Here is a 57,412-nt window from a genome sequence, read left to right on the forward strand (position 1 = left end):
GGAGCGACCCTGACGGGACTCGAACCCGCGACCTCCGCCGTGACAGGGCGGCGCGCTAACCAACTGCGCCACAGGGCCATGAGGAACCTTCGGTTCCCATAGCATGACCCACCGTATCCGGTGGGTCGGGTCTTGTGAAATTGATGGTTGTTTGCCGGACAACCGTGGTGGCCAGGGCCGGGATCGAACCGGCGACCTTCCGCTTTTCAGGCGGACGCTCGTACCAACTGAGCTACCTGGCCGGATGGCACCCGAACCGAATGCCGATCGTATATCTAGGAGCGACCCTGACGGGACTCGAACCCGCGACCTCCGCCGTGACAGGGCGGCGCGCTAACCAACTGCGCCACAGGGCCATACATATTCACTTCTCACACCAAGATACTGCACACTTCGACGAAGTCGAAGCGTACCCCCTACGGGATTCGAACCCGCGCTACCGCCTTGAAAGGGCGGCGTCCTAGGCCGCTAGACGAAGGGGGCCCGATCGGATTTCTCCGAACCGCACCCTCAACGGGTTTGGCGTTCCGTTGGGAGCTTGGACAGCTTATGCCACGGCATTCCTGATTCACAAATCAGCAGGTCAACCGGCCTATTCGTCGTTGCCGGACCTACTCGGCCACCCCTTCTCCCGCCAGCGCTCGAGCCACTCCTCCGAGGCCATCGCCTCGAGCGGCACCTCCACACAGGACTCGAAGCGCGCACGGACGTCGGTGTCCGGTGCCGTGAGGTCGGCGAGATAGCGCTGACCGGCGAGCGACGACGCGATCGCCGCGACGAAACGACGAAGATCTACATCGGGCCGGAACAAGCCTTTCTCCTGCGCCTCGCGTGCCAGTTCGTAGCCGGCCCGTCCCCACACGACACTGCCCCGCAACCTGACCTCTTCCGCGAACTCGGGTTCGGTGACGAGACGGAACTCCGCAGCGATGACCACATCGTCGTGCAGGGCCGCACCGAGATCGCCGACGAGTCCGTGCAGTCGTTCGAACGGATCGAGACCGGGTACGTCCATCCACTCGGCGACGATCGCGCGGTAGCGCTCGAGTCCCTCGTCGAGGACGGCCCGGGCCAGATCCTCCTTGGAGGCGAAGTGGAAGTACATCGCACCCTTGGTCGCGTTCGACTGCTCGAGGATTGCGTTGATCGATGCTGCAGCGAAGCCTCGCCGCGCAAATTCGGTGGCTGCCGATCGGACGATCGCAGCTCGCGTACGACGAGCACGCTCCTGTTGACGGGGCATGGGGAAATTCAGCCTTCCACGTTCCTCTGTTCCCCCACGAGACAACTCTAGTCTGCCCCCGCGATCCCGCCCACGGGTCGTGTTCGACCGAGTGAAATGAGGAACTTCACACCGGCGAGATCGGGGTTTTCAGAGAACACACCGGGTGGTACGCTTTGTCCGGCTCGGGTGCGGAGCAGGGGGTGAGCACCCGAGCCGTTGTCGTTCCTTCACAGGCGGCACCCACACCACGCGATGTCCGATATCATCGACCGCGCAGTGAGGATGCAGTGTGGTTCCCGAGCGGTACGGGGACGAGCAATGTGGTTACACTGTGCGCCCATGCCCCTATAGCTCAGTTGGTAGAGCTACGGACTTTTAATCCGCAGGTCGTAGGTTCGAGCCCTACTGGGGGCACCGGCAACGCCGGCGTCGTACGCGACGCCGGCGTTCGTCGTTCCGAGGGATGGTTCCCCGTTACACGCGGTGCGATCCGGGCGGGACGTCGTCGGCGCTCCGTCCGAGTTCCTTCCCCGCATCGCGGCGCGCTTCGAGTCGCTCCTGTTCGATCCGGCGTTGTTCGAGATCCGTGCGGGCCTGCTTCAGGTCGCGTCCGCGCTTGCGGTAGCGGGTGAGCGCGACGACGAACACCATCGCGGCCAGCGCTCCGAGGATCGCCCCGATCAGCGTGGCGCCGCGGAAACCCGGAGCGTCCACGTCGAGGATCCGCTCCCCGGCGTGCGCGCCGTTGCCGGTGCCCAGCACGACCGCCAAGGTCATGAGGTTCGGCAGAGCGACCACCAGCGCGAGCACGCCGAGAGTGATCTGCAGTCCGCGGTGGTATCTCCAGTTACGGACCTGCCAGATCCACGCGAGCAACGAGATCGGGATCGCCGTGCAGAGGATGCCGAAGAGCAGACCCCACAGCACTCCCCGTGTGAATCCGCCGTCCGCGAGCCCGGCGATCCGCTGCGCCCACCAGCGTGGAACGAACGCCGCCGACGCGTAATAAGCGATCACGAGCACGATCGCTGCCACGACCACCGTGATGACCTTCCTGGCCCACGGCGGCAACCCCTTCCGCGAAACGGTCTCGACATCGCTGTTCGTCATCCGGAACCTTCCTCGCCGATCGGTACGTGCGTACCTGCCGTACGCATGTCAGCCTACGGACCACCGCTTTCACCGCAGGTCCCTTCGCACTGCGAATTTCACCCGGTACGGTTGCCCGACTTTGTATACGGTGAGCCGCAGGGGTAATCGAACGTTCGCCGTCCGGGGAGGGACATGCGCAGTTTCGTGGATCTGGGCCTGTTCCTGGCCGCTGTCGCTCTGGGAATCGGATCGGTGTTACCCGTGGTGGGCGGAATACGTCCCACCGAGATTCCCCTGGTGGCGTTGCGCGACGGCTTCCCCGCCGGCGACCTCGCGAGTGTCGCGGTCCCGGGTCTGCCGTTGTACGAGTCCCTCGCGGTCCCACTCGTGGTGGCCGCAGCGCTCCTGCTCGCGGCCGCGCTGTTCGACTCGGTGGCGGTCGGGTGGGCCGGGACGCTGATCGGCGTCGCCACGGCGGTGGTGTTCTGGACTCGTCTGTTCCAGACCCACGGTGAGTACGTCGAACTCAACCGCAGCACGACGCTGACCAATCAGAACGGGACCGTCCTCCTGTTCAGCGGCACGCTCGTCGCGCTCCTGTGCTGCCTCGTCGCACTGCGTCGCTCCTCGACGAGTCGCGCCTCCCTGGATTGAGCTTCCCCGGACCGAGCCTCCCCCTGCGGCGGGGCCGGTCCCGATACGCTCTCCGCACCGGGTGACCGCTTCGGGACACCCACAAGTCAAGGCAGGAACGATGGCAAGTCTCGACGAACTGATGTCCCGTATCCCGGTCGCGCAGGTGGCGCAGCGACTCGGCGTCGACACAGCGACGGCGGAGACAGCCGTCCGTGCGGCGCTCCCCACCCTCGTCGGCGGTCTCGACGCCAACGCCCGGAACGCGACGGGGGCGGCGTCGCTGCTCTCGGCGCTGGGCAAGCACTCCGACTCGAGCCTGGCCGAGGGTGACGTCGACGTCGACGGGATCGACACCGAGGACGGCGACAGGATCGTCTCCAACGTCTTCGGCGACAACAAGGAGCAGGTGATCTCGACCCTCGGCTCCGTGAACGGTGCGGGCGGGAACGATCTGATCGCCAAGGTACTCCCGATCATCGCTCCCATCGTGCTGTCCTATCTCGCCAAGCAGATCGGCGGTGGTGCGGAAGCGAACTCCGCGAGCACCTCGCAGGGTGGCGGTCTCGCCGATCTCCTCGGAGGTCTGCTGAAGAACGCCGGCGGCGGTTCGGCCCCGGCCGGCGGCGGTCTCGGCGACGTCCTCGGCAGTGTGCTCGGTGGCAATTCGGGTGGTGGTCTCGGCGGACTCCTCGGTGGACTTCTCGGCGGCGGCAAGCGCTGAGAGCCTCTGGAACAACACGTTCCGCTCTTCTCTGTGATGCAGCACGAGCGGGACGGTACTGTCCTCGAGCGTTCCGGACCTGTACCGTGATCCGGGCGATGTGGGGGGCCACTGCACGGTGCGGCCGCATGCAGCGGCGACGATCGGATGATCGGCCGGGCTCCCCTTCTCCGTATGCCGGCGGAGTACACGGACACGATGTGAGGGGTAGAAGAGTATGACGCGAGTCCTGACTCAACTGGAGTTGCTGCGCGAACTGGAGCCTGTAGCCGAAGCCAACCTCAACCGGCACCTCTCGATGGCGAAGGACTGGCATCCGCACGACTACGTCCCGTGGGACGAGGGCCGCAACTTCGCCGCGATGGGCGGTGTCGACTGGGAGCCCGAGCAGTCGAAACTCGGCGAGGTCGCCAAGGCAGCCATGATCACCAACCTCCTCACCGAGGACAACCTGCCCTCCTACCATCGCGAGATCGCCGAAAGCTTCTCCCGCGACGGTGCCTGGGGCACCTGGGTCGGCCGGTGGACGGCGGAGGAGAACCGCCACGGCATCGTCATGCGCGACTATCTGGTCGTCACGCGTGGCGTCGATCCCGTCGCGCTCGAGAACGCCCGCATGGAGCACATGACGAACGGCTTCGCGTCCCCCAACTCCACCGGCATGCTCCACTCGGTCGCCTACGTGACCTTCCAGGAGCTCGCGACCCGTGTGTCGCACCGCAACACCGGACATGCCTGCGACGACTCGATCGCCGACAAGATGCTCCAGCGCATCGCCGCCGACGAGAACCTGCACATGATCTTCTACCGGAACATCTGCGACGCGGCGATCGACGTCGCACCGGCCCAGACGCTGGCGGCGATCGTCGAGGTGCTCGAGAACTTCCAGATGCCGGGCGCCGGTATGCCGAATTTCCGTCGCAACGGCGTGCTCATGGCCAAGCACGGCATCTACGACCTGCGTCAGCACCTCGACGACGTCGTGATGCCGGTACTCCGCAAGTGGAGGATCTTCGAGCGCGATCTCGGCAGCGAGGCACAGCGCGATCTCGACAAGCTCGGCACCTTCCTCGAGGAGCTGGAACGCCAGGCGGGCCGGTTCGAGGAGATGCGCGACCGCTCCCTCGCCCGGGAGGCCGCGAAGCGCGAGAAGGTGGGCGCGAACGCCTGAGTCCCGTACGGGCGCCGACGCCCGATCGCGACGGAGGTTATCCTGTGCCCGGCGCCGATTTCGGAGCCGGGCACAGTCGCTTCCGCGGTCCTCCACGAACGGGCACGCTATTTCTTTGTCACACAACGGTTTCCAGAGGTACCCATGTCTTCCCTCCGTATCGGCTCGATCGAACTGAACAGCCCGGTCGTGCTGGCGCCCATGGCGGGAGTGACGAACGTCGCATTCCGTACGCTGTGCCGCGAACTCGAACTCGAACGGGCCGGCAGCACGTCGGGTCTGTACGTGTGCGAGATGGTCACCGCACGCGCCCTCGTCGAGCGGCACCCGGTCACCATGCACATGACGACCTTCGGTCCCACCGAGACACCGCGGTCGCTGCAGCTGTACACCGTCGACCCCGACACGACCTACGCCGCGGCGAAGATGATCGTCGACGAGAACCTCGCCGACCACATCGACATGAACTTCGGGTGCCCGGTCCCCAAGGTGACCCGCAAGGGCGGAGGATCCGCCCTCCCCTACAAGCGCAGGCTGTTCGGGCAGATCGTCGCGGCTGCCGTCCGCGCCACGGAGGGCACGAACGTCCCGGTCACGGTCAAGTTCCGCATCGGGATCGACGACGAACACCACACTCACCTCGACGCCGGTCGCATCGCGGCCGCCGAGGGAGCAGCAGCCGTGGCCCTCCATGCCCGGACCGCAGCGCAACGGTATTCGGGAGCGGCCGACTGGGACGAGATCGCGCGGTTGAAGGAACACGTCACCGGCGTACCCGTGCTCGGCAACGGCGACATCTTCGACGCCTCCGATGCGGAGAAGATGATGGCCCAGACCGGTTGCGACGGCGTGGTCGTCGGTCGCGGCTGCCTCGGGCGCCCCTGGCTGTTCGCCGAACTCAGTGCCGCGCTCGGCGGTCGCCCGATTCCCACCCCACCGAATCTCGGTGAGGTGACGCAGATCATGCGCCGGCATGCCGAACTGCTCGCCGACCATCACGGTGAGGACCGCGGCCTGCGCGACATGCGCAAGCACATCGCCTGGTATCTGCGCGGATTCCCGGCCGGGTCGGAGATCCGTAACGGGCTCGCCCGGGTGTCGACGCTCGCCGAACTCGACGATCTGCTGGGCAAACTCGACCACGACGTGCCGTTCCCCGCCGATGCCGAAGGCCCGCGGGGACGTCAGGGTTCCCCGAGCAGCGTCGCGCTCCCCGACGGCTGGCTCGACGACCCGGAGGACACCTGCGTGCCCGAGGGCGCCGACATGATGCACTCGGGAGGATGAGTCCTTCCTCGGGGACTGTCCTGGACGGATTCGCGGATCGACCCACGGATGTCGTGCGTCACACCCGCGTCACGGTCACATGCGACCGGCGATCAGTATCATTGCGGAGTCCTCGCGACGGTCGCCGCTGAGCGATCGGGTGGACGACGACGGATGACGATGCGGCGCGACCGCAGAAGGAGCAGGTATCGGTGGACGAGGAGCACGAGACAGGATCTCCGGATCCTCGCGCTCCCTGGGAACGACCGATAGCCGACAGCACCTACCGCGAAGCCCGTCCGGGCAGACGCAGCCGCGCAGGTGGGGTGCACCGCTCCGACGAGCCCGACCCCGACTCCGGTCGCCACGAGGGTGCACGCAATCGCCGGGCCGCGGATTCGGACGACCCGGAACAGCTCACCGTCGCCGAACTGCTCGACAAGGTGGGGCGACGATCCGATCCCCCTCCCCGGCCGGATCCGCCGAGCACGTCCACATCGTCGCTGCCTCCGGCACATCCTCGCGGCCCCGAGCCTTCCCGGTACGTGGCATCCGAGGACGAATCCGGACGGGCGGTGCTCCCGCGAAGAACGCCTCCCCCGGTGACGCCGCCGACCCGCTCGACACCGACGAGCCCTCCTGCACGGCCCGACCCCCACCCTCCGATGCCGCCGGCCCCTTCGGCACCGCCGACCGCGGGCGCACCGCCGGCACCGCCGGCACCGCCGGCAGCGGGTGCACCGCCGGCACCGCCCCCAGTGCCACCGGGACCGTCCCGTCCCCGGCCACCGGAGAATCCCGTCCCGCCGCGCGCCCAGGCACCGGATCGTATGACCGGCCCTCCGTCCCACGCGGCCCCGGCGCCACCACCGCGAGCGGTGCCTCAGGCGGAGTCGCGAGCGGTGCCTCAGGCGGAGTCGCGGGCAGTGCCTCAGGCGGAGTCGCGACCGGCACCTCCCGTCGGCGCGTCGCAGTCACCACCTCCTCGACAGAAACCGCCGGTCGTGGACGAACAGCCGACCGTCAAGATCGACGCGGTTCCTTCCGGGGACGACCGTCCGCCCATCGAGGACGACGCGAAGGCACACAACCCCGCGCTGCCCCGACCGGTGGGTAGTGGCACCCTCGGCCGTCTCGCTCAGAGCAAGCAACGCAAGCGGAAACGCCTCCGGTTCGCAGTGCGAGCGGCAGTGGCCTTCGTCTCGGTCCTGGCGCTGCTGGGCAACGGTGCGGTGTGGGGATACGTCCGTTCCACGGAGGCCGGCTTCTCCCAGATCGCCGCACTGGACACCGAATCGGACGACATCGTCGACCCGATCGGCCAGACGGGCGACGAGACCTACCTGATCGTGGGCACCGACACCCGCGCCGGCGCCAGCGGTGCGATCGGAGCCGGAACCGTCGACGACGCCGAGGGCGCTCGTGCCGACACCGTCATCCTCGTCAACATCCCCGCGGATCGCAGCCGCGTGGTCGCGGTGTCGTTCCCCCGCGATCTGGACGTGGAACGCCCGGTATGCCGCGGATGGGACAGCGCGACCGGCGACTACGATTCCGAACTGTATCCGGCCGCCGAAGGCGACAAGCTCAACGCGACGTACGCGCTCGGCGGGCCGAAGTGTCTGGTCAAGGTGATCCAGAAGATCTCCGGGTTGAAGATCGGTCATTTCGTGGGCATCGACTTCGCCGGCTTCGAATCCATGGTCGACGAGATCGGTGGGGTCGAGGTGTGTACCCCCATACCGTTGATCGACAACGAGCTCGGTCCCCTCATCGAGACACCCGGCACCCATACGCTCGACGGGAAACGCGCACTCGACTACGTCCGCGCCCGCAAGATCGATTCGGAGGGCAACAGCGACTACGGCCGGATCAGCCGACAGCAGAAGTTCCTGTCGTCGCTGCTGCGTTCGACATTGTCGAACAAGGTGTTGCTCGATCCCGGGAAGCTCAACGGGTTCATCGGCGCCTTCACCCGCGCGACCTTCGTCGAGAACGTCAACACCGAGTCGCTCGTCAAACTCGGGCGTTCGATGCAGAACGTCGAGGCCGGCGCGGTGTCCTTCCTCACCATCCCCACCGCCGGCACCAACGACTGGGGCAACGAGATTCCCCGGACGGACGACATCGAGGCGATCTTCACCGCCATCATCGACGACCTGCCCCTGCCGGGTGAGAAACGCGAGGACGTGCCGGAGGAGACCGCACCCGCACCCGCCGAACCTCTGCCGGCACAGCTCGCCGTCGATCCCTCGTCGGTGTCGGTGCAGGTCTCGAATGCCTCCGGTGTCTCCGGCCTGGCGAACCGGACCGCGGAAACCGTCGCCGCCTACGGTTTCCCCGTGTACTCGATCGGCAACTACGCCTCGGGCACGAGCACCCAGACCGTGATCCGCTTCGGTGCGGGGCAGGAAGCCGATGCCGCGACCGTCGCCTCGGCCTTCCCCGGGGCGGTCCTACAGGAAGCTCCCCCGTCCGCCCAGCTCGGCAGCATCGTGGAGATCGTCCTGGGCACCAGCTTCGACGGCACCGTCGTCGCTCCGACCCCGGCAGGCACACCGCTCGCCCCGATGAAGATCCAGACCCGGTCGGAGTCGTCGGTGGAGCTTCCCGCGGATCTCGCGATCACCAACGCCGCCGACGATCTGTGCACGTAGAGGCCACTGTTCGGCCGATGCCGTTCACCTGCGGTTCATACGATGCTCGCCGTTCGGACCGGTCGAGGTCGTAGGCTGTGCCATTATGCGCGTCGTCTACAACGAACAGATGGGCGAGCTCGGCGATCTCCTCGGGGAGATGGCCGGACTCGCCGGAACCGCGATGGAGCGGTCCACCAGAGCTCTTCTCGAAGCCGATCTCGCTCTCGCCGAGCAGGTGATCGACGAGCACGAGAAGATCACCGAACTCGGCGCGATCTGCGAGGAGAAGGCGTTCCAGCTTCTCGCGCTGCAGGGTCCGGTCGCCGGTGACCTGCGTGCCGTGGTCAGCGGGATCCAGATCGTGGCCGACATCGATCGCATGGGTGCGCTCGCACTGCACATCGCGAAGGCGACCCGCCGGCGTCACCCCAATCATGTGCTCCCGGACGAGGTGAAGGGGTACTTCGCCGAGATGGGACGGATCGCGGTGGCTCTCGGTGCCGCGACCCGCGAGATCCTCGAGACCCGCGATCCCGCCCGTGCCGCCCGCCTCCACCACGAGGACGAGGCGATGGACGACCTGCATCGTCACCTGTTCACCGTTCTCATGGACCGCGAATGGGAGCACGGCGTCGCCGCGGCCGTCGACGTCACCCTGCTCGGCCGCTACTACGAGCGCTTCGCCGATCACGCCGTCGAGGTGGGTCGCCGGGTGATCTTCCTCGTGACCGGCAAGCTCCCCACCGAGGAGGAGATCCGTCAGCTCGTCGAGAAGGTCGACAGCCTGACCGTCTACCCCGAGAGTCACTGACCTTCGAGTCACCGACCTTCCGAACCGACGAGACCCCGACCGGACGAATCCGGTCGGGGTCTCGCACGTCGGGGCAGGCTCAGCCGAAACGGCCCGAGATGTAGTCCTCGGTGGCCTTCTTGCTGGGATTGGAGAAGATCTTCTCGGTGTCGTCGATCTCCACCAGACCGCCGGGGCGGCCCGTCGCCTCGAGGTTGAAGAACGCCGTCTGGTCGCTCACGCGCGCAGCCTGCTGCATGTTGTGCGTGACGATGACGATGGTGAAGTCCTTCTTCAGCTCACCGATCAGGTCTTCGATGGCCAGCGTCGAGATCGGGTCGAGCGCCGAGCACGGTTCGTCCATGAGCAGCACGTCGGGCTGCACCGCGATCGCGCGGGCGATGCACAGACGCTGCTGCTGACCGCCGGACAGGCCGCCGCCCGGCTTGTCGAGGCGGTCCTTGACCTCGTTCCACAGGTTGGCGCCGCGCAGCGACTTCTCGGCGATCTCGTCGAGCGTCTTCTTGTCGCGCACACCCTGCAGCTTGAGGCCGGCCACGACATTGTCGCGGATCGACATCGTGGGGAACGGGTTGGGCCGCTGGAAGACCATGCCGATCGTCTTGCGGACGCCGACCGGGTCGACGTTCGGATCGTAGATGTCCTCACCGTCGAGGAGGACCGAGCCCTCGACATAGGCGCCGGGGGTCACCTCGTGCATGCGGTTGAGCGACCGCAGCACGGTGGACTTGCCGCAACCGGACGGGCCGATGAAGGCGGTCACGCTCCGCGGCGGCACGGACAGGGTCACGTCGGCCACGGCGTGGAACTTGCCGTAGTAGATGTTGACGTCCTTGAGGTCCAGACGTTTGGCCATTACCGGCTCCCTACTGGTGTATCGATGTGAGAAAAAGTCTGCGGACTACTTCTTGCCGACCTGCGAGTACCGGCTGATCAACTTGGCGGCGATGTTGAGGATCGCGATGACCAGGATCAGGGTGAGTGCGGCACCCCAGATGCGCTGCGAACCGGCGGCGGTGGGGTTGTTCATCTCGGCGACCATGACGCCCGGGAGGGTGCCCTGCTCGCCGCCGAACAGTCCGAAGTTGATGAAGGGCGCGTAGCCGACGAGGATCAGCAGCGGCGCCGTCTCACCCATGACGCGGGCGAGGGCGAGCATGATGCCGGTGATGATGCCGGCGAGCGAGGTGGGGAGCACGATGCGCGCGATGGTCTTCCATTTGGGCACACCGAGGGCGTAGGACGCCTCGCGCAGATCCTGCGGGACGATGCGGAGCATCTCCTCCGTGCTGCGCACGACCACCGGAACCATGAGCAGCACGAGCGAGAGCGAGACCGCGAAACCCGACTTCGGCATGCCGAAGGTCGACACCCACAGGGCGTAGATGAACAGCGCCGCGACGATCGAGGGGACACCGCTGAGGATGTCGACCATGAACGTCGTGATCCGGCCGAGCCGGGACTTGCCGGCGTACTCGACGAGGTAGATCGCCACGAAGACGCCGAGTGGGATCGAGATGATCGCACACACGAGTCCCTGCAGGAGGGTGCCGACCAGAGCGTGGTAGACGCCGCCGCCCATCGACGAGGACGTCAGTCCGCTCAGCGAGTGCGTGAACCAGGTCGGCGACACGAGCGCGGGAAGACCCTTGGCGACGACCGTGATCAGCACCCAGGCGAGCGGGATCAGCGCGACGACGACCGAGAGGGTGACGAGCACCGTGGCTGCGGTGTCCTTCGCGCGGCGACGTCCGCTGACACGCTGGAAGGCCGGGGTCTTGACCGGAGAGGTGAGCGTGGTGGTCGACATGGATCAGTCCTTCTTTCCTGCGACGATCATGCGCGCGGCGGCGTTGACCACGAAGGTGAGCACGAAGAGCACGAGGCCGGCGGCGATGTACGCACCCGCCTGGATGTCGTTGTTGAATTCGGCGTAGCCGAGCGCGATCTTGGATGCGATCGTCGCGCCGCCGTCGAACAGCGACCAGGAGAACGCCTGCGAGGTGGTGCGCAGGATGAGGTACAGCGCCATCGTCTCGCCGAGCGCGCGGCCGAGGCCGAGCATAGATCCGCTGATGTAGCCGGACTTGCCGAACGGGATGACGGTCGTCCGCACGACCTCCCAGCGGGTCGCTCCGAGCGCGAGAGCGCCTTCGATGTGGGCCACCGGGGTCTGGACGAACACCTCGCGGCTGACCGCGGCGATCGTCGGCAGGATCATCACGGCGAGGACGATGCCGGCGGTGAAGATCGTTCCGCCGCCCACGATGGAGCCGCTGCCTGTGGCGAACAGCGGAAACCAGCCGAGATTGGTGTTGAGCCATTCCGCCACGGGGCGTAGGAACGGGGCGAGGACGAGCATCCCCCACAGGCCGTAGACGATCGAGGGGACCGCGGCGAGCAGATCGATGACGTACGCCAGCGGTTTCCGGAGCCGATCGGGGCAGTAGGAGGTGAGGAAGATCGCGATGCCCAGAGCAACGGGCATGGCGAGGAACAGCGCGAAGAACGAGACGAGCACCGTCACCTGGAACAGATCGAGGACACCGAACGCCATGTCGGCGATGTCCTGCGTGATCCACTCGCGGCTGGTGAGGAAGTTGACCTGGTTGCGCTGCAGGGCCGGGACGGCGCGCCAGACCAGGAAGACCGCGATCGCGCCGATGATCACCGAGATCAGGACGGCGGAGCCCGATGCCAGTGAGCTGAAGATTCGGTCTCCCGGCCGCACGACGGTCTTGCGTGCCTGGTCCGGGGATGGGGATGGGGTGCTGATCGTGTCCTCCGTGATGCCGGTGACACCGCCCGTTCCTGAGCGGGTCGGTTCGTCGGCCGCGATGGGAACCGACGTGTTGTGCGCGTCACTCATGTGCGCTCGCAATCCTTCTCAGCGTATTCGTCAGGAACGGGCGGGTCGATGATCGCTCGGTCACTCGGGACCGGGCGGTCTCTCGGTCATCCGGCGGCGATGGCGTCGATCGACTCGGTGAGGCGGCTCTTGAAGGCGTCGGGCAGCGGGACGTAGCCCTGCTCGGACAGACCTTCCTGGCCCTCGTTGGCAGCGGAGATCAGGAACGACTTGACGGCGGCCGCGGTGTCGGCATCGTAGCCGCCGGAGCACACGATCTCGTAGGTGGCCAGCACGAGCGGGTACGCACCTTCCTCGGTGCTGCCGAAGATCGACGACAGGTCGAGGGTGAGGTCACCCTCGGAGGACGGCACGAACTCGGCACCCGCGATGGCCTTACCGGCGGTCTCCTCGTTCAGGTCGACCGGGCCGGAGCCGTTGTCGATCTTCGCGATGCTCAGGTTGTTCTGGTCCGCGAAGGACTTCTCGACGTAGGTGATCGAGTTGGGCGAACCGGAGACGGCCTGCGCGACACCCGCCGAGCCCTTCGCGCCCTCACCGACACCACCGGTGAAGTCGGAACCGGCCCCGCTGGTCCAGGCACCGTTCGAGGCGGTCTCCAGGTACTGCTGGAAGTTGTCCGTCGTGCCCGACGAGTCGGAGCGGACGATCGGGGTGATGTTCGCGTCCGGCAGCGCGGCACCCTCGTTGAGCGCAGCGATGGCCGGATCGTTCCACTTGGTGATCGAGCCGTTGAAGATCTTGGCGGCGGTCTCGGCGTCGAGCACGAGATCGTCGACACCCTCGACGTTGTAGGCCAGCGCGACCGGGCCGAAGACCAGGGGCAGGTTCCATGCCGGGTTTCCGGCGCAACGCTCGGCGGCCTGCGCTGCCTGCTCGTCCTTGATGGCCGAGTCCGAACCGGCGAAGTCGATCTGGTTCGCGATGAACTGCGTGCGGCCGTCACCCGAACCGGTGGGGTTGTACGCGATGTTGACGGTCGCGTCCTTCTCGGAGCACACGGCGATGTAGGTGGAGACGAACTGGTCCATCGCGTTCTTCTGCGCCGACGAGCCCGCACCCGAGAGGTTGGACTTGCCGTCGCAGGCCGCGGCGGACGCGGACGCGTCGACGTCTACCGATCCGGCGTTGTTGTCGCTACCGCACGCAGCGAGCGTGAGGGCTCCCGCGGCCACAACACCGAGCAGGGCGCCATTGCGCTTGAGGTTCACCTGTTCTCCTCCGGAAGTAACTTCACACGACCGCGGCGCCGAACGGCGGCGGCATCGTGGCGCGGGCCGTGCCGGCGCCGGGTCGGCAGTACTCGACCCGTTAGAGAAGGTAGGAGGAATCGGTGGACACTCGGACGACCGTAGGTTAACGCGGGATGAACACGCCGGATACACCTGGCGATGGTGTTGCGACCATCACTCGAACTTCACCCGGATCCGGTGTGTCGGGTGGGCGGTGTTCACCTTCGTGGGGAACGGAGGTGTTCACTTCCGGGCGTAGGCGACATCCACGTGGAACCGCTCGAAGCCGAGCTTGCCGTAGGTGTTCAGCGCTGCGGTGTTGTCGCCTTCGACGTAGAGCAGGACTCCGGGCAGACCGCGATCGCGGAGGTAGTGCAGACCTGCGAGGGTGAGCAGGCGGCCGAGCCCACGGCCCTGGGCGGACGGGTCGATGCCCACCACGTAGACCTCGCCGAGCTCCGGGTCGGATGCGGTGGCCGGGTGCACCTTGGTCCAGTGGAAGCCGAGCAGTCGATCGCGCTCGGCGGGGTCGAACGCGAGGAACAGACCTTCGGGATCGAACCACGACTCGCGTCGGCGTTCGTCCACGTCGGCGGCCGTCCAGCGGCCCTGTTCGGGATGCCATTCGAACGCCGCGGCATTGACACGGAGCAGTTCGGCGTCGTCTTCCGGGCCGCCGTAGGTGCGCAACTGCACCGACTCGGGGACCTCCAGGGCGGGAAGGTCGTCCTCGGTGAGGGGGCGACGCAACTGGAGGAGTTCGCGCACTCCCGTCAGACCGAGATGTCGCGCCACCGCCTGCGCGGCAGGCAGATCGCCGTGCGCCCAGACACGGGTGCCGTCGCCACCTTCGGCGAGTGCACGTCCGACGAGTTCGCGGCCCAGTCCACGGCCGCGCCGCGACGGGTCGACGACGATCTCCGCCATCGCGGGATGGCCGGCCTGGGCAGGCACGACGTTCGCGTAGCCGGTCACGGCACCGTCGTCCGCGAGCGCGACGAGATGCCGGGCCGAGCCTTCCCGGCCGAGGGAATGTACCGCCTGTTCGGAGATCGGCGCGGTGCCGTCGGCCTGTGTTGCCCGGGACAACACGGCGCGCACGGCTTCGGCCTGCTCGGCGGACGGGAGGTCGACGAATTCCGTATCGGTGCTCACGGAACGAATTGTGCCCCGGAGTCCCCTGCGCCGGTGTCCCCCGCGCCGGAATGCGGGATCCGCGGGTCGTCGAGAAGCGTGCCGTCCACATCGTCGTCGTCGACGTCGGGAGTGACAGTGCCGCCCTTGCCGGCCCTGGTGGACGGACGCACCGCCTTGTAGCCGACGTTGCGGACGGTTCCGATCAGCGCTTCGTGCTCGGGGCCGAGCTTCGCGCGCAGGCGCCGGACGTGGACGTCGACGGTGCGGGTGCCACCGAAGAAGTCGTACCCCCAGACCTCCTGCAGCAACTGGGCGCGGGTGAACACCCGGCCCGCGTGCTGGGCGAGGTACTTGAGGAGCTCGAACTCCTTGTACGTGAGGTCGAGCGGACGTCCGCGCAGGCGGGCGGTGTAGGTGCCCTCGTCGATGGTGAGTTCGCCGAGGGTGATCTTGCCCGTGTTCTCCGGCCCCACCGCGACTCCCGAGCGGCCGATCAGCAGCCGCAGGCGTGCATCGAGCTCGGCCGGTCCCGTGGTGGACAGCAGGATGTCGTCGAGTCCCCATTCGGGGTTGACGGCCACGAGTCCGCCCTCGGTGAGCACAGCGACGACCGGCACGGCCGAGCCGGTACTGCCCAGCAACCGGCACAGCCCTCGCGCTGCCGCGAGATCGGTGCGGGCATCGACGATCGCGATGTCCGCGGAACCTGCTTCGAGCAGCGACGATACTTCTGTGGGAGCCGGCCTGACCGAATGCGGGAGCAGCGTGAGGGACGGCAGGACCGCATCCGGATTCGGGTCGGAGGTCAGAAGGAGCAGCTCCACCGGGCCTCCAGTTCTTCGCGCGACCAGCGCGGATAGGGGTCGTCAACGTCGTGCAACAGGGTAACGCCCCGATTGTTACCGCTATGTAAGCACGACAATTCCGTGAACGGCCTCCGAGCGGACGGGCCCGGTCCGGCCTCCGGCGCATCCGACACAATGGTGGGCGTGCGCAAACTGATCTTCGGTCTCGTAGTCCTGCTCGGACTCGCGGTCCTCGCCGATTTCGGCGCGGCGGCGTGGTCGGAATACCGCGTCTCGCGTGCGCTGCGGGAGGGTGGCGTTCTCGAATCCGATCCGGCGGTGACCATCCACGGGTTCCCCTTCCTCCTCCAGGCCCGCAACGGTCACTACGAGAACGTCGAGATCGTGGCCGACAACGTCCACACCGATCTGCTCGGGGACATCACCGTCGAGGCCAATCTGATCGGTGCGCACGCCGAGGCCGGCGAACTGCTCGAGGGGTCGATCCGGACCGTGCCCGTCGACCTGCTGTACGGCCGGGTCATGCTCGACGCCACCGAACTAGGACAGCTCTACGGCATCCCCGACCTGCAGGTTTCCGCTCCGCCGGCGAACAAGTCCGACGGCACGGGCGGATCCGGTGGCTCCGGGCCGACGACGGCCGGCGGGGTCGTCCTCACCGGAACGGTGCCCGTCGGACCGGTGGAGGCCACGGTCAGCGTCCAGGCCGATCTGGTGCTCGACGGCGACCGCGTCCACATCGTCGCGTCGGATCTCTACTTCGGCCCCGAGGGACGCGCCGATTTCTCGGTGCCCGACATCCTGAAGCCGGCGGTGCTGGGACTGTTCACGACGACGATCGAACCGCAGAATCTGCCGTTCGGAGTCCGGCCCACCTTCGTCGAGGCGCGCGGCTCCCGGATCGTCATCGAAGGTGAGGCCCGCGACGCCGTCATCGATCTGCAGGAGGTGCAGAGCCCGGCATGATCGCAGTGATCGTCCTCATGGTCGTGACAGTCGCCACACTGGTGGTGGGCACGGCCCTGCGCACCCGTTCCGGCAGACTCCGCGCCGTCGGCGTCGACGCACCGGCCGGGACCCACGAACTCGATCCCGCGCTCGCCACGGCAGGAATCGGGGACGGTGTTCCGGTGGTCCTGCACTTCTCCGCACCCTGGTGCGGACCGTGTGCGGCGGTGCGGCGTGTCGTCGTGCAGGTTCTGGACCGCGCCGGCGGCCCGGCCCGCGAGGTCGAGCTCGATTTCGACGAAAATCCCGCCCTGGCACGGAAACTCGGAGTCCTCTCGCTGCCCACCACGTTCGTCTTCGACGGCGACGGGCGCGAGCGGTTCCGCGCGTCCGGCGTTCCGACGGCCGACGACCTGCGCACAGCACTCGCGTCGTTGTGATCCCGGGGGTCCCCCAACCACGGTGACGTGGGTTAAACTCCCTCGCGTGCAGAACCGCCACGAGCTGATGCTCACCCGACGCCGCGCAGTCGATCTGTGCCGCCTCGGTGGCTGTTGTTGTCCCTGCTGAACGTGTCGGCGGGTTCGTCCCGACGCTGCGGCTGACGCCGCTTCCACCGATACGTCGCCCCGCGGTAGTACGTCGCCTCCGCCCAGCGAATCAGAATCCAGCAGGAGCTTCTCCATGTCCGTATCCACTTCCGGCACGCCCGGACGGCAGGTCGACGTGCGCGGCCCCCGATTCGCGGCGTGGATCACGACCGGCGTCCTCGTCGTCGTCCTGATCGTCGCCGCCTTCTCTCCCGTCGCCGCATCCGTACTCCTGGCCCTGCAGACGATCGTGTTCGCTCTCGGAGCGGCACTCGGCCCGCGACGCAGCCCGTACGGTGCACTGTTCGCGCGGTTCGTCGCTCCCCGCCTCGGTGCTCCGATCGAGACCGAGCCGGTGGAGCCGCTGCGGTTCGCGCAGCTCGTCGGATTCGTCTTCGCCCTCCTCGGAACCGTCGCGTTCTTCGCCGGCGCGACCGTCGTGGGCTCGGTGGCGGCCGGCTTCGCGCTGTTCGCGGCACTGCTCAACGCCGCCTTCGGCGTGTGTCTCGGCTGCCGGATCCACCCGCTGGTCGCTCGGATGCGTCGCGTGCCCGCCTGACCGGCGGTCACCGGACTCGACACCCTCACCTCCACCGGCACGGAGCCCGCCCGGGTTCCGGTCCCGCAAACCTCCCGATTCCCTCACCGAAAGGAACACCCATGGCTCGCTCCGATGTCCTGGTCTCCGCAGACTGGGCAGAGCAGAACCTCCACGCGCCGAAGACCGTTTTCGTCGAGGTCGACGAGGACACCAGCGCCTACGACGGTGGCCACATCGAAGGTGCCGTCAAGCTCGACTGGCGCAAGGACCTGCAGGACGGCGTCCGCCGCGACTTCCTGAACCGCGAGCAGTTCTCCGAGCTCCTCTCGCGCAAGGGCATCGCGAACGACGACACGGTCGTGCTGTACGGCGGAAACAACAACTGGTTCGCGGCGTACGCCTACTGGTATTTCACGCTGTACGGCCACCAGGACGTCAAGCTCGTCGACGGCGGCCGCAAGAAGTGGGAGCTCGACGGCCGTCCGCTGTCGAAGGACGAGGTCACCCGTCCGGCCACCGAATACAAGGCCGCCGAGCCCGACTACTCCATCCGCGCCTTCCGCGACGAGGTCATCGATTCGATCGGCACCAAGAACATCGTCGACGTGCGTTCGCCCGACGAGTTCTCCGGCAAGATCCTCGCTCCGGCCCACCTGCCGCAGGAGCAGGCGCAGCAGCGCGGCCACGTCCCCGGTGCCATCAACATCCCGTGGAGCACCACCGCCAACGAGGACGGCACCTTCAAGTCCGACGAGGAACTCGAGAAGCTGTACGCCGAGAAGGGCTTCGACGACAGCAAGGAGACCATCGCCTACTGCCGTATCGGTGAGCGCTCGAGCCACACCTGGTTCGTGCTGCAGGAGATCCTCGGCAAGCAGAATGTGAAGAACTACGACGGCAGCTGGGTCGAGTACGGCTCGCTCGTCGGCGCCCCGATCGAACTGGAGGTCAACTGAACATGTGTGGAGCACCCGTCCAGACCCAGACCCTGCCCGCCGGCGTGGACACCGAGAAGGAGACGGTCATCACCGGCCGCGTCCTGAACGCCGACGGTGAGCCCGTGGGCGGCGCGTTCGTGCGCCTGCTCGACGGCACCGACGAGTTCACGGCCGAGGTCGTCGCTTCGGCGACCGGCGACTTCCGTTTCTTCGCCGCTCCCGGCGACTGGAAGATCCGCGCTCTGTCGAGCTCCGGCAACGGCACCTCCACCGTGAGCCCCACCGCTCCCGGCGTGCACAACGTCGATGTGACGGTCGCGAAGTAGCACGACCGGAACACTCACGAAGGGCTCTGCTCCATCAGGAGCGGAGCCCTTCGTCGTACCGGAAGAGCCGCCGTCTAGAATGACCGCGTGGTCATCTTCTTCGAAATCCTGCTGGTCGCCGCAGCGCTGCTCATCACCTGGTTTGCGCTCTACACCATCTACCGTGTCGTCTCCGACGGATCGTGACGAACGGCGGAGCGGACGGTACGCGGCGTAGCGGCGACGAGGCGATCGCCCGCGCCGCCGAACGCGCTCGCGTCACCGCCGAGCTGAACATCCCCGTCCTGTCCGGGCTCCCGGGCGCCGAGGACACCGCGAACCTGCGGCTCGGCCCCGACCTGAACCCCGCCCTCCTCGCCGTCCTGCCGCTGGTCGGGGTGTGGCGCGGCGAGGGCGAAGCCAACGATCCCGAGACCGGCGACTACCCGTTCGGTCAGCAGATCACCGTCGCGCACAACGGCGGCCCGTATCTCGTGTGGGAGGCGCGTTCGTGGCGTCTCGACGAATCGGGTGCCTACGCGGGCGAGGATCGGCGCGAGAGCGGCTTCTGGCGTGTGTCCGGAACGGGCGCACCCGACAGCGACGATCCCGAGACGCTCGAACTGCTGCTGACGCACAGCTCCGGCGTCGTCGAGCTGTTCTACGGCACCGCCCTCACGCAGTCCTCGTGGGAGCTGGCGACCGACGTGGTGATCCGCACCAAGTCCGGTGAGGTCGTCGGCGGAGCGAAGCGCCTCTACGGCATCGTCGAGGGTGGCGACCTCGCCTACGTCGAGGAGCGCGTCACCGCCGACGGCGAGCTGAAGCCCCGGATGTCCGCCCGCTTGTCACGCCACATCGGCTGACCGGGCCTCGTCCTTCCGAGACTCGAACGGTCCGGGCCTGTTCCCCAGTGAGGGAACAGGCCCGGACCGCTTTCTCTCAGTCTTCTTCGACGACCGTCGTGCCGGTGGAGCCCTTGTTCTCGGCACGCGCGCCGTTGCCTCGTACACCGAGCGCCTCGGGTTCGCCGGCATGGACCCGATGGACTCCGGCGTCCTCGGCGTCCTCGGCTGCGTTCTCGCCGTCCTCGCACTCGTCCGGGATGGCCCGCGTGTGGATGACGACCTCGGGTGCCGGTAGTTCCTGAGCAGCCTCGAGTTCCTCGGCCGACCGCACCTCGGGCCACTGACGGGTGATCGGCTCCGGCCGCTCGCCCAGGTCCTCGCGGATACCGCGCACCAGGCTGTACATCATGATGAAGCCCATCACGAAGAACGGCAGACCCACCACGGTGATGACCTGTTGCAGGGCGTCGAGCCCGTCCTTACCGGTCGCGACGAGCATGGTCGCTGCGACCAGGCCCATGAGCACCGCCCAGAACAGCCGCTGGTGGATGGGCGCCTTCTCCTCGTGCCCGGAGGCCATCATGTCGAGCACCATCGACGTGGAGTCCACCGAGGTCACGAAGAAGATCACCACCAGGATGATCGCGATCCCCGAGACCAGTCCGGTGAGCGGGAAGTTTCCGAGGAACTCGAACAGCGCACCCGGGATGTCGCCGTCGTCCACGACCCGTTCGACGAGACCGCCCCCACCCTCGAGTTCGATGTGGAACGAACCCATCCCGAAGATGCTGAACCAGATCACCGAGAACAGCACGGGCAGGCCGAGGACACCCCCGACGAACTCGCGGATGGTGCGGCCTCGCGAGATGCGGGCGATGAAAATGCCGACGAAGGGCGACCACGTGATGGTCCACGCCCAGTAGAAGACGGTCCAGGTGTTCTGCCAGCCGGAGTCGGCGAAGGTGTCGTTCCAGAACGCCAGACGCGGCAGTGCCTCGGCGTAGATCCCGGCCGACTCGATCATGCCCTTGAGCAGGAACAGGCTCGGGCCGGTGACGACCACGAAGATCAGCAGCATCACGGCCATGCCGATGTTGATGTTCGACAGGCGCTTGATGCCTTTGTCGAGACCGAGAGCGACCGAGATGCCGGCCATCACCGTCACGATCGCGATGAGGGCGATCTGGACGATCCCGGATTCCTGGATGTCGAACAGCTGCGCGAGACCGGCGTTGATCTGCAGGGTGCCCAGGCCGACCGAGGTCGCGACACCGAAGACCGTGCCGATGATCGCGACGACGTCGATGGTCTTGCCGATCGGGCCGTAGATGCGGCCTCCGAGCAGGGGCGCGAAGATCGAGCTGACGCGCGGCGGCAGGTGCCGTTTGTAGATGAAGTAACCGAAGCCCAGGCCGGGCAGGGCGAAGATCGTCCAGGTGTGCAGTCCGAAGTGGTAGAGCGCGAAGCCCATGGCCTCTTCCGCGGCCTCCACGGACTGCGGCTCGACGTCCTGCATGGGCGGGTTCGCGAAGTGGGAGATCGGCTCGGCGACGCCCCAGAACATGAGGATCGTGCCGATACCGGCGGCGAACAACATGGCGAACCACGCCAGGGTCGAGTGCTCGGGTCGTTCGTCGTCGCCGCCGAGCCGGACCCGGCCGTAATGGGTGAAGGCGATTCCGACAAGGAAGAGCAGGAAGGTCGTGACGCCGAGGACGTAGAACCATCCGAGGTTCGTCATGATCCAGCTGGACGCGGTACTGAAGATCGAATCGACGCCGTCGGTGAACACGATCGTTACTACGACGAAGAGCAGCGCAATGAACGCGGACGAGAAGAAAACCCCCGGTGACGTGCGTAATTTCAACGAATCGTGAGCTTTTTGAAGTATCGGCACCAAACTGGTGTACCCACAACGGACCATCTTGCACACCCGAAATGCCCACCTCGTCCGATACGCGAACAGCCCCCGAGCCGCACCGCCGGACGGATCGCTCCGTGTGTCGGCGGTCCCGATCGGACGGATCGGGAGCTCGGGGGCCGGGTGACTACCTGGGATTCGCCAGCCGCACGCGGTCGGTGAATTCCGTCGTCGGCAAGCAGCTAGCGGGTAGCCACCTCACGCGTCCGAATATCACTCACTTCCAGACCACCTCCTTCCTCGTGTACCTGCGAAATTACGCCTCGCCCGGGGAGCTGTGCAACGGATTTTTCTCGACGCGAACGACCAGGTCGGCGGCCGTGTCCGCGGGTAGGCGGTGGGTGACCACCACGACGCTGCGTTCGGGGCCGACCAGACACGCATCCCGGTCCAGGAGGAGCCGCTGCAGCCGCTCCGCGCTCTCGTCGTCGAGATGCTCCGTGGGTTCGTCGAGCAACAGGATCCGCGCGGGCGACAGCAGGGCCCGAGCCAGCAGGATACGACGGCGTTGCCCACCGGAGACCGTGCGGGCCCCGGCTCCGAGAACGGTGTGCACGCCCTGCGGGAGTCCGTCCACCCACTCCCCCAGCCCCACCGCCCCGAGGGCGGCCGACGCCTCGGTCTCGTCCACGTCACCCCGCGCCACGCGCAGGTTCTCGAGGATCGACGTGTCGAACAGGTGGGCGTCCTCCGCGAAGAACCCGATCTGCCGGCGCACCGCACCGGGATCGATGTCCGCGAGGTCGACACCGTCGAGGGTCACCGTGCCCTGGCGTGGGTCGAGCAACCCCGCGAGTGTCATGAGCACGGTGGTCTTGCCGCTGCCGCTGCCGCCCACGATCGCGACGCGACAACCCGGCCGCACGTCGAGGTCGACCGGTTCGGTGGCCGGTCCGCCGGGCCATCCACCTCGTAGCCCCTCCGCACGCAGCCGGCCGGGGCCGTGGGCCGGTGCGGTGCCGTGCGGGACCGTCCGATCGGCGCGGTCGAGCAGATCAGTGATACGACGGGCTGCCAGGCGTGCGCGGTTGAGGGTCTGCGCGGCGGCCGGCAGTGCGGCGGTGGCCTCGAACGCCGACAGGGGCAGCAGGACGAGGACGCCGAGTGTCGTCGGGCTCATGGCCACGGGACCGGAGCCGAAGACCGTGATGCCGACGAGGAGAGCACCGAGCACGCTCGCCCCCACGGCGAGGGGTGCGGCGGCGTCGGCGAACGCGGCGGGGACCGCCGACCGGTCGGTGGCGCGGACGGAGGCGACGTTCGCGGCGCGGGCCCGCCGGGTGAGCGGATCCAGCCGTCCCGCGACCCGCAGTTCCGCCGCGTGGTCCAGCACCGTGACCGCGTCCTCGGTGAACCGGGTGCGGGCCGCGTTCGCATCGGCGTCCGCGCGGGCGGCCGCGCGTGCCGACAGCCACGGCGCGAGCAGCCCGGCGACGAGCAGAGCCACCGCGAGCACTGCACCGGCGGCGGGCGCGATGACGGCGACGGTCGCGACCGCCGCGAGGGAGAGCACGGACGCGACGGCGATGGGCACGAGTGCGCGCACCACGACGTCACCGAGGGCGTCGACGTCGGCGCCGGTGCGGGCGAGCAGGTCGCCGCGACCGAGACCCAGGGCGGCGGCCGGGTCGCCGTCCGCGAGTCGCCGGTAGAGATTCGCCCGGGCCGACGTTGTGCCGCGCAGAGCGGTCTCGTGCGTCGCCAGACGTTCGAAGTAGCGGAACAACCCGCGGGAGATGCCCAGTGCCCGTACCGCGACGACCGCGACGGTCAGGTCGAGGACGGGGGGCATCTCCCACGCGCGCACGATCAGCCACGCCGACAGGCCGGCGAGCAGCAGCGCGCTGCCGAGGGTCGCGACACCGGCGAGGACGGCGAGCAGCACCCGGCGCGGTTCTAGTTCGAGCAGGGCCATCGCGCGGCGCAGGTCCTTCATCGAGATTCCTCCGCGGCCCTCATCGGGTCACCTCCGTGGTCGGTGCCGCGTGGACGGTGACGACCTCGTCCGCGATGGCGAGCAGGGTGGGGCGGTGCGCGACCACCACCACCGTCCGCCCGGCCGCGGCGAGACCGCGCAGTGTGTGGAGCACGGTGGCCTCGGTGTCTTCGTCGAGGTGGGCGGTCGGTTCGTCGAGCAGCAGCACCGGACGCGAGGAGGCGAGGGTGCGGGTGAGCGCCAGCCGCTGCCGTTGGCCGAGCGACAGACCTGTGCCGCCCGCCCCGACGACGGTCTCCCAGCCGTCCGGGAGTTCGGCGAGCACGCTGTCGAAACCGGTGGCCGCACAGACGTCGTCGAGGTCGGTGGTGTCCGGGTCGACACCGGTGAGCCGAAGATTGCCGGCGAGGGTGCCCGGCAGCAGCACCGGTCGTTGCGGGAGCCACGCCACCTGCGACCACCAGCCCTCGTCGCCCACGACGGGCCGGCCGTCGACGGTCACGGCCCCTTCGCTCGGCTGGGCGAGACCGAGCAGCGCCAGCAGGGCCGTGGACTTGCCCGCCCCGTTGGCACCGGTGAGCGCGGTGATCTTCCCGGGACGGCAGACTGCGTCGAGTCGGTGCGGGGCGTTCCCGCCGCGTCCGGGGACGCTCATGCCGTCGAAGACGATCTCGCACATCTCCGCTCGGCCGGTGCCGATCGTTCTCGCGGACTCTCCTCGCGGGTGCACCTCGCCCGGAGCCGAGTCGAGCACGGCGAACGCCTTGTCGGCCGCGGCCATCCCGTCCTCGGCGGCGTGGAACTTGTTGCCGACGGTCCGCAGTGGGAGGTAGGCCTCGGGCGCGAGGATCAACGCGATGATGCCGGCTTCGAGGGGCATCGATCCGTAGACCAACCGCATACCGATACTCACGGCGACCAGCGCGACCGACAGCGTGGCAAGGAATTCCAGCACCGTTCCGGACAGGAAAGCCACGCGCAGAGCCGACATCGTGGTCGCGCGGTGCTCGTCGCCGAGTTCGCGCACGCGATCGGCGGGCCCCTTCTCGCGCCCGAGTGCGCGCAGTGTCGGGAGTCCCGCGAGCAGGTCGAGCAGTTGCGACGAGAGGGTGGTCATCGCGCGCAGGGTGCGGTCGGCCTTGCCCTTGGTGAGCAGGCCGATGAGGATCATGAAGATCGGGATCAGGGGGAGAGTGACCACGACGATGATCGCCGAGGTGAGGTCGTGCAGGGCGATCACGACGATCGTCACCGGCGTGAGGATCACCGCCAGCACCAGGGCCGGCAGATAGCCGGTGAGATAGTCCTTCAGTCCGTCGAGACCGCGGGTGAGGACCACCGCGATCTCGTCGCGTCGCGGATCGAGTGCTCGCGGAGGCAGATTCGCTGCGGCGTCGAGGACGTCGTGCTCGAGTCCGGCGACCACGCGGGTCGCGGAACGGTGCGCGTACCGCGACTGCAACCACGTCACCGCGACCCGCACGACGATCGCCGCGGAGAGGATCACCAGTTCGGTCGTCCAGTCGGCGATCGACCGGGCGTCGGTGGTGATGACACCTGCGAGCACCCGGCCGATCATGAGCGCGGTGACGACGACCATCACGACATCGACCACCGAGGTGGCCACCGTCAGGACGAGATATCCGCGAGCCGCGGCCGAGTAGCGCCACAACCGCGGGTCCACCGGTCCCCGCCGGCGCGCGGAGGCGTCGGCGGGGACGGAGGAGTGCGTCGTCGTCACTTCGAGCCGATCTTCAATCCGATCGAGTGCGGGATGTGGTCGGTCGACAGACGCCGGCGGAACACCCAGTACGTCCAGCCCTGGTAGGCCAGGACGACCGGAGTCATGAACGCTGCGGCCCACGTCATGACCTTCAGTGTGTACGGGCTCGACGAAGCGTTCTCGATCGTGAGCGACCACGCCGGGTCGAGCGTCGAGGGCATCACGTTCGGGAACAGCGACGCGAACAGCAGGACCACGGTCGCGGCGATCGCCACGGTGGTGAACACGAACGCCCAGCCCTCACGCTCGGCGACGGTCAGCGCGACCACCGCGAGCAGGGAGACCGCCGCGACGGCGACGAGGGCGATCGTCCAGCCCTTGCCGTAGGCGAGCTGTGTCCACACCACGAACGTGCCGGCCACGAGGACCGCGGGCACGGCCAGCTTCCGCGACAGCGCCACGGCGTCGGTCCGGACCTCACCTTCGGTCTTGAGCGCGATGAAGACCGCACCGTGCAGGGCGAAGACGAGCGCCGTCGTCGCCCCGCCGAGCAGGGCGTACGGATTCAGCAGGTCGAAGAAGCCGCCGATGTACTGCTTGTCGGCGTCGATCGCCACGCCGCGCACGATGTTCGCGAACGCCACGCCCCACAGCACTGCGGGGACCCACGAGCCGAAGATGATCCCCCAGTCGCAGCGGCGACGCCAGGCCGGGTCGTCGATCTTGCCGCGCCATTCGATGGCGCATACCCGCACGATCAGGGCGAGCAGGATCAGCAGCAGCGGGAGATAGAAACCGGAGAAGAGGGTCGCGTACCACTCCGGGAACGCCGCGAACAGCGCACCGCCCGCAGTGATGAGCCAGACCTCGTTGCCGTCCCAGACCGGACCGATCGTGTTGAGCAGCACCCGGCGCCTGGTGTCGGCCTCGGCGGTTCTGCCGCGCCCGAGCACCGGGAAGTGCATGCCGACACCGAAGTCGAACCCCTCGAGGACGAAGTAGCCGGTGAACAGCACTGCGATGAGGATGAACCAGATTTCCTGAAGTCCCATGTCCGCCCACTCCTAGTACGCGAAGGACAGCTGTGTCGGCTGCGTGTCGTCTGTGTCGTCGCCGGAACCCGGCGGCTGGGCGTCGTGTTCCTGCGGACCCTCCATCGCGTACTTGCGGATGAGCCAGAACCATACGACTCCGAGTGCCGCGTAGACGAGGGTGAAGGCGATCAGCGAGGTGAGCACCGTGCCGGCGGTGTGATCGGAGACGCCCTGGTCGACGGTGAGCCGGATCATGTCCACGCCTGTCGGGTTGGGGTGCACCACCCAGGGCTGCCGGCCCATCTCGGTGAAGATCCAGCCCGCGCTGTTCGCCAGGAAGGGGGTGGGGATCGCGATCAGCGACAGCCACGAGAACCATTTCTGATCGGGTACCCGGCCTCGGCGGGTGACCCACAGCCCGGCCAGGGCCAGGGCCGCGGAACCGGCGGCCAGGCCGATCATCGCGCGGAACGACCAGTAGGTGACGAACAGGTTGGGCTTGTAGTTACCGGGGCCGAACTGCTCCTCGTACTGCGCCTGCAGATCCTCGACGCCCTGCAGCGTCACGCCCGAGAATTCACCCTGGGCGAGGTAGGAGAGGACGATCGGCACGTCGAGGACGTGGACGACGCCGTCGCAGTCGTTGTGCGTGCCGACGGTGAGGATCGAGAAATTGGGATCGGTCTCGGTATGGCACAGCGATTCGGCCGAGGCCATCTTCATCGGTTGCTGCTCGAACATGAGCTTGGCCTGGACGTCGCCGGTGACGAACAGCCCGATGCCGGAGATGATCATCACCATCAGCCCGAGGCGGGTCGCGGGGCGGAACAGTCCGCGGGCGTCGTCCTCGAGCTTCTGTGCCTCTTCGGGTTCCGAGGCGCGGATCGCGGCGGCGCGTCGCATGTTGCGGACCATCCACCAGCCGCCGATGCCTGCGACGAAGGTTGCGGCGGTGAGGAATCCGCCGGCGACCGCGTGGGGGAAGGCCGCGAGCGCGGTGTTGTTGGTGAGCAGTTCCCAGATGCTCGTCAGCTCGGCGCGTCCGGTCTCGGGGTTGTAGACCGCCCCGACCGGGTGCTGCATGAACGAGTTCGCCGCGATGATGAAGTAGGCGGAGGCGTTCACGCCGATCGCGACGAGCCAGATGGTCGCGAGGTGTACGAGTTTCGGCAGCCGTGTCCAGCCGAAGATCCACAGGCCGAGGAAGGTCGACTCCATGAAGAAGGCGACGAGGCCTTCGAGGGCGAGGGGTGCGCCGAAGACGTCGCCGACGAAGCGGGAGTACTCGCTCCAGTTCATGCCGAACTGGAATTCCTGCACGATGCCGGTCGCGACACCGAGCGCGAAGTTGATCAGGAACATCTTCCCGAAGAACTTCGTGAGGCGGTACCAGTGGTCCTTGCCGGTGACCACCCACATCGTCTGCATGATCGCGACGAGCGGCGCGAGGCCGATCGTCAACGGCACGAGGATGAAGTGATACACCGTCGTGATCCCGAACTGCCACCGGGACAGATCCAAGACGTCCATTGCCACTCCGAGGTGAGGCCCGGGTCGGTACGGGAATCCGAGCGTGGGCCGACGCTGCGGTTCTCGTTCGCACAATCATGCCGGTAGCACTTCTCCCGGCCTTGTTACTACCGAATGTAGTAGCGATTGCGGACAGTGGAACACGTTCGTGTCGCCCGACACATCGGACACACGTCACATCGGAGGTGGAACAGCGCAGCGGACACCCGCCGCCACTCACCCGGCGGCGTCGACCGCCTCGTTCACTTGGCGGCGTCGACCGCCTTGCTCACGAGACCCTCGATCTCGCCCTCCTGCACACGTGACACCAGCGCGTGCCCGTTGAGAGTGTGCACACGCACCGCGAGAGCCACGCTCGAGATCAGCCAGACCCCGTCGGCGACGACGAGATCCGCCGGGCGCAACGGCTCGTACCGGACCGCGAAATCCTGTTCACCGGCCAGATCGAACAGCGCCTGCTGCGTGGTACCGGGGAGGATCCCCTGCTCCGGCGGCGGTGTGACCAGCGTCCGTCCGCGCGCGACGAGCACGGTCGAACGCGGACCTTCGAGCACAGAACCCTCGGCGCTGACGAAGATCACGTCGTCCGCCCCGACCGCCTCGGCGTGGCGCAGCGCCGCCATGTTCGTCGCGTACGACAACGTCTTGGCGCCGAGAAGTTGCCACGGCGCCTTCTGCGCGAGGTCTGTCGAGTAACCCCGCTCCAGGGTCACCACCGACACACCGTCGCGCCGGACCGTGGCGACACGTTCGGCCACCGGCGTCACGAGCAGGAAGGCCGTCGGGGTGTCGCCGCCCTCGCGACCACGCGTGTAGACCAGCCGCAGGACACCCTCCCGCTCCGCGCCCCACTGTTCGAGGGCCACATCGACGGCCAGCCGCCAGTCGTCGCGATCGGGCTCGGGCAGCTGCACGGAGGCCGCGGACGCCACGAGGCGGGCAAGGTGCAGTTCGAGCGCACACGCCCGACCGCCTCGCACGAGCAACGTCTCGAACACCCCGTCGCCACGAAGAACACCGAAATCGTCGGCGTGCAGAAGGGGTGCGTCCGCATCCCTCACCTCGCCGTCCAGCGTCACCAGCACCCGCTCAGCCATGGGGCTCAGCCTAGCCACTGGCAGACCTGCCGGCCGGTTCCCCATAGACTGGTGTCGTGACCGAGTCTCCGATCGTGTCCGAAAGCGCCCTTCTCGCACTTCCCGGCGCAGTCGCCTCGCCCTCCGGTGGGCCCGATGCCGGACTTCCCTGGCATTACGGCGACCCGCTCGGCGAACAGCGTGCCGCGTCCACTGCAGCCGCGGTGGTCGATCGTTCCACCCGCTTCGTCATCGCCGTCCCCGGCGATGAACGCCTGAGCTGGCTGCACACCATCACCAGCCAGCACATCGCCTCGCTCCCCGCGGGTTCCTCCGCCGAGAACCTCAGCCTCGACGCGAACGGCCGCGTCGAACACCATTTCGTGCAGACCGACCTCGACGGCGTGACGTGGATCGACACCGAAGCCGACCGCGGACCCGATCTGCTCGCCTTCCTGAAGAAGATGGTGTTCTGGGCGAAGGCCGAACCCCGCGACGGCAACGAACTCGCGATGCTGAGCCTGCTCGGGCCGGAGTCCGGAAGCCCGGCCGTGCTGTCCGCGCTGGGCATCGACTCGTTGCCGACCGAGCCCTACGCGGCCGTCGCTCTGCCCTCCGGCGGGTTCGTGCGCCGGATGCCGTGGCCCACCGAGCACTCCTTCGACCTTCTGGTGCCGCGTGAGTCGCTCACCGCGACCTTCACCGCGCTGCGAGACGCAGGCGCACGCCCCGCCGGCAGCTGGGCCTTCGACGCTCTGCGCGTCGAAGCGGTCCGTCCCCGCATCGGTGTCGACACCGACGAACGCACCATCCCGCACGAGGCCCGCTGGATCGGTGGCCCCGACCAGTACGGCGCCGTCCACCTCGACAAGGGGTGCTACCGCGGCCAGGAGACCGTCGCGCGCGTCCACAATCTCGGTAAGCCCCCGCGACACCTCGTCCTGATCCATCTCGACGGCTCGGCCGACGGACGACCGGAGACGGGCGACGACATCACGGCGGGGGGCCGCACGGTCGGGCGGATCGGCACGATCGTCGACCACCACGAACTCGGGCCGATCGCGCTCGCGCTCGTCAAGCGCACCATCACGCCCGACACGGCGCTCGTCGCGGGGCCGTGCGCGGCATCCATCGACCCCGACTCCATCCCGCCCGACGACGGCATCCAGGCAGGAAGGGCGGCGGTCGAGCGATTGCGCGGCCGGTGACCGCCGATACAGCCGGCATGCGGCCGGCCACCTCGGGGACCGTCGCAGCGGCCTGCATCGTGCACACGCTGCACGAGACCGGACTGCGACGCAATCCCGTCACCGCGATCGACAAGCGTCCCGTGGACGGTCCGGTGCACGTCGGCGAACTCGGACTGGCCGGCGACCGCCAGTGCGACACCGCCAACCACGGCGGTCGTTTCAAAGCCGTCTACGCCTTCTCGCAGGCCGAGTCGCGGCGCTGGGGCACCGAACTCGACCGCGAACTGCCCATCGGCTGGTTCGGCGAGAATCTGCACGTCGCCGGGTTCTCCCCCACCGACGCCGTCATCGGTGAGCGGTGGCGTGTCGGTGAGGGCGGTCTGCTCCTCGAGGTGACCGGGCCGCGCACGCCCTGCCGCACCTTCGCGATCCGTTCGCACGAGGGCGACTGGGCCACGCGGTTCACCGCCCGGGGCGACTGCGGCGCGTACCTGAAGGTGATCGTCGAGGGACCGGTGGGTGCGGGCGATCGGATCGTCGTCGAGCACGTCCCCTCCCACGGAGCGACGGTGCGCGATCTGTTCACCGGGCGGGGCCACGAGCGGGTCGCCGCGATGCTCGAGCAGCAGTCCGGTCTCGCTCCGAGCGTCGTCGCCAAGGCCCGGCGCCTCGCGGGACGACCACAGAAGGGTTCCGTGGGTCGGTCACGGAAGGGAGAGGCCCGTTGAGCGTCGAACTGGTCGAGGTGGTGCGTTCGGGTTTCCGGGAATGCGTCCACCGCGGGTCGCTGATCGTCCTGGACCCGGACGGCGAAGTGCTCGTCTCGGTGGGCGAGGTACACACGCCGATCTATCCGCGGTCGTCGAACAAACCCCTGCAGGCGGTCGCGCTGCTGCGCGCCGGCTTCGTTCCCCGCGACTCGGCGGAACTCGCGATCGCCACGGCCTCGCACGAAGGTGAGGCCGACCACGTGGAGTCCGTCGACCGGCTCCTGACCGGCGCGGGCTTCACCGAGAACGATCTCCGCTGCCCGACGGACCTGCCCGGCAACGAACTCGCCCGCGCCGAGGTGCTCGCCGCCGGAGGCACACCGCGGTCGATCTACATGAACTGCTCGGGCAAGCACGCGGCCATGCTCGCGGCGTGCACGGCGAACGGCTGGGACACCGACGGCTACACCGACAGCGGTCACCCGCTGCAGCAGTGGGTGACCGAGACGATCCTCGAGCTGACCGGCGACATCGAGGACACCGACCTCGGGATCGACGGCTGCGGACTGCCGATCGTGCCCGTCCCGCTGTTCAATCTGGCCCGCGCCTACTCGCGGCTGGCGACGGCGGAGGCCGGCACACCCGAACGCGCCGTGGCCGACGCGGTGCGCGAGCATCCGTTCCTCATCTCCGGCACCGGTAAGGACGACCTGAAGCTCATGCGTGCGGTGCGCGGCCTGCTGTGCAAGGCGGGCGCCGACGGAATCCACGCCGGTGCACTGCCGGACGGCACATCCTTCGCTTTCAAGATCGACGACGGGCACGAGCGGGCACGCCTCCCGCTCACCGCGGCCCTGCTCCACCGCCTCGGTTCGGGAACCGCCGCGGGCTCCGCGACCTTCGACTCCGAACGGCTGGCCATGCTCTCGTCCGCGCCGGTGTTCGGCGGCGGCGTGCGAGTCGGCACCGTCCGGGCCGTCCCGGGGGTGTTCTGAAGGGCATCTTTATCACATTTCACCAGCATTCATGCAGGTCGGGTCGTTATGAGGCGTAACGGACACCGGCCCAGCCGGGTGTGTGGAGGCGCAACCGAACTTTCCACGCTAAAGTGGGCGTCAGGAAAATACTCAACACACCGGGGCCGCCACTTTTCCCCAGGCCGCCCCGTCAAAGCGCGAGGGGGTTGGCCATGGGCCGCGGCCGGGCTAAGGCAAAGCAGACCAAGGTTGCACGGCAACTCAAGTACAGCTCGCCGTCCACCGACTTCGAGAGCCTCCAGCGAGAGCTGTCTGGCGGAGCAACCAACTCGCAGCGGGACGAAGTCTTCGCCGAGCAACGTTCCGGATGGGACGACGACTACGACGACGACTGGCGTCGCTGACCTGAATCACTCTCCGACGGAGGGGGAGGCCGATCTTTCGGCTCCCCCTCCGTCGGTGTGGTCGGCATTCGACGCGAGGCCGGGCGGCGCTCGTTTCCGTCCTCGGCCTTCGAGTCTGTGACTTCCGAGTTCACGACACGGCAGTAACCGAAAGGCCGGTCTCCCAGTTTTCCTGGGGGAACCGGCCTTTCGTCGTGTTCGCGTGGGGCGACGCGTGCGCCTGTCAGAAGCGCGGATGATCTCCGAGCAGCACCGCGCGCTCGTCGGCGCCGTCCTGCGCCTTGCGGACCGTGCCCAGCGTCCAGCAGTCGATGTGCCGGGCGGTGAGCACCGCCAGAGCGCGATCGACATCCTCGGGGGCCACGATGGCCACCATGCCGACGCCCATGTTGAAGGTCTTCTCCATCTCGGCCCGCTCGACCCGTCCGCGCTGCGCGATGAGGCCGAAGACCGGAGCGGGGCTCCAGGTGGTGCGGTCGAGTTCGGCCACGAGCCCCTTGGGCATCACACGCGCGAGGTTCGCGGCGAGACCGCCACCGGTGACGTGGCAGAAGGTGCGCACCTCGGTCTCGGCGGCGAGCGCGAGGCAGTCCTTGGCGTAGATGCGGGTGGGCTCGAGCAGTTCCTCACCGAGGGTGCGACCGAACTCGTCGACGTGCGCCGTCAGGCTCATCTTGCCGATGTCGAGCAGGACCTTGCGGGCGAGCGAGTAACCGTTCGAATGCAGACCCGAAGCGCCCATCGCGATCACGACGTCGCCGGGGCGCACACGGTCGGGTCCGAGGAGCTTCTCGGCCTCGACGACACCCACGCCGGTCGCGGACAGGTCGTAGTCGTCGGCGGCCATCACGCCCGGGTGCTCGGCGGTCTCGCCACCGAGCAGCGCGCATCCGGCCTGGACGCATCCCTCGGCGATACCCGCGACGATCTCCGCGACGCGCTCGGGCACGACGCGACCGACCGCGATGTAGTCCTGCAGGAAGAGCGGCTCGGCACCGCAGACCACGAGGTCGTCGACGACCATCGCGACGAGGTCGAGACCGACCGTGTCGTGCTTGTCGAGTGCCTGCGCCACCGCAAGCTTGGTGCCGACGCCGTCGGTGGACGCCGCGAGCAGCGGCTCCTTGTATCCGCCCTTGAGGGCGAACAGACCGGCGAACCCACCCAGGCCGCCCATGACCTCCGGGCGGGTGGCCTTCTTCGCGTGCGGGGCGAACAGTTCGACGGCTCGGTCACCGGCCTCGATGTCCACGCCCGCCGCGGCGTAGGAAGCTCCGGGGGTTGCGTCCTCGGTCATGAGTTGTCGGCTCCAGCCTCGAGTTGTGTCTTGTCGTGAAAAATCTGGCTACGCGCGGGCCGGGTACCTGCGTCCGGGCATGCGAAACGCACGCCGAACCGGGCCGACCGCGGCACTTACGGTACCCGACCAGCTTCTACGGCCGACTGAGAACGTCCGCGTTGTCGTTGTCCAACACGGTCGGAGTGACCGAATCGGTGTCGACGACGCCGAAGGCGTCCTTGCCCGCCCGGTGCTCGGTGGGAAGCGCGATCGGGTAGTGACCGTCGAAACATGCAGCGCACAAACGGGATGCGGGCTGCTCGGTGGCACCGATCATGCCGTCGATCGAGATGTAGCCGAGCGAATCGGACCCGATCGACCGGCGCACCATCTCGACCATCTCGTCGTAGTCGTGCCCCTCCTCGACGCTGTCGCGGGTGCCTGCGCCGTTGGCGATCAGCTCGGCCGGCGACGCGAAGTCGATGCCGTAGAAACACGGCCACTTGACGGGCGGCGACGCGATGCGCACGTGGATCTCGAGGGCACCGGCCTCGCGCAGCATCCGGATCAGGGCGCGCTGCGTGTTGCCGCGCACGATCGAGTCGTCGACCACGACGAGCCGCTTACCGCGGATCACTTCGCGCAGCGGGTTGAGCTTGAGCCGGATACCGAGCTGCCGGATGGTCTGGCTGGGCTGGATGAAGGTGCGTCCCACGTAGGCGTTCTTCATCAGGCCCTGCCCGTACGGGAGTCCCGAACCCTGCGCGTACCCGACGGCGGCCGGGGTGCCCGACTCGGGCACCGGGATGACCAGATCGGCGTCGATCGGATGTTCCTTCGCGAGCCGGCGTCCGATCTCCACGCGGGTCGCGTGCACGGAGCGACCGGCGATGGTCGAGTCGGGGCGCGCGAGGTAGACGTACTCGAAGACACAGCCCTTGGGCTCGGGGTTGGCGAAGCGCGACGAGCGCACACCGTTCGCGTCGATCGCGAGCAGCTCGCCGGGTTCGATATCGCGGACGAAGGACGCGCCGACGATGTCGAGAGCGGCGGTCTCGCTGGCGACGACCCAGCCGCGGTCGAGCCGTCCGAGGCACAGCGGGCGGATGCCCCACGGGTCGCGGGCCGCGTAGAGGGTGTGCTCGTCCATGAAGGTCAGGCAGAACGCGCCGCGCAGCTGCGGGAGCAGCTCCATCGCGGCCTCTTCGATCGTGCTGTTCTTCGCGCCGTGGGCGAGCAGCGCACCGACGGTGTCGGAGTCCGAATTCGCCGCGCCGGGCCGCGTGGGATCGAGCACACCGAGGCGGCGCCCGCGTTCGGCGAGTTCGGCGGTGTTGACGAGGTTGCCGTTGTGGCCGAGCGCGACGCCCGAGCCGGAGGCGGTGGTGCGGAAGATCGGCTGCGCGTTCTCCCAGGTCGTGGACCCGGTGGTGGAGTAGCGGCAGTGACCGATGGCGATGTGCCCGGTCATCGCGGCGAGCGTCTGCTCGTCGAAGACCTGGCTGACGAGTCCGAGGTCCTTGAACACGAGCACCTGCGAACCGTCGGCCACGGCGATGCCCGCGGCTTCCTGTCCGCGGTGCTGCAGCGCATAGAGACCGTAATAAGTGAGCTTGGACACGTCCTCGCCGGGAGCCCACACTCCGAACACTCCGCACTCTTCGCGGGGTTCGTTCTCGGGTTCGGTGGAGGCGAGAAGATTACGTGTGTGGACCGACAGATCGGCACTGGTCACGGACGTGCTCCCTGAGGCTGGACAAGCGGGGCTCCCCCCATTCTACGGCCCGCGGGAGGTGCTCCTTCCCACACACCCGGTGTGCACCCCGCCGGACGTCAGAGTCGGGCGATCGGGAGCAGCCGGCCGATCTCCGCGGCGCGCCCACCCGATGCCTCCACCGCCCCCGAGGTCACGGCCCCGTCGAAATCGATGCTGCCGACCACCAGGCGCAGCCACGTGCGCGGATCGGTCTCCACGACGTTCGGCGGGGTTCCCCGCGTGTGGCGGGGGCCTTCGATGCACTGGACGGCCACGAACGGCGGCACCCGCACCTCCACGCTCGATCCGGGCGCGAGTTGCTCGAGGGTGCGGGCACTGAGCCGCACCGCGGCGGCAAGGTCGGGGCGCGGCGGCTTCTCGTCGCGCTCCCCCGCCACCCACGGACCGACCCGCTCGAGGGCGGTGCGCAGCTCGGCGGGGTCGACGGGTCTCCGTGGTGCCATATCGCCGCAGCCTAACGACCCGCGTCGCGCTCGGAGGCCTCCGGACGGGTCGCGACACCCACCGCGACGGCGCCACCGGCATTGATCGCCAGGTGCAGGAGCATCGGGGCGAGGACGCTGCCCGTCCGTCGTCGTAGTTCGTCGAACACGATGCCGCTCAGGGCGGTGAGCACGACGGTTCCGGGAACGGAGTCCCCGGCGTGACGGGCGGGCACGACGTGCCAGAGCCCGAAGGCGACGGCCGTGAGCACCCGGTCCCGGCGTCGCGACGCCCGGCGCGCCAGCGCGTACAGCACCGAACGGAACATCAACTCCTCGGCCAGGACCGTTCCGAAGGGAATGTGCACGAACACCCACTCGGTGTGGTCGGCGCGACGCGCTCCCGCCGCCATCCGTCGTCGCACGGGCGGAACGGCGAGCATCACGGCGTAGGCCGCGACCGGCACCACCGCCGATGCCGTCCCCCACAGCACTCCCCTGCCCGTACGGCGCCAGCCGAGCTCGGCTGCGGAGACACCGGCCGCGCGGGTCGCCGCGGCGAGCGCGAGTCCGAACCCGGCGTTCGCTGCGGCTCTCCCCCGGGGACCGAGATCCACCGCCGGAAGGACGAGGTTGTTCCACGCGACCAGCACGGCGGCGCATCCCGCAGCGAGGAATCCCCCAGCGGGCCGCGCGCTCACTTCTCGGGCCCGTCGTGGTCGGCGAACGCCTCGAGGGCGATGCGTACCCGTTCGGTGTCGTTCTCGGTCCAGCCCTCGGGTCGGGTGACTGCGATCCATCCCTCGAGCACCGCCGACCCGTAGTTGTGGCCGTGCCCGTCGGGCACGCCGGCCGCGTTGGTGAGATCGGCGGAGACCTGCCAGAAGGTGACGAACGGGAACCACCGCATCTGCGGCAGCCGGTCGGGTCCGGGCGGCTCCGACAGCCAGTCGGGGCGGGAGAACAACAGGTCGGGCGACCACCAGACGACAGGATCGGAGGCGTGCTGGATGTAGAGCACGCGCGGCGACAACCACGGTGTGTCCGGCTCGTGGATCGCCTCCCGGCTGTCGGCGAAACGCACGACGAGACCGTCCGCGTACACCGGCTGCACCTCGGTCGACCCGGGATCGCGGCGCTCGACGAGCTGCCGCCACAGGCGGTTGGAGTTGGGCGGGCCCACCCACAGCACCCCGTCCATCCGGGCACGGATCTCGGCGAGACTGTCGAAGGCACCCTCCCCGGACTGCGTCCCGAGACTCTCGCCGTAGAGGAACAGGTCGGGACGATCGTCCTCCGGCAGCTGCGACCAGCGTTCGTACACCCGGTCGACCAGCATCTCGCCTGCGGCAGCCGCCTTCTCGCGGTCGGCGAGGAACGAGATCCAGCTCGGGAGGTACGAATACTGCCAGGCCACCATGGCCAGGTCGCCGTTGTGGACGAGTTCCATCGCGCGGGCCGCCGTGGGGTTGACCCAGCCGGTGCCGGTGGTGGGGATCAGGACGAGCGTCGACCGCTCGAAGGCGCCGGTCCGCTCGAGTTCGCCGAGGACGAGATCGATGCGCTCTTCCGGCGTGGGGGCGGTGTCGAGGCCGACGTACACCCGGATCGGTTCCAGGGCGGGACGGCCGTTGACCGCGGCCAGTTCCTCGGCATCCAGGCCTCGCGCGACGAAGTTGCGGCCTTCGAATCCGAGGGTCTCCCAGGGCGCGAGGGATTCGGGGCTGCCGGACTTGGCGGGCTCGACCGGCTGGACGGCGCCGGGACGGGTGGTGTCGTCCTGCAGACCGAAAGCCTGGTTGACGACGGCGTAGGCGCCGCGGATGAGTACGCCGTCGATGAGCATGAAGGTGGCGAGCACCACGACGAGCACGCCCAGTGTGCGAGCGAGGCCGAGCGGCATCCCCGTGCGACGGCTCAGCTGGGCGGATATCCAGCGCCCGATGTCGCGTAGCCCCCGCCACAGGGCGATGAGGGCAGCGGCGACGGCCAGGCTCAACAGGATGGTACGCAGATATCCGCTCGTGGTGCTGCCCTCTGCCCCCATCAACGCGGCGAGCTGGCGTTGCTCACCGGCGGACAGGACGAGCGCGACGAGTGACGCGAGGACGGCGGCGACCGGAACCGCGACCTTGATCGCGCGCAGCACCGGGAGCGGTGGCGGCCACCACCGCCGCCCGGAGAGTACGAACCGCGCCACGGCCCAGCCGACGACGCACCCGACGCCGTAACCGATCGCGGCGTTGATGCCGCCGATGAGGCCCTGGAAGAGCCAGTCGCGCGGAAGCAGCGAGGGTGTCAGCGACCAGCAGAAGAACAGTGCGGCGAACGCGATACCGGTGAAATCCAGGCCCAGCCACCCCCACACCCGAGCGGTGAGGGGGTGGCGATCACCGAAGTCGGTGACCGCGGCGATGATCCGACCCTGCCGGGCCTCGAACGCCGCCAGCCGATCGACCCGGGTGGCCGGCACGGCTATCCGAACAGAGCAGGCAGGGTCCCTTCCCACACCTCGCGCAGCTCGGTCATGGGGATCGAGAACAGGCCCTGGACCTCGACGGAGTCGGATCCCTCGTCGACGACACCGATGCGCACCCACGGCATGTTGCGCGCGGTGCACATGCCCGTGAAGCGAGACTCCTCGGTGCGCGGCACGGCCACGAGCACACGACCGGCCGACTCGGAGAACAGCGTCACGAACGGATCGGCACCCTCCGGAAGCAGCACGCGGCAGCCGGTCTCGCCCGCCAGCGCGGCCTCGACGACAGCCTGCGCGAGACCACCCTCGGACAGATCGTGCGCGGCCGAGATCAGGCCGTCGCGCGAACCGGCGGTGAGGATCTCCGACAACAGCCGCTCACGATCGAGGTCGACCTGCGGCGGAACGCCACCGAGGTGGTCGTGCTCGACCTGCGCCCAGATCGATCCGTCGAACTCGTCGCGGGTCTCACCGAGCAGGATCAACGTCTCGCCCGGTTCGAGGCCGATGCCGGTGGGGATGCGGCGGTGCACATCGTCGATCACGCCGAGCACCGCGACGACCGGCGTCGGCAGGATCGCGGTGGCGCCGGTCTGGTTGTAGAAGCTGACGTTGCCGCCGGTGACGGGAATGCCGAGCTTCGCGCAGCCGTCGGCGAGGCCGCGCACGGCCTGCTGGAACTGCCACATCACGCCCGGATCCTCGGGCGAACCGAAGTTCAGGCAGTTCGAGACGGCCTTCGGCGTCGCGCCGGTGACGGCGACGTTGCGGTAGGCCTCGGCGAGGGCGAGCTGGGCGCCCGCGTACGGATCGAGCTGGGTGTAGCGGCCCGAGGCGTCGGTGGCGAGGGCGATGCCGCGTCCGGTCTCCTCGTCGATGCGGACCACACCGCTGTCGGCGTTCTCGGCGAGCACGGTGTTGCCGCGCACGTAACGGTCGTACTGCTCGGTGATCCACTTGCGGCTGCACAGCGCCGGCGACGCCAGCATCTTCAGCAGCGTCTCGCGCAGTTCGTCGGCGGTCTCGGGCCGCTTCAGGCCGGCCGTGGTGTTCGCGACCAGCGCGTCCTGCCAGGACGGGCGTTCGATAGGACGCTCGTAGACCGGGCCCTCGTGGGCGACCGTGCGCGGCGGCACGTCGACGACGGTCTCGCCGTGCCAGTCGATGACGAGACGCTCGCCGTCGGTGACCTCACCGATGACGGTCGCCAGGACGTCCCACTTCTTGCAGACGGCCATGAAGGCGTCGACGTTGTCGGGCGTGACGACCGCGCACATGCGTTCCTGCGACTCCGAGGACAGCACCTCGGCCGGGGTCATGCCCTTCGCGCGCGTCGGGACACGCTCGAGGTTGATGTGCATACCGCCGTCGCCGGCGGCGGCGAGCTCGGAGGTCGCGCAGGACAGTCCGGCACCGCCGAGATCCTGGATGCCGACGACGAGCTTCTCGCGGTAGAGGTCGAGGCAGCACTCGATGAGCACCTTCTCGGTGAAGGGATCGCCCACCTGCACGCTCGGCAGCTTCTTGGGTCGGCCGCCGTCGCTGTCGTCGAACGTCTCGGATGCGAGGACGGAGACACCGCCGATGCCGTCGAGACCGGTGCGAGCACCGAACAGGATGACCTTGTTGCCGGTACCCGAGGCGTGGGCCAGGTGCAGGTCCTCCACGCGCATCGCTCCGGCGCACAGCGCGTTGACGAGCGGGTTGCCCTGATAGGAGGCGTCGAAGACGGTCTCGCCACCGACGTTGGGCAGGCCGAGCGAGTTGCCGTAGCCACCGACACCGCGTACGACACCGTCGACGACGCGACGGGTGTCGGGGTGATCGGCGGCACCGAAGCGCAGCTGGTCCATCACGGCGATCGGGCGGGCACCCATGGCCATGATGTCGCGGACGATGCCGCCCACGCCGGTCGCGGCGCCCTGATACGGCTCGATGTACGAGGGGTGGTTGTGCGACTCGACCTTGAAGGTGACGGCCCAGCCGTCGCCGATGTCGACGACACCGGCGTTCTCACCGATACCGGCGAGCATCGACTCGCGCATCTCGTCGGTGGTGGTCTCGCCGAAGTAGCGCAGGTGCACCTTCGACGACTTGTACGAGCAGTGCTCGGACCACATCACCGAGTACATGGCGAGCTCGGCGTCGGTGGGGCGCCGGCCCAGGATCTCCTTGATCCGGGTGTACTCGTCTTCCTTCAGACCCAGCTCCCGATAGGGCTGAGCGGCGTCGGGGGTTTCGGCGGCGTGGGAGACGGTATCCACGTGCGGTGACACTGGGCGTCGGGTCCCTTCACTCTGGGATCGAAAACGGCAGGCCGGGCGGGAACTGCCGCGGACCAGTCTATCGGTGTGCAGGGGCGACGGGGTTCACCGGTGCGGGCACGAGCTCCGAGGGTGTGACGGTCACCTCGGTGCCCAGCGCATCGAGGGTGACGGTGCCCGAGTGTTCGCCGTCGAATCGGTACCACCCGTCGACGAGGGTGAAGGTGGCGAGCACGGGCGGCCCGCCGAGATCGACGATCCAGTACTGCGGGACTCCGGCCTCCGCATATTCGGAGAACTTCGTGACCCGGTCGGTGCGGGCCGTGCCGTCGACGGTGACCTCCACGACCAGCTTCACCTCGGCGATCGGGGCCCGATCGGGGTCGGCGTCGACGAGGGACCGTCCCACGACGATCACATCGGGGCACCGCACCGTCAGCGGGTTCTCCGCGACCAGCACCTCGACGCCTCCGATCGCACACCATTCGTCGGGCAGCTTCTCGTCGAGGAGCAAGGCCAGGGTCACCGCGGCGTGATCGTGTGCTGTTCCCGGCCGGGGCGCAGCGATCAGCACGCCTTCGCACACCTCGACGTGGTGCCCGTCGGATTCGGGCAGGGCCGACCACTCGTCGAGGGACAGCAACTGATCGGGATAGGACGGGACGTTCATTGCATTCCCCCGTTCTCGCCGATCGGACACGACCGTCTTCAGTGTGTCACCGGTGGGCGTGGCGGGGTGGGCGAACGCGGTCACGACGCGGGGGTCAGGAAAGCGGTCAGGGCCTGCGCGTAGCTCGTCACGTCGTCCGCGCCCATGAACTCGCGCGCCGAGTGCATGGCGAGTTGCGGGGCGCCGACGTCGACGGTCGTGATGCCGGTCCGCGACGCGGTGATGGGGCCGATCGTGGAACCGCACGGCAGGTCGGCGCGGTGCACGTACCGCTGCAGCGGAACCCCGGCCTGCTCGCAGGCCAGCGCGAAGGCGCCGGCGCCGGTCGCGTCGCTCGCGTAGCGCAGGTTCTGGTTCACCTTCAGGACCGGTCCGCCGTTCACCGCGATCCGGTGGGCGGGTTCGTGTCGCTCGGGATAGTTGGGGTGCGTGGCGTGCGCCATGTCGCCCGACGCGACGATCGAGCCGGCGCGGGCACGCAGGAACTCCTCGCGGCCGCCGCCCCGGAGCAGGACGATCCGCTCGAGGACGGTGTTGAGCAGTTCCGAGAAGGCGCCGCGGTCGGACATGCTGCCGACCTCCTCGTGGTCGAACAGAGCGAGGAGCGGCATCGGGCCGCCGTGCGCGGCGACGTGGTCTGCGGCGTCGAGCAGCGCGTGCAGTCCGGCATAGCAGGTGCCCTGGTTGTCGAGGCGCGGTGCGCTGACCAGATCGCGGCCCGGTCCGACGACCGCGCTCGGAGCGAGGTCGTGGGTCATCAGCTCCCAGCCCAGCACCGCGCCCGGGTCGATACCGTGCTGCTCGGCGACCCACGCGATGAACGAGCGCGGTTCGGTGCCGACTCCCCAGACGCCGTCGACGTGACGCTGCGGGTCGAGGTGCACGCCCTTGCGGTCCTCGGACAGGTGGATGGCGAGCTGCGGAACCCGCAGGACCGGCGCGTCGACGCGGACGAGAACGTCCTCGGTGGTCTCACCCGAGCGCACGGTGAAGCGGCCGGAGATCCCGAGGTCGCGGTCGAGCCACGAGTTGAGCCACGCACCGCCGTACGGTTCGAGACCCACGAGCCGCCAGCCCGCCGACGTGAGGTCGGGATGCTGCTTGACGCGCAGATTGGGGCTGTCGGTGTGCCCGCCGACGATGCGGAAGGGCGCGGCCGGATCGTCGGCGACACCCTCGGTGCTCCACGCGAGCAGCGACCCGCCCCGCACCAGGAAGAAGCGTCCCGGTTCGGAGGGCCAGGCCTGCTGCTCGTGCAGTTCGACGAATCCCGCCTCGCTCAGCGCCGCGGCGACGGTGGCGCAGACGTGGAAGGGCGACGGCGACAGGTCGACGAAATTACAGAGACCCCGAGCATCGGCACGCGTGGAAGACATGACTGCATCTTCGCATCACGGACAGGCTCAGTGCCCTCCGGCGACGCAGAACAGGTTGCCCTCCGGGTCGGCGAGCGTCACCCAGCGGAAGTCGTCGCTTAGGTCCTCGCGGTGGACCTCCTTCGCGCCGGCCTGCACGAAGCGCTCGACCTCGGCGTCGAGGTCGGGGGCCGTGAGATCGAGGTGCACGCGGTTCTTCCCCGGTGTCGGGTCGGACACCTTCTGGAAGCCCAGCCTGATGCCTTGCGGCAGGGCGACGATGAAGAACCAGCCGTCGTTCTCCTCCTCGATACGCCCGTCCGTGCGCTCGGCCCACCATCTCGCGAGCGGACCCGGATCGGACGTGTCGAAGGTGATCATTGCGATGGTCGCTGTCATGACGCGACGGTACCGCCGGGGACCGACAGGCGATATCCGTCGAGGAACGGACCGATTTGGGTAGTCCTACTCAGGACATACCGACATGGCTCGGGCAAACTGATCCGCGATGTCGCGCATGGGGGATGACGACGACATCGCGCCCGGGACTTGATCGGGGGGTCGAGCTCCGGGGTTGTAGGGACGAGGGATTCCGCAGCCGATCGGGACGGTCGCGGGGTCCCTCGTTCCGTCTCTCCGGTTCCGGGACTTCAGGTTCGGAGGGCCACTCGAAACCCCTGGAACGAGCGCAGTCCCCACCGTCCCGGGAGGGTCGATGGGGACTGCGCCGGAAGCTCCGGTCAGGCGATCACGCGTTGACGACCGCGTCCAGCACGCTGTAGAACATGCCGAGTCCGTCGTCGCTGGGGCCGGTGAGCGCCTCGGTGGCGTGCTCGGGGTGCGGCATGAGACCGACGACCCGGCCGTTCGCCGACGAGATGCCCGCGATGCCGCGCTGCGAACCGTTCGGGTTGTCGCCCGCGAAGCGGAACACCACGCGACCTTCACCCTCGAGCTCGTCGAGCACCTTCTCCGGTGCCTGGTAGCGGCCTTCACCCGACTTGAGCGGGATGAGGATCTCGGCGCCGGCCTCGTAGCGCGAGGTCCACGCGGTGGTGTTCGACTCGACCTTCAGCCACTCGTCGCGGCAGACGAAGTGCAGACCGGCGTTGCGGGTGAGCGCGCCCGGCAGCAGACCCGCCTCGCACAGCACCTGGAAGCCGTTGCAGATGCCGAGGACGGGCATGCCCTTCTGCGCGGCCTCGACGACCTTGCCCATCACCGGCGCGAACCGTGCGATGGCACCGCAGCGCAGGTAGTCGCCGTAGGAGAAACCGCCGGGCACGATCACCGCGTCGACGCCCTTGAGATCGGCGTCCCCGTGCCACAGGCTCACGGCCTCACCACCGGCGAGATTCACCGCACGGGAGGCGTCGACGTCGTCGAGCGTTCCCGGGAAGGTGATGACTCCGATGCGTGCGCTCATGCGTCACCGTCGATCCGCCGGATGGCCCAGTCCTCGATCACCGTGTTGGCGAGCAACGACTCGGCGATCTTCTCGAGCTCCTCGTCGCCGACGCTGCCGTCGACCTCGAGCTCGAAACGCTTGCCCTGACGGACGTCGGTCACGCCCGCGAAGCCCAGCCGCGACAGCGCCCCGGTGATGGCCTGACCCTGGGGGTCGAGAATCTCGGCTTTGGGCATGACTTCGACGACGACACGCGCCACGTGCTGCTCCTCGGTAGTAGTGCTGGCGCCCGGGGACGGACACCGGACATCCAGCAGTTTACCGGCCGCGGCCACCGGGACGGGCATCGGCCGAGGTCCCCCTCGTACGAGACCTGTCACACCCGTTCAACGCCGCTCGGCAGCAACGAGTTCGCGCACGCGGGGCGGCGGAGGGCGGGAGGAGGCTACCGAAGCGGAGTTCCTGTCCGTAGCCGGTCGTCGGGCTCCTTCCGGCGGCATACTCGACGACATGCACCTGACCCATTTCGGCCACTCCTGCATCCTCGTCGAGCACCTCGGCGCGAAGCTCCTCTTCGACCCCGGAAATTTCTCCCACGGGTTCGAGGGCATCACCGGCCTCGACGCGATCCTCGTGACCCACCAGCATCCCGACCATGCCGATACCGGCCGGCTGCCCGCGCTCCTCGAAGCCAATCCCGGTGCGCAGCTGTTCTCCGACCCTCAGTCCGCGAGCCTGCTCGAGGGCGACTGGACCGCGGTGCGTCCCGGCGATTCGTTCTCCGTCGGATCGCTCACCGTGCGCGGCACCGGCGGACGGCACGCGGTGATCCACCCCGACCTGCCCGTCATCGACAACACGGCCTTCCTCGTCGGCGACGAGGAGAATCCGTCGCGGCTGCTGCACCCCGGCGACTCGCTGTACATCCCGCACGAGCGCGTGGACGTGCTGGCCCTGCCGTCGACCGCGCCGTGGCTCAAGATCTGGGAGGCGATCGACTACCTGCGCGCCGTGAATCCGCGGGTCGCGGTGCCGATCCACCAGGGCATCGTCAACGACAGCGGTCGCGGCGTCTTCTACGGCCGGTACAGCGAGATGGCGCCGGAGGGCACCGAGTTCCGCGTGCTGCCGCACGAGGACGGAGTCGAGGTCTGACGCTGCTCTGGTCCGACGAGGAGGTTCAGCGGGCGGCGGCGCGACCCGCCGCCCGCCCCGAGAAGATGCATCCGCCGAGGAAGGTGCCTTCGAGCGACCGGTAGCCGTGCACGCCGCCACCACCGAATCCGGCGACCTCACCGGCGGCGAAGAGCCCCTCGAAGACCGATCCGTCCGACCGCAGGACGCGCGACGACAGGTCGGTCTCGAGCCCGCCGAGCGTCTTGCGGGTGAGCAGGTGCAGCCTGACGGCGATGAGCGGCCCGGCCTTCGGGTCGAGGATCCGATGCGGTGCGGCGATGCGGACGACGCGGTCGGGTGCGTAGGCCCGTGCCGCGCGCACCGCCGCGACCTGCAGATCCTTCGTGTACTTGTTGTCCATCTCGCGGTCGCGGGCCTCGACCACCGAACGCACCTGCTCGTAGTCGAGCGGCGCCTCGGGGGTGAGTTCGTTCATGCCCGCGACGAGATCGGCGAGCGTGTCGCGGACGACGAAGTCGACGCCGTGCTGCTTGAAGGCCTCGACCGGTCCGGGTGCGCCCGCCTTGACGCGCTGCAGCAGCAGCCGGATGCTGCGTCCGGTGAGGTCGGGGTTCTGCTCGGAGCCGGAGAGCCCGAATTCCTTCTCGATGATCTTCTGGTCGAGCACGAACCAGGTGTGGTCGTGGCCGGTGCTCACGATGTGCTCGAGGGTGCCGAGCGTGTCGAAGCCCGGGAACAACGGCACCGGTAGCCGCTTGCCCGTGGCGTCGAGCCACAGCGAGGAGGGACCGGGGAGGATGCGGATGCCGTGACCGGGCCACACCGGGTCGTAGTTGGTGATGCCCTCGGTGTAGTGCCACATGCGGTCGCGGTTGACGATGTTGCCGCCGGCCTTCTCGGTGATCTCGAGCATCCGGCCGTCGACGTGCGCGGGCACGCCGCTGAGCATGTGCTTCGGCGGCTGCCCCATGCGCTTCGGCCAGTTCTTCTTCACGAGGTCGTAGTTCCCGCCGATGCCACCGGAGGTGACGATCACGGCTCCGGCGGAGAACTCGAAGTCTCCGACGACGGTGCGGGAGGACGCCACGCCGCGCGGCGCGTCGGTGGGCTCGAGGATCGCCCCGCGCACGCCGGTGGCAGCTCCGCCCGTGACGACGAGTTCGTCGACCCGGTGCCGGTGCTTCAGCGTCACGAGTCCGCGTTCGACGCCTTCGCGGAGCTTGCGCTCGAAGATCTCGACGAGACCCGGACCGGTGCCCCAGGTGATGTGGAACCGCGGGACCGAGTTGCCGTGCCCCGCAGCGTCGTACCCGCCGCGTTCGGCCCAGTTGACCATCGGGAAGATCTTCAGGCCGCGCTGCTTCAGCCAGGCGTGCTTCTCCCCGGCCGCGAATTCGACGTAGGCCTGGGCCCACCGCCGCGGCCACCGGTCCTCGACCTCGCGGTCGAAGCCGGCCGTGCCCATCCAGTCCTGCAGGGCGAGCTCGTAGGAATCCTTGATCCCGAGCCGCCGCTGTTCGGGACTGTCGACGAAGAACAGACCACCGAACGACCAGAAGGCCTGTCCGCCCACATTGTTCGAGTTCTCCTGATCGACCAGGAGAACCGTACGGCCGGCGTCGACGAGTTCGCCCACCGCTACGAGTCCCGCGAGTCCCGCCCCCACCACGATCACGTCAGCGTCCATGGCCGCAAACACTACCGAGCGAATGCGGCGACCGGGAGGCCCCGCGAGGCGGCCGGGATCACGCCGCGGTGATCCCCGTGGGACGCCGCGGCCGGCTGTAGACGGCCGGTTCCGCACCGTGACGCAGTGCGATGTCCACGGCGGCGAGGATCGCGTGCCGGGGTCCGGGCTCGGCGAGCCGAGGAGCCGCGATCGCCAACCGGAGCAACTCACCCCGCCGTGCCACCCGCGACGCGCCGATCACCATTGCCCGGCACCACCACGGCTCCGGCTTCGCACCGTCGCCGATGCCGTACACCCGCGACTTCGTCACGGTGCCTGCCGCGAGATCACGGATCCCCGCGATGTCCGCCATCACCCGGAATCCGACCTGCGGAAGTGCGGCCACCGCTCCGGGCGACGCGAGCCAGCGCGGAGGTGCGAACAGCCGCGTGCGGAGTCCCGTCTCCTCGAGCGCGCGGTCGGCCGCGAGCAGGCGCAAGCGCGCCTCGTGTTCGGGCAGTGCGGCGAACTCGGCGCGACGACGCTTCGTCGCCGCCTGGTCGTATCCGTGCAGCACGATCGCGTCACCACCCTCACGCCGCTCGAGAAGCCACTCCTGCGTCGCCGGATCGCGGACGAGACGGTAGTGGTCCTTCAGGCGTGGTGCGACGAGCAGCGACAACGGCACGCCACGCGCGTCCATCTCCCGGGCGAATCCGTCCACGACATCGCGTGTGACGTCCCGGATCCCCGAGACCGACACGATCATCCGTCCGTTCATGACGCAGAGCCTGCTCCATGCAGGTGAACAGACACCCGGCCTTCCGGGGAAGTCCCGGTGAAAACCCGGCCGTACCGGCTCCCATCCCGCTGATCGGGACTGTGTCGACGGACACAATCGACCGGACATAACGTCCGGGCGTGGCAGTCCCGAATCAGACCTATACCCGCCTCCTCTCGCCCGGCACCATCGGACCCATCACCCTCGACAACCGGGTGGTGATGCCCGCCATGGACATGAACCTCTGCGAGGACGGTGAGATCGAGCAGGGCGACATCGATCATTTCGTCGCCCGCGCGGCCGGGGGTACCGGCCTGATCGTCACCGGCTGCTGCGCGGTCGCCTATCCGGCCGGGTGCGCCAGCACCAAGGAACCCGGCCTGTCCGAGGACCGTTTCATCCCCGGTCTCCGCGCTCTGGCCGATGCGGTTCACGAGGCCGGCAGCAAACTGTGCGTGCAGATGGTGCACCACGGCAAGGTCGCGCGCATCGACACCCTGCAGGACCGGCCGCAGCTCGTGCCGAGCATCCCGAAGCCACCGAGCGACATGAGCGCCATGGCCGATTGCACTCCTGAGGAGCTGCAGCGCATGGCCACCATCCAGGGCGGCAAGCAGGCCCGCTACAACGAGGCCACGGAGAGCGACATCGAGTGGTTGATCCGGATGTTCGCCGAGGCCGCCGGCCGGGTCGCGGCCGCCGGAGCGGACGCCGTGGAGATCCACGCCGCGCACAACTACGTCCTCGGTGCCTTCCTCAGCCGCTACACGAACCAGCGCACCGACGAGTACGGCGGGTCGCTCGAGAACCGGGCCCGGCTGACCTGCGAGGTGATCCGCGCGGTCAAGGCAGCGGTCGGCGATCGTCTCGCCGTCATCGTGCGCCTCGCAGGGCAGGAATACGGGGAGACGGACGGTCTCACCGTCGAGGAATCCGCCGCTGCCGCCGCATTGTTCGAACAGGCCGGGGCCGACGCCATCCACATCACGGGCACCGCACTGAACGCGTTCGCGAACTTCACCGATGGTCCGCTGCCGGACAAGGTCGGCTACTACACCCACAACGCGGCGGTCGTCAAACGTGCGGTGTCCGTTCCGGTCATCACCGTCGGCCGCATGCTGCCGGAGGTCGGCGAGCAGATGATCGCCGAGGGCGTCACCGATTTCGTCGCGATGGGCCGTCAGCTGCTGGCCGATCCCGCTGTCGTCGCCAAGCTGAAGCAGGGACGCAGCGAGCAGATCCGCCCGTGCATCAACTGCTATGTGTGCGTGCAGGAGAACTTCTGGGACGCCACGCCGATCTGCGCGGTCAATCCGGCGCTCGGCAACGAGACGCTCGTGCCGTTCGTCCGCAGCGCGACGCCGAAGCACGTCGTCGTGGTGGGTGCCGGGCCCGGCGGCCTCGAGACCGCGCGCGTCGCCACCGAGCGAGGACACCGCGTCACCGTCCTCGACAAGACCGACCGGCTCGGCGGGACCCTGTGGTTCTCGACCCTCACCACCCCCGACAACGAACGGCTGCTGAAATGGCTGACGGCCGAGGTCGCCCGCCTCGGCATCGACGTGCGGCTCGGCACCGAGGCCACCGCCTCATCGATCCGTGCCCTGAATCCGGACGTGGTGGTCGTCGCGACGGGCGCCGTGCGGGAGCGTCCCACCGTGCCGGGCGGGGACCTGCCGCACGTGCACACAGGCGACAGCATGCGCGCGCTCATGACGGGCGCGGGCGACGTCTCCGGCCAGTCGCCCCTGCTGCGGGTGATGGGCCGATTGGGCAAGCTCGCGGGTATCACCACGAGCCCCCGGAGGATCCGTGATCTGAGCCGGCGGTTCCTGCGTTTCCTGCCGATGGCGAAGGACGTCGTCGTGATCGGCGGGTCGCTCGTCGGCCTCGAACTGGCCGAGTTCATGGCCGAACGCGGCAGCCGGGTGACCCTGCTCGCCGAGGGGCAGCAGCTCGGGGTGCCGATGGCGATGCCGCGCCGGTGGACCGCCGTCAAGCACGCGCGTGAGGTGGGTCTCGAGGTGCACCGCAACGCGACTGTCGAGCGCATCACGCGGGAGACGGTGGAGTTCACCGTCGGCGGCGAGACGAAGTCGGTACGTGCCCGGATGGTCGTCGTCGCGTCCGGGGTGTCGGCGGCGGCACCGCTCGCCGAGGAGCTGGCCGGCTCGGGCATCGACGTCCGGGTCGTCGGGGACGCCGGTCGGGTCGACTACATCGAGGGCGCCGTCCACAGTGCGTGGAAGGTCGCGACCGAGCTGTGAGAGCGGGTGACGGCCGGCTCGTGCACCCACGAGCCGGCCGTCGCCCGTCGGGTCAGGATTTCTGGTTATCCGGTCCCACGAACCTGTCGCGGTGCACCGCCTCTTCGAGCGGGCGACCCTTGCGCCAGCCGAACCGTTCGAGGTCGGGCACCTCCTGGAGCCGGGTGACCGGCCCGACGCACAGCCACGCGATGGGACGCGCGGGCGCGCTCACTCCGACGAAGTCGGCGAGGAATTCCTCCTCGTAGAACGACACCCAGCCCACGCCGAGGCCCTCGGCGGTCGCGGCGAGCCACAGATTCTGGATCGCCAGGACGGCCGAGAAGAGACCGGACTCGTCGACGGTGTGCCGGCCGAGGATGTGCTTGCCGCCGCGTTCGGGGTCGTAGGTCACGACGATGCCGGTGCGGGACTCGGTGATGCCTTCGATCTTGATGGGGTCGAAGGTGCTCTTCCGGTCCTCGGGAAGCGAGTCGGCGAACGCCTGCCGGCAACCGGCGACGTGCCCGGCGAACTCCTTCAGACGCTGTTCGTCCTGGACGACGACGAAGTCCCAGGGCTGGGTGTTGCCGACGCTGGGTGCATGGTGCGCCGCGGCCAGGACACGCCAGAGCACGTCCTCGGCGATCTGCTCACCGGCGAACTCTGCGCGCACGTCGCGGCGCATGCGGATGATGTCGTAGAGCGCCTCACGCGCTTCGGTCCCGAGCACGTCGATCAGGCCGGAAGGATCTCTTCGAGGGCGTCGAGGATCTCCGGCGCATCGGGTTCCGTGCGGGGACGGAAGCGCCCGGCGACCGTGCCGTCGGGGGCGATGAGGAACTTCTCGAAGTTCCACTGGATGTCGCCGGCTTCCCCGGAGGCGTCCGCGTGCTTCGTGAGCTCGGCATAGAGCGGATGGCGGTTCTCGCCGTTGACCTCGATCTTCTCGAGCAACGGGAAGGTCACCCCGTAGGTCGTGGAGCAGAACTCCTGGATCTCCTCCGGCGTGCCGGGTTCCTGCCCCATGAACTGGTTGCACGGCACTCCCACCACGAACAGTCCGCGGTCGCGGTACTCCTGCGCGAGCTTCTCGAGCGCCGTGTACTGCGGGGTCAGCCCGCATTTGGACGCGACGTTGACGACGAGAACCGCGTGGCCCTCGTATGCACCGAGACTTGTGGGTTCACCCGAGAGGGTGTCGATCGGGATGTCCTGGAGAGGCGTGGTCATGGTTCCAAACTAGCTTGTGCTCCATCACTCTCCCCAACAGCAGCGCTACGTCTTCTCCCGGGAAGTCTCCGGGCCCGCCGGACCCGCTTCCGGAACTGCTCGTCCCTCCCCCTCGCCGGGAACGGGAGCACCCGACGGGAACCCCTCTGCGATGTAGGACTCGTAGACCGGCCGCCATGCGGTCTCCGAATCGGTCGTCTGCGACGGCGGTGCGCCCGCCGGCACCGCGTCGAACTCGCCGAGGCAGACCGTCCGGCCGCGGCGACCATCGCGGTCTCCCGGTCGCCGAGCACGTTGACGAATCGAGCTCGGTTCTTCACAGCGACCCCCGAAGTTGTGCGGCTGGAGAGCGAGGCGTGCTTCCTCCCGGAAGTATGCTCCCGGATCCGCTTCGGAAACGGCTGTCCGCCACGAAAATTTTCGTGGCGGACAGCCGTTGTCGTAGCGGACGGACCGGGTCAGACGGAGACCTTCTCCAGGCTCGCCGGTTCGCGCTCGGGAGCGGGCTCGTGATCGTCGACCATCATGCTCTCGTCGAACGGCAACCGTCCGCTGAGCACCTCGTCGACCCGTTCGCGGTCCACCGACTTGGTCCACGTGCCGATGAGCAGGGTCGCGATGGCGTTGCCGGAGAAGTTGGTGACGGCACGCGCCTCGGACATGAACCGGTCGACACCGACGATCAGGCCGACGCCGTCGAGCAGGTCGGGGCGGTGGCTCTGCAGACCGCCGGCCAGCGTCGCCAGACCGGCACCGGTGACCCCGGCCGCACCCTTCGAGGCGACGATCATGAACAGCAGGAGCGAGAGCTGCTCACCCATGTTCAGGGGACTGCCCATCGCGTCGGACACGAACAGGGCGGCCATCGTCAGGTAGATCGCGGTGCCGTCCAGGTTGAACGAGTAACCGGTGGGCACGACCACGCCGACCGTGGTGCGCTGGACACCGAGGTGCTCCATCTTGGCGATCAGGCGCGGCAGCGCGGACTCCGACGACGACGTCGCGAAGATGAGCAGGTACTCGCGGGCGAGGTACTTGACGAGCTTGAACACCGAGACACCGGAGACCGCTCGCAGCAACGATCCGAGAACACCGAAGACGAACACGACGCACGTGAGGTAGAAGGCGATCATCAGAACACCGAGCTGCAGGACCGCGCTCAGACCGGTCTGGCCGACGACGTTGGCGATGGCACCGAACGCACCGATCGGGGCGAGCCACAGGATCATCGTCAGGATGCGGAAGACCAGCTTCTGCAGGTGGCCGATGCCCCGCAGGATCGGTTCACCCGACTTGCCGATGCCCTGGATGGCGAAGCCGACGAGCAGCGCCACGAACAGGGTCTGCAGGACGCTGCCCTCGGTCAGTGCGGACAACAGGGAGGTGGGGATGATCGACGCGATGAAGTCGACGGTGCCGCCGGCGGCATGCGCCTTCTCGGCGAGTTCGGCACCCGATCCGGCGTTGGCCGGATCGAGGGTGAGCCCCGAGCCCGGGTCGAGCAGGTTGCCCACACCCAGGCCGATCGCGAGGGCCACGGTCGACATGCCCACGAAGTAGATCAGCGCGAGTCCACCGATCCGGCCGACGCTCGCCGCTGCCCGGACCGACCCGATGCCGAGCACGATGGTGCAGAAGATCACCGGGCTGATCATCATCTTGATCAGGTCGACGAACATGGTGCCGAGGACACCGAGCGACTTGCCCGTCTCGGGGGCCAGCCATCCGACGGCGATACCGGCGACGACGGCGACGATGACGCCGATGTACAGCCAGTGGGTACGGTCGCGGCGTTTCTCGCCCCGCACGGTTGTGGTGCTCATGGAGTGCCCTTCGATCATGCGCGGGCTCGTCGCGCGATGTTCACGGATAACGGGATGCGGTGACGCACCGGCGAGGACTCGGGAATCGACCGTGGTTCGGTCGGGTACTACGGGACCCTGGTAGGGGCCGCTCCGCGCCCGGGTGGTGACCGGCATCACGTCCACATAAGGACATGGTGGTAGCCGGGTCGCCGCGGGAGAAGTTTGTGTACATAGTGTTCACGGGAGGTGAACGGTGAACCGTCGCCAGGCGAGACCGCCGATGAGCGTGGCGGGCCAGCTGCTCATCCTCCAGTCGGTCGTGTTCACGGTGGTAGCGATCGTGGCGGGTGCCCTCATCGTCGTCGACGAACGGCGGGACGCCGACGACGCCACCCGTCGCGGCGTGACCGATATCGCAGTGACCACCGCGGTGTTCCCGGAGATCGCCGAGGGGCTGCTCGCCCCCGACCCGACCGCCGCGCTCCAGCCGCGCGCCGAACAGATCCGTGAGGCGACCGGAGTGGACTTCGTCGTGATCGTGGACCCGGACGGGCTCCGCGTGACGCATCCGGTCCCGGAGAGGATCGGACTCCCGTACACCGGCCACATCGACGAGGCCCGGTCCGGGCAACCGTTCAGCGAGACGTACACGGGCAGCCTCGGATCGTCGATCCGCACCATCGCGCCGGTCTACGACGACGGCACGCTCGTCGGATTCGTGTCGGTCGGGGTGACACGGGAGAGGATCGCCGAGAACTTCGTGCGGAGCCTTCCGGGCATCGTCGGGCTGGTGGCGGCCGGGCTCGTGGTCACCGCGGCGGGGGGATACCTGATCGCGCGGCGCCTGCGCCGTCAGACCCTCGGGCTCGATCCCGACCAGCTGCGGCGCATGTACGAACACCACGACGCCGTCCTGCACTCGATCGGCGAAGGGCTGCTGGTGTTCGGTGGAGCACCCGGCGCCTCACCGCAGGTCGACGTCGTCAACGACGAGGCACGCCGCCTGCTCGGCCTTCCCCCGACCGGGCCGGTCCCCTTCGACGCCCTGCCCGAGACACTGCGCGAACTCGCAACCACCGGCGAGGCACGCGACGAGGTGCACCTGACGCGCGACCGCACCCTCGTCGTCAACAGCGACGCGGTGAACTGGAACGAGCGTCGCATCGGCACCGTCGTCACCCTCCGCGACCACACCGAGTTGCGCGGTGTCCTCGGTGAACTCGACTCGGTCCGCGGATTCGCCGAGTCGCTGCGGGCGCAGGCCCACGAGTCGGCGAACCGTCTGCACACCATCGTCACGATGGTCGAACTCGGCCGGACGGAGGACGCGGTCGCGTTCGCGACGCAGGAACTGGCGGTCTCCCAGCACCTGATCGACCGGTTGACCGGTGCCGTCCACGAGCCGGCGCTGTCGGCGTTGCTGCTCGGCAAGATCGACGAGGCCGCCGAGCGAGGTGTGGAACTGACCGTCACCGACGACACGGAACTGGGCCCGGTTCCGTCCATCCCGGCGCGCGATATCGTCACCCTCGTCGGGAATCTCATCGACAACGCCATCGACGCCTCCCATGCGTCGGACGACCCATGGGTGGAGGTGACTGTGCGTCGGGACGATTCGTCGATGATCGTCGAGGTCGCCGACAGCGGGCCGGGGATGTCGCCGGAGGTGCTGGCCCGGGCCATGCAGCGCGGCTACTCCACCAAGTCCGAGCAGCGCGGCCTCGGACTCGCACTCGTCGCCCAGGTCGTGGCGCGTCACGGGGGAACTCTGCGCACCGAACCGTCGCTGGGTTCGATGATCGTCGCCGTGATCCCCCTGGAGAGCCGGTCGTGATCCGGGTGCTCGTCGTCGAGGACGAACCGCTCATCGCCGAGGCCCACCGCGAATACGTCGGGAGGGTGGACGGATTCGAGGTGGTAGGTGTCGCGCACACGGGTAGCGACGCCGTGCGGGCGGTCGCGTCGGCTGCGCGGGTGGGCACACCGGTGGATCTGGTGCTGCTCGACATCGGGCTCCCCGACACGAGCGGCCTCGAAGTGGCTGCACGCCTGAGCGCCGGTCGTCCGAGTCCCGACATCATCGCCGTCACGTCGAACCGCGATCTGGAGGTCGTGCGGACGGCGGTCGCGCGGGGTGTGGTGCTGTATCTGCTCAAGCCGTTCACCTTCGCGGCACTGCAGGACAAGCTCGAACAGTACGTGGCCTACCGCTCGGCGTTGCGCGACGCCGAGACCGCGGCGGGCCAGCACGATATCGATCGCGCCATGTCGGCTCTGCGCACGAGCAGTTCCCGTCCGTCCACACCCAAGGGCATCTCCCCCGACACGCTGTCGAAGATCACCGATTTCCTTCATCACGCCGACGGGCCGCGAACCGCTGCGGAAGTCGGATCGGCCGTGGGGGTCTCACGCGTGACGGCGTGGCGCTATCTCGAACGGCTCGCCGACGACGGCGCCGCGACCCGACTCACCGAATACGGCCGCGCCGGTCGACCGCAGGTCCGGTACGAACTGCGCAGGTGAGCAGTTTGCTATCGGCTACACAGTTCGTCATTCGCGTCGGCAATTGCTGCGGCGAATAGCGAGAACGCGAGCGGATACCGAGCTCAGCCCGCAGCGGTCTCCGCGCGGTAGGCACCGGACGTCTCGAGCACCCACGCGAACTCGAACGCGACCTCGCGCCACTTCTCGTACCGGCCCGACACACCGCCGTGTCCCGCGCTCATCTCCGTCTTGAGCAGCAACGGCGCATCGCCGGTCTTCGTCGCGCGTAGCTTGGCGACCCACTTGGCGGGTTCGACGTAGAGCACGCGCGTGTCGTTGATGCTGGTGATCGCGAGGATCGCCGGGTAATCCTTGGCCTCGACGTTCTCGTAGGGGCTGTACGAGCGCATGTACTCGTACACCTCGGGATTCGCGAGCGGGTTGCCCCACTCGTCCCATTCGATCACCGTGAGCGGCAACGACGGATCGAGGATCGACGTGAGCGGGTCGACGAACGGGACGTTCGCGAGGATGCCCGCGAACAGTTCGGGCGCGATGTTCGCGACCGCACCCATGAGCAGGCCACCGGCGCTACCACCGTCGGCGACGAGCTTCTCCGGGCTCGTGACACCGGTGTCGATCAGGTGCCGCGCGCACGCCACGAAGTCGGTGAAGGTGTTCTTCTTCGTCAGCGACTTGCCGTTCTCGTACCAGTGCCGGCCCATCTCGCCGCCGCCGCGCACGTGCGCGACCGCGAACACCATGCCCCGGTCGAGCAACGACAGCCGCGCGACGGAGAAGGCCGGGTCGATACTGGCCTCGTACGAGCCGTAGCCGTACAGCAGCGTGGGCGCGTTCTCCGGGGTGCCCTTCCGCGCGACGATCGACAACGGGATCGTCGTGCCGTCCTCGGCGGTCGCCCAGTCGCGGCGCTGCTCGTAGAGCGACGGGTCGAAGTCGCCGAGCACCGGCTGCGACTTGAGCAGCGTCAGCTCGCCCGTGCTCACGGTGTAGTCGTAGACCCGGCTCGGGGTGATGAACGAGGTGTAGCCCAGACGCAGGGTGGGCTGGGTCCATTCGGGATTCGCGCCCGGTCCGACGGCGAAGAGTTCCTCGCCGAATTCGAGTTCGGTGAGCGTGCCGTAGCCCTCGTCGGTCAACGGCCACACCGCGAGCCGGGTGAGGGCCTCCCGACGGTAGCCGAGCACGAGGTGCCCTTCGAACGCGTCGACGTCCTCGAGGCGCACGTCGTGCCGGTGTCCGATCAGGGTGCGCAGGGCGGACGGGTCGTCGACGGGAGCTTCGGCGAGCACGAAGTTCTCGGCCTTCTCCCCCGTCTCGGGGTCGACGTCGTTGTGCAGGACGAGGAATCGGTCCTCACCTGCGATCACCGCGTGTTCCGCGCCGTACTCCACACCTTCGCGGCGCGGCAGGATCACACGGAATTCGCCTGTGGGGTCGGCGGATTCGAGTACCCATCCCTCGGTGGTGATCTTGGACCCGACCCAGATCATGAGGTACTTCTCGCTGCGCGTCGAACCGATCGACACCCAGTACCGCTCGTCGGGTTCGTGGAAGACCTTCACGTCCTCGTCGACGGCGGTGCCGAGCTTGTGCCGCCAGACGGTGTCGGGCCGCCACGACTCGTCGACCGTCTGATAGAAGACGTGGCTGTGGTCGAGCGCCCACGTCGCCCCCGGTGCGGTGCCGGGGATCTCGTCGGCCAGCAACGCGCCCGTGGCCAGGTTCTTGAATCGCAGCGTGTACCGCTCGTCGCCGACGACATCGGTCGAGTACGCGAGCAGCGTGCCGTCGTGGCTGATCGAGAACGCCCCGAGCGAGAAGAACTCGTGCCCTTCGGCCTCGACGTTGCCGTCGAGGAGCACCTGTTCGCCGGGGAGTTCGACGCCCGGGGTCACGTTCGGCGGTGTCCAATCGTCGGCGTCGGCGATCGGGCACCGGCACTGGATCGCGTACTGCTTGCCCTCGACCGTGCGGGCGTAGTACCACCACTCACCCATCCGGGTGGGGACCGACATGTCGGTCTCCTGAGTGCGCGACCTGATCTCCTCGAAGATCGTTTCACGCAGCGGAGCGAGATGTTCCGTCTGCGCCTCGGTGTACGAG

The 57,412-nt window shown here is 68.4% G+C and carries 52 protein-coding genes and 5 tRNA genes (1 of these 57 only partly in view); 22 read left to right on the plus strand and 35 right to left on the minus strand.

Translation table 11 applies throughout. From position 1 onward, the window contains the following. Positions 1–4: 4 nt before the first annotated feature. The 5 genes from EQ874_RS14185 to EQ874_RS14205 form a co-directional block, all read right to left on the minus strand. Positions 5–78, minus strand: a tRNA-Asp gene (locus EQ874_RS14185). Positions 79–165: 87 nt separating this feature from the next. Further along, positions 166–242: transfer RNA gene (locus EQ874_RS14190), tRNA-Phe, on the minus strand. Between the two features lie 40 nt (positions 243–282). Next, positions 283–356 (minus strand) — tRNA-Asp (locus tag EQ874_RS14195). Positions 357–410: 54 nt separating this feature from the next. Then, a tRNA-Glu gene (locus tag EQ874_RS14200) sits at positions 411–483 on the minus strand. A 109-nt stretch (positions 484–592) separates the two neighbouring features. Next, entirely contained in the window at positions 593–1,243 is a 651-nt protein-coding gene (locus tag EQ874_RS14205) for a TetR/AcrR family transcriptional regulator (protein WP_016932276.1), read from the minus strand. Between the two features lie 323 nt (positions 1,244–1,566). Here EQ874_RS14205 and EQ874_RS14210 point away from each other — a divergent pair. After that, positions 1,567–1,639 (plus strand) — tRNA-Lys (locus EQ874_RS14210). A gap of 60 nt (positions 1,640–1,699) precedes the next feature. Here the strand turns inward: EQ874_RS14210 and EQ874_RS14215 are convergent. Then, entirely contained in the window at positions 1,700–2,335 is a 636-nt protein-coding gene (locus tag EQ874_RS14215; protein WP_064064003.1) for a hypothetical protein, read from the minus strand. A 174-nt stretch (positions 2,336–2,509) separates the two neighbouring features. On the opposite strand from EQ874_RS14215, the gene EQ874_RS14220 reads away from it, so the two are divergent. The 6 genes from EQ874_RS14220 to phoU all read left to right on the plus strand — a co-directional run bounded on the left by EQ874_RS14220 (position 2,510) and on the right by phoU (position 9,561). Beyond that, positions 2,510–2,971 (plus strand): hypothetical protein, encoded by a 462-nt coding sequence (locus tag EQ874_RS14220; RefSeq protein ID WP_064064004.1) that lies wholly within the window; start codon positions 2,510–2,512, stop codon positions 2,969–2,971. Positions 2,972–3,071: 100 nt separating this feature from the next. Next, on the plus strand, positions 3,072–3,674 hold the full coding sequence (locus tag EQ874_RS14225) for a DUF937 domain-containing protein (protein WP_064064005.1): 603 nt from the start codon (positions 3,072–3,074) through the stop codon (positions 3,672–3,674). A gap of 217 nt (positions 3,675–3,891) precedes the next feature. Beyond that, positions 3,892–4,845, plus strand: coding sequence for an acyl-ACP desaturase (locus EQ874_RS14230; protein WP_129977168.1), 954 nt, complete (start codon positions 3,892–3,894; stop codon positions 4,843–4,845). A gap of 144 nt (positions 4,846–4,989) precedes the next feature. Beyond that, positions 4,990–6,132 carry a tRNA dihydrouridine synthase DusB gene (gene dusB / locus EQ874_RS14235; protein WP_064064007.1) on the plus strand — a complete coding sequence of 381 codons (1,143 nt, stop codon included), beginning with the start codon at positions 4,990–4,992 and terminating at the stop codon, positions 6,130–6,132. An 809-nt stretch (positions 6,133–6,941) separates the two neighbouring features. After that, a complete protein-coding gene (locus tag EQ874_RS14240; protein ID WP_207213547.1) occupies positions 6,942–8,768 on the plus strand; it encodes an LCP family protein in 1,827 nt (608 codons plus the stop codon). An 85-nt stretch (positions 8,769–8,853) separates the two neighbouring features. Then, positions 8,854–9,561 (plus strand): phosphate signaling complex protein PhoU, encoded by a 708-nt coding sequence (phoU, locus tag EQ874_RS14245; RefSeq protein ID WP_016932743.1) that lies wholly within the window; start codon positions 8,854–8,856, stop codon positions 9,559–9,561. Positions 9,562–9,640: 79 nt separating this feature from the next. Here phoU and pstB read toward each other — a convergent pair whose 3' ends face one another. From pstB to EQ874_RS14275, 6 genes are all read right to left on the minus strand, one after another. After that, on the minus strand, positions 9,641–10,417 hold the full coding sequence (gene pstB / locus EQ874_RS14250; RefSeq protein ID WP_016932744.1) for a phosphate ABC transporter ATP-binding protein PstB: 777 nt from the start codon (positions 10,415–10,417) through the stop codon (positions 9,641–9,643). Between the two features lie 45 nt (positions 10,418–10,462). Next, on the minus strand, positions 10,463–11,371 hold the full coding sequence (gene pstA, locus EQ874_RS14255; RefSeq protein ID WP_064064544.1) for a phosphate ABC transporter permease PstA: 909 nt from the start codon (positions 11,369–11,371) through the stop codon (positions 10,463–10,465). Between the two features lie 3 nt (positions 11,372–11,374). Then, positions 11,375–12,430, minus strand: a complete 1,056-nt coding sequence (pstC, locus tag EQ874_RS14260; RefSeq protein ID WP_129977169.1) for a phosphate ABC transporter permease subunit PstC — start codon at positions 12,428–12,430, stop codon at positions 11,375–11,377. An 86-nt stretch (positions 12,431–12,516) separates the two neighbouring features. Further along, entirely contained in the window at positions 12,517–13,641 is a 1,125-nt protein-coding gene (gene pstS, locus EQ874_RS14265) for a phosphate ABC transporter substrate-binding protein PstS (RefSeq protein WP_064064545.1), read from the minus strand. Between the two features lie 264 nt (positions 13,642–13,905). Further along, on the minus strand, positions 13,906–14,817 hold the full coding sequence (gene mshD, locus EQ874_RS14270) for a mycothiol synthase (RefSeq protein WP_129977170.1): 912 nt from the start codon (positions 14,815–14,817) through the stop codon (positions 13,906–13,908). Beyond that, positions 14,814–15,623 (minus strand): response regulator transcription factor, encoded by an 810-nt coding sequence (locus EQ874_RS14275; protein ID WP_129977171.1) that lies wholly within the window; start codon positions 15,621–15,623, stop codon positions 14,814–14,816. Before EQ874_RS14275 ends, mshD begins: the two co-directional genes overlap by 4 nt. A gap of 165 nt (positions 15,624–15,788) precedes the next feature. Here EQ874_RS14275 and EQ874_RS14280 point away from each other — a divergent pair, with 165 nt between their 5' ends. The 6 genes from EQ874_RS14280 to EQ874_RS14305 all read left to right on the plus strand — a co-directional run bounded on the left by EQ874_RS14280 (position 15,789) and on the right by EQ874_RS14305 (position 19,793). Then, positions 15,789–16,571: an LmeA family phospholipid-binding protein gene (locus EQ874_RS14280; protein WP_129977172.1), complete on the plus strand. Its 783-nt coding sequence runs from the start codon at positions 15,789–15,791 to the stop codon at positions 16,569–16,571. Then, on the plus strand, positions 16,568–16,993 hold the full coding sequence (locus EQ874_RS14285; RefSeq protein ID WP_016932751.1) for a thioredoxin family protein: 426 nt from the start codon (positions 16,568–16,570) through the stop codon (positions 16,991–16,993). Before EQ874_RS14280 ends, EQ874_RS14285 begins: the two co-directional genes overlap by 4 nt. Positions 16,994–17,237: 244 nt before the next feature. Then, positions 17,238–17,702, plus strand: a complete 465-nt coding sequence (locus tag EQ874_RS14290) for a DUF4395 domain-containing protein (protein ID WP_129977173.1) — start codon at positions 17,238–17,240, stop codon at positions 17,700–17,702. 101 nt (positions 17,703–17,803) lie between these two features. Next, positions 17,804–18,640 carry a sulfurtransferase gene (locus EQ874_RS14295; RefSeq protein ID WP_016932753.1) on the plus strand — a complete coding sequence of 279 codons (837 nt, stop codon included), beginning with the start codon at positions 17,804–17,806 and terminating at the stop codon, positions 18,638–18,640. Positions 18,641–18,642: 2 nt separating this feature from the next. Then, a complete protein-coding gene (locus EQ874_RS14300) occupies positions 18,643–18,948 on the plus strand; it encodes a DUF1416 domain-containing protein (RefSeq protein WP_006551801.1) in 306 nt (101 codons plus the stop codon). 182 nt (positions 18,949–19,130) lie between these two features. After that, a complete protein-coding gene (locus EQ874_RS14305; RefSeq protein WP_129977174.1) occupies positions 19,131–19,793 on the plus strand; it encodes an FABP family protein in 663 nt (220 codons plus the stop codon). Between the two features lie 76 nt (positions 19,794–19,869). On the opposite strand, the gene EQ874_RS14310 is transcribed toward EQ874_RS14305, so the two are convergent. Then, positions 19,870–21,567, minus strand: a complete 1,698-nt coding sequence (locus tag EQ874_RS14310; protein ID WP_242496766.1) for a BCCT family transporter — start codon at positions 21,565–21,567, stop codon at positions 19,870–19,872. On the opposite strand from EQ874_RS14310, the gene EQ874_RS23235 reads away from it, so the two are divergent. Beyond that, on the plus strand, positions 21,515–21,652 hold the full coding sequence (locus tag EQ874_RS23235) for a hypothetical protein (RefSeq protein WP_242496778.1): 138 nt from the start codon (positions 21,515–21,517) through the stop codon (positions 21,650–21,652). The genes EQ874_RS14310 and EQ874_RS23235 overlap by 53 nt on opposite strands. A gap of 300 nt (positions 21,653–21,952) precedes the next feature. On the opposite strand, the gene cydC is transcribed toward EQ874_RS23235, so the two are convergent. The 5 genes from cydC to EQ874_RS14335 all read right to left on the minus strand — a co-directional run bounded on the left by cydC (position 21,953) and on the right by EQ874_RS14335 (position 29,016). Next, positions 21,953–23,632 (minus strand): thiol reductant ABC exporter subunit CydC, encoded by a 1,680-nt coding sequence (gene cydC / locus EQ874_RS14315; protein ID WP_129977175.1) that lies wholly within the window; start codon positions 23,630–23,632, stop codon positions 21,953–21,955. A 19-nt stretch (positions 23,633–23,651) separates the two neighbouring features. Further along, entirely contained in the window at positions 23,652–25,373 is a 1,722-nt protein-coding gene (gene cydD, locus EQ874_RS14320; RefSeq protein WP_129977176.1) for a thiol reductant ABC exporter subunit CydD, read from the minus strand. Next, positions 25,370–26,407, minus strand: a complete 1,038-nt coding sequence (gene cydB / locus EQ874_RS14325) for a cytochrome d ubiquinol oxidase subunit II (protein WP_064064552.1) — start codon at positions 26,405–26,407, stop codon at positions 25,370–25,372. Before cydB ends, cydD begins: the two co-directional genes overlap by 4 nt. 12 nt (positions 26,408–26,419) lie before the next feature. Further along, positions 26,420–27,919: a cytochrome ubiquinol oxidase subunit I gene (locus tag EQ874_RS14330; RefSeq protein ID WP_016932855.1), complete on the minus strand. Its 1,500-nt coding sequence runs from the start codon at positions 27,917–27,919 to the stop codon at positions 26,420–26,422. A gap of 242 nt (positions 27,920–28,161) precedes the next feature. Then, on the minus strand, positions 28,162–29,016 hold the full coding sequence (locus tag EQ874_RS14335) for an aminodeoxychorismate lyase (protein WP_016932856.1): 855 nt from the start codon (positions 29,014–29,016) through the stop codon (positions 28,162–28,164). Between the two features lie 56 nt (positions 29,017–29,072). On the opposite strand from EQ874_RS14335, the gene EQ874_RS14340 reads away from it, so the two are divergent. From EQ874_RS14340 to EQ874_RS14355, 4 genes are all read left to right on the plus strand, one after another. After that, entirely contained in the window at positions 29,073–30,203 is a 1,131-nt protein-coding gene (locus EQ874_RS14340) for a folate-binding protein YgfZ (RefSeq protein WP_064064554.1), read from the plus strand. Positions 30,204–30,220: 17 nt separating this feature from the next. Further along, entirely contained in the window at positions 30,221–30,913 is a 693-nt protein-coding gene (locus tag EQ874_RS14345) for an MOSC domain-containing protein (RefSeq protein WP_165369260.1), read from the plus strand. Then, on the plus strand, positions 30,910–31,890 hold the full coding sequence (locus tag EQ874_RS14350; RefSeq protein WP_129977178.1) for an asparaginase: 981 nt from the start codon (positions 30,910–30,912) through the stop codon (positions 31,888–31,890). The genes EQ874_RS14345 and EQ874_RS14350 overlap by 4 nt, the downstream gene beginning before the upstream one ends. Positions 31,891–32,084: 194 nt before the next feature. Further along, the gene (locus EQ874_RS14355) at positions 32,085–32,276 is read left to right on the plus strand and encodes a DUF3073 domain-containing protein (protein WP_006551813.1); all 192 of its coding nucleotides are present in this window, start codon (positions 32,085–32,087) and stop codon (positions 32,274–32,276) included. 223 nt (positions 32,277–32,499) lie between these two features. On the opposite strand, the gene purM is transcribed toward EQ874_RS14355, so the two are convergent. The 11 genes from purM to purS all read right to left on the minus strand — a co-directional run bounded on the left by purM (position 32,500) and on the right by purS (position 44,190). Next, the gene (gene purM / locus EQ874_RS14360; RefSeq protein WP_016932860.1) at positions 32,500–33,573 is read right to left on the minus strand and encodes a phosphoribosylformylglycinamidine cyclo-ligase; all 1,074 of its coding nucleotides are present in this window, start codon (positions 33,571–33,573) and stop codon (positions 32,500–32,502) included. A 136-nt stretch (positions 33,574–33,709) separates the two neighbouring features. Further along, positions 33,710–35,290, minus strand: a complete 1,581-nt coding sequence (gene purF / locus EQ874_RS14365; RefSeq protein ID WP_016932861.1) for an amidophosphoribosyltransferase — start codon at positions 35,288–35,290, stop codon at positions 33,710–33,712. A gap of 98 nt (positions 35,291–35,388) precedes the next feature. Beyond that, positions 35,389–35,775, minus strand: a complete 387-nt coding sequence (locus tag EQ874_RS14370) for a sterol carrier family protein (RefSeq protein WP_129977179.1) — start codon at positions 35,773–35,775, stop codon at positions 35,389–35,391. Between the two features lie 11 nt (positions 35,776–35,786). Next, positions 35,787–36,455: a CPBP family intramembrane glutamic endopeptidase gene (locus tag EQ874_RS14375; RefSeq protein WP_129977180.1), complete on the minus strand. Its 669-nt coding sequence runs from the start codon at positions 36,453–36,455 to the stop codon at positions 35,787–35,789. After that, positions 36,452–38,227, minus strand: a complete 1,776-nt coding sequence (locus EQ874_RS14380; RefSeq protein WP_129977181.1) for an alpha/beta-hydrolase family protein — start codon at positions 38,225–38,227, stop codon at positions 36,452–36,454. The genes EQ874_RS14375 and EQ874_RS14380 overlap by 4 nt, the downstream gene beginning before the upstream one ends. Before the next feature lie 2 nt (positions 38,228–38,229). Next, a complete protein-coding gene (gene purL, locus EQ874_RS14385) occupies positions 38,230–40,509 on the minus strand; it encodes a phosphoribosylformylglycinamidine synthase subunit PurL (protein WP_129977182.1) in 2,280 nt (759 codons plus the stop codon). Between the two features lie 67 nt (positions 40,510–40,576). Continuing rightward, the gene (locus EQ874_RS14390) at positions 40,577–41,167 is read right to left on the minus strand and encodes a Uma2 family endonuclease (protein ID WP_129977183.1); all 591 of its coding nucleotides are present in this window, start codon (positions 41,165–41,167) and stop codon (positions 40,577–40,579) included. A gap of 80 nt (positions 41,168–41,247) precedes the next feature. Then, positions 41,248–42,543: a M18 family aminopeptidase gene (locus EQ874_RS14395; RefSeq protein WP_064064560.1), complete on the minus strand. Its 1,296-nt coding sequence runs from the start codon at positions 42,541–42,543 to the stop codon at positions 41,248–41,250. A 27-nt stretch (positions 42,544–42,570) separates the two neighbouring features. Further along, on the minus strand, positions 42,571–42,921 hold the full coding sequence (locus EQ874_RS14400) for a VOC family protein (protein WP_016933895.1): 351 nt from the start codon (positions 42,919–42,921) through the stop codon (positions 42,571–42,573). Positions 42,922–43,270: 349 nt separating this feature from the next. Then, the gene (gene purQ, locus EQ874_RS14405) at positions 43,271–43,948 is read right to left on the minus strand and encodes a phosphoribosylformylglycinamidine synthase subunit PurQ (RefSeq protein WP_064064562.1); all 678 of its coding nucleotides are present in this window, start codon (positions 43,946–43,948) and stop codon (positions 43,271–43,273) included. After that, positions 43,945–44,190: a phosphoribosylformylglycinamidine synthase subunit PurS gene (purS, locus tag EQ874_RS14410; protein ID WP_006551824.1), complete on the minus strand. Its 246-nt coding sequence runs from the start codon at positions 44,188–44,190 to the stop codon at positions 43,945–43,947. The genes purQ and purS overlap by 4 nt, the downstream gene beginning before the upstream one ends. Positions 44,191–44,440: 250 nt before the next feature. On the opposite strand from purS, the gene EQ874_RS14415 reads away from it, so the two are divergent. Next, positions 44,441–45,085, plus strand: coding sequence for an MBL fold metallo-hydrolase (locus tag EQ874_RS14415; protein WP_016933641.1), 645 nt, complete (start codon positions 44,441–44,443; stop codon positions 45,083–45,085). Positions 45,086–45,110: 25 nt separating this feature from the next. On the opposite strand, the gene EQ874_RS14420 is transcribed toward EQ874_RS14415, so the two are convergent. Together EQ874_RS14420 and EQ874_RS14425 are read right to left on the minus strand one after the other, a co-directional pair. Beyond that, a complete protein-coding gene (locus EQ874_RS14420; RefSeq protein ID WP_064064563.1) occupies positions 45,111–46,754 on the minus strand; it encodes an FAD-binding dehydrogenase in 1,644 nt (547 codons plus the stop codon). A gap of 58 nt (positions 46,755–46,812) precedes the next feature. Beyond that, on the minus strand, positions 46,813–47,517 hold the full coding sequence (locus EQ874_RS14425; RefSeq protein ID WP_129977184.1) for a DUF2334 domain-containing protein: 705 nt from the start codon (positions 47,515–47,517) through the stop codon (positions 46,813–46,815). Positions 47,518–47,657: 140 nt separating this feature from the next. On the opposite strand from EQ874_RS14425, the gene EQ874_RS14430 reads away from it, so the two are divergent. Continuing rightward, positions 47,658–49,784, plus strand: a complete 2,127-nt coding sequence (locus tag EQ874_RS14430) for an FAD-dependent oxidoreductase (protein WP_129977185.1) — start codon at positions 47,658–47,660, stop codon at positions 49,782–49,784. Between the two features lie 52 nt (positions 49,785–49,836). Here the strand turns inward: EQ874_RS14430 and bluB are convergent, their stop codons facing one another. The 3 genes from bluB to EQ874_RS14445 form a co-directional block, all read right to left on the minus strand. After that, on the minus strand, positions 49,837–50,496 hold the full coding sequence (gene bluB / locus EQ874_RS14435; RefSeq protein ID WP_129977186.1) for a 5,6-dimethylbenzimidazole synthase: 660 nt from the start codon (positions 50,494–50,496) through the stop codon (positions 49,837–49,839). A gap of 5 nt (positions 50,497–50,501) precedes the next feature. Next, complete coding sequence (locus EQ874_RS14440; RefSeq protein WP_016933636.1) at positions 50,502–50,996, minus strand: glutathione peroxidase; 495 nt, start codon at positions 50,994–50,996, stop codon at positions 50,502–50,504. A gap of 458 nt (positions 50,997–51,454) precedes the next feature. Next, positions 51,455–52,819 carry a cation:dicarboxylase symporter family transporter gene (locus tag EQ874_RS14445; protein ID WP_129977187.1) on the minus strand — a complete coding sequence of 455 codons (1,365 nt, stop codon included), beginning with the start codon at positions 52,817–52,819 and terminating at the stop codon, positions 51,455–51,457. Between the two features lie 262 nt (positions 52,820–53,081). Here EQ874_RS14445 and EQ874_RS14450 point away from each other — a divergent pair, with 262 nt between their 5' ends. Beyond that, positions 53,082–54,635, plus strand: a complete 1,554-nt coding sequence (locus EQ874_RS14450; RefSeq protein ID WP_129977188.1) for a sensor histidine kinase — start codon at positions 53,082–53,084, stop codon at positions 54,633–54,635. After that, positions 54,632–55,324, plus strand: a complete 693-nt coding sequence (locus EQ874_RS14455; protein ID WP_016933340.1) for a response regulator — start codon at positions 54,632–54,634, stop codon at positions 55,322–55,324. The genes EQ874_RS14450 and EQ874_RS14455 overlap by 4 nt, the downstream gene beginning before the upstream one ends. Positions 55,325–55,407: 83 nt before the next feature. Here EQ874_RS14455 and EQ874_RS14460 read toward each other — a convergent pair whose 3' ends face one another. Then, positions 55,408–57,412 carry the 3' portion of a S9 family peptidase gene (locus tag EQ874_RS14460; RefSeq protein WP_129977189.1) on the minus strand. The gene runs 143 nt beyond the window's last position, so only the last 2,005 of its 2,148 coding nucleotides appear in the window; its start codon lies beyond the right edge, outside the window; the stop codon is at positions 55,408–55,410.

The organism is Rhodococcus sp. Q1 (genome assembly GCF_004153645.1).
In the GTDB taxonomy this organism is placed as follows: Bacteria; Actinomycetota; Actinomycetes; order Mycobacteriales; family Mycobacteriaceae; genus Rhodococcus; species Rhodococcus gordoniae.

Excerpts from the sequence above, each read along its gene's own strand:
- EQ874_RS14205 (WP_016932276.1), bottom strand. The coding sequence starts at position 1,243 with ATGCCCCGTCAACAGGAGCGTGCTCGTCGTACGCGAGCTGCGATCGTC.
- cydC (WP_129977175.1), bottom strand. The coding sequence starts at position 23,632 with ATGAAGGACCTGCGCCGCGCGATGGCCCTGCTCGAACTAGAACCGCGC.
- EQ874_RS14345 (WP_165369260.1), top strand. The coding sequence starts at position 30,221 with ATGCGGCCGGCCACCTCGGGGACCGTCGCAGCGGCCTGCATCGTGCAC.
- purM (WP_016932860.1), bottom strand. The coding sequence starts at position 33,573 with ATGACCGAGGACGCAACCCCCGGAGCTTCCTACGCCGCGGCGGGCGTG.
- pstB (WP_016932744.1), bottom strand. The coding sequence starts at position 10,417 with ATGGCCAAACGTCTGGACCTCAAGGACGTCAACATCTACTACGGCAAG.
- EQ874_RS14240 (WP_207213547.1), top strand. The coding sequence starts at position 6,942 with ATGACCGGCCCTCCGTCCCACGCGGCCCCGGCGCCACCACCGCGAGCG.
- EQ874_RS14285 (WP_016932751.1), top strand. The coding sequence starts at position 16,568 with ATGATCGCAGTGATCGTCCTCATGGTCGTGACAGTCGCCACACTGGTG.
- EQ874_RS14395 (WP_064064560.1), bottom strand. The coding sequence starts at position 42,543 with ATGTCTTCCACGCGTGCCGATGCTCGGGGTCTCTGTAATTTCGTCGAC.
- EQ874_RS14445 (WP_129977187.1), bottom strand. The coding sequence starts at position 52,819 with ATGAGCACCACAACCGTGCGGGGCGAGAAACGCCGCGACCGTACCCAC.
- EQ874_RS14400 (WP_016933895.1), bottom strand. The coding sequence starts at position 42,921 with ATGACAGCGACCATCGCAATGATCACCTTCGACACGTCCGATCCGGGT.
- EQ874_RS14440 (WP_016933636.1), bottom strand. The coding sequence starts at position 50,996 with ATGACCACGCCTCTCCAGGACATCCCGATCGACACCCTCTCGGGTGAA.
- purQ (WP_064064562.1), bottom strand. The coding sequence starts at position 43,948 with ATGAGCGCACGCATCGGAGTCATCACCTTCCCGGGAACGCTCGACGAC.
- EQ874_RS14300 (WP_006551801.1), top strand. The coding sequence starts at position 18,643 with ATGTGTGGAGCACCCGTCCAGACCCAGACCCTGCCCGCCGGCGTGGAC.
- EQ874_RS14420 (WP_064064563.1), bottom strand. The coding sequence starts at position 46,754 with ATGGACGCTGACGTGATCGTGGTGGGGGCGGGACTCGCGGGACTCGTA.
- EQ874_RS14450 (WP_129977188.1), top strand. The coding sequence starts at position 53,082 with ATGAGCGTGGCGGGCCAGCTGCTCATCCTCCAGTCGGTCGTGTTCACG.
- EQ874_RS14225 (WP_064064005.1), top strand. The coding sequence starts at position 3,072 with ATGGCAAGTCTCGACGAACTGATGTCCCGTATCCCGGTCGCGCAGGTG.
- EQ874_RS23235 (WP_242496778.1), top strand. The coding sequence starts at position 21,515 with ATGATCCAGCTGGACGCGGTACTGAAGATCGAATCGACGCCGTCGGTG.
- EQ874_RS14330 (WP_016932855.1), bottom strand. The coding sequence starts at position 27,919 with ATGGACGTCTTGGATCTGTCCCGGTGGCAGTTCGGGATCACGACGGTG.
- EQ874_RS14370 (WP_129977179.1), bottom strand. The coding sequence starts at position 35,775 with ATGGCACCACGGAGACCCGTCGACCCCGCCGAGCTGCGCACCGCCCTC.
- EQ874_RS14335 (WP_016932856.1), bottom strand. The coding sequence starts at position 29,016 with ATGGCTGAGCGGGTGCTGGTGACGCTGGACGGCGAGGTGAGGGATGCG.
- EQ874_RS14230 (WP_129977168.1), top strand. The coding sequence starts at position 3,892 with ATGACGCGAGTCCTGACTCAACTGGAGTTGCTGCGCGAACTGGAGCCT.
- EQ874_RS14415 (WP_016933641.1), top strand. The coding sequence starts at position 44,441 with ATGCACCTGACCCATTTCGGCCACTCCTGCATCCTCGTCGAGCACCTC.
- dusB (WP_064064007.1), top strand. The coding sequence starts at position 4,990 with ATGTCTTCCCTCCGTATCGGCTCGATCGAACTGAACAGCCCGGTCGTG.
- EQ874_RS14295 (WP_016932753.1), top strand. The coding sequence starts at position 17,804 with ATGGCTCGCTCCGATGTCCTGGTCTCCGCAGACTGGGCAGAGCAGAAC.
- EQ874_RS14390 (WP_129977183.1), bottom strand. The coding sequence starts at position 41,167 with ATGAACGTCCCGTCCTATCCCGATCAGTTGCTGTCCCTCGACGAGTGG.
- EQ874_RS14355 (WP_006551813.1), top strand. The coding sequence starts at position 32,085 with ATGGGCCGCGGCCGGGCTAAGGCAAAGCAGACCAAGGTTGCACGGCAA.
- EQ874_RS14220 (WP_064064004.1), top strand. The coding sequence starts at position 2,510 with ATGCGCAGTTTCGTGGATCTGGGCCTGTTCCTGGCCGCTGTCGCTCTG.
- phoU (WP_016932743.1), top strand. The coding sequence starts at position 8,854 with ATGCGCGTCGTCTACAACGAACAGATGGGCGAGCTCGGCGATCTCCTC.
- EQ874_RS14215 (WP_064064003.1), bottom strand. The coding sequence starts at position 2,335 with ATGACGAACAGCGATGTCGAGACCGTTTCGCGGAAGGGGTTGCCGCCG.
- cydB (WP_064064552.1), bottom strand. The coding sequence starts at position 26,407 with ATGGGACTTCAGGAAATCTGGTTCATCCTCATCGCAGTGCTGTTCACC.
- pstA (WP_064064544.1), bottom strand. The coding sequence starts at position 11,371 with ATGTCGACCACCACGCTCACCTCTCCGGTCAAGACCCCGGCCTTCCAG.
- pstC (WP_129977169.1), bottom strand. The coding sequence starts at position 12,430 with ATGAGTGACGCGCACAACACGTCGGTTCCCATCGCGGCCGACGAACCG.
- EQ874_RS14425 (WP_129977184.1), bottom strand. The coding sequence starts at position 47,517 with ATGAACGGACGGATGATCGTGTCGGTCTCGGGGATCCGGGACGTCACA.
- EQ874_RS14290 (WP_129977173.1), top strand. The coding sequence starts at position 17,238 with ATGTCCGTATCCACTTCCGGCACGCCCGGACGGCAGGTCGACGTGCGC.